We start from the raw sequence: 54,481 nt of genomic DNA on the forward strand, positions 1-54,481 counted from the left end.
TTGTTCAGGGAGAGCATCCATGATCGCGTTGCCCGTCGTTATCCACCAAAACAGATTTTACACGATGTATTCGATTTTCTGAAAGCCAAGCGTATTGAGATCCCTCGCTATAATCGATTTGCCCTGAGCATCACAGAGATAATCAGTGATTATGATAAACATCTGGTTCATTTGATTGAGGATCAATTATCCGATGGTCACAAAATCAGTTTGGATGCTCTTCTAAAAATAGATGATACTGATTCTTCTACCATTGCCAGACTTAAAACCATCAGTCACTCAAGAAAACCAAAGGAGATTAAGAAAAGTATCGAGGATTTTCAACTTATCCAAAGTAATTATAATAATATTAGTCCCTTGTTGGACGGACTAAATCTGCATAATGACACAATAAAGCATTATGCAACCTGGGTTCGCAAGGCAAGTCTGTTTCAGATTAATCAGCTTCAGCGTGATAAACGCTATCTCCATATTATTTGTTTTCTGGTTCATCAATATCATTTAAGACAGGATATTTTTGCAGATATTTTACTCAACTGTGTGAAGGCAACTCAAAACGCCACTACAAAAAATGAAAAGGAACAGATCTTTAAACAGAAGGACCAGCAAAAGGAAACCCTGCAATTATTATCAGATGCAAGAATATCCTATAAGGCTCAACTGAAAAAAATTGAAAAGCTGGCAACCTCGCCTGTATTAAGTGATTCGGAGAAAGTTCAACAAATCAGGCTACTCCTTGAGGACTATCACCAACACCAGGAAATCTATCCACCGGAACCAAAGCTGGATGAATGTACAAAACAGGCATTTGATATCCCGGAAAATCAGGATGTTCCAGCCATTTTGGTAGCCATCAAACACTATCAGTCGAAAACAGGTAATGTAGGGAAAGAGGCGCCAGTCGGCTTTTTATCTGAAAAGGAGCAGGCGGCACTCTATTCCAGTGAAGGTAAATTCAGGGTATCCCTTTATAAGGTTCTGCTGTATTTTTACACGGCAGATGCTTTAAAAGCGGGTGTTATCAGTTTGAAACCAGCCTATCGCTACCTGTCACTGAAGAATTATTTACACCCAAAAGAACATTGGCAAGCTATCCTTAGCCAGCATTTATCAAAAAAATCCTGGTGAATTACATACATCAAGCGATGGGCGAAAAGTCAGCGTAGTTGTTGAGTCATTGAATGCCAATAAATCATTTAAATATTTTGGAAGCGGCTCTGGCTCTTCACTTTATAGTTTTATTGATGAGCTGAACCGCCTGTTTTACACCACCTCTATCAGTAGCTCCGCGCGAGAGGCAGCCTATGTCGCCGATGGGTTATTACACAATCTTTCTATCAAAAGTACCATCCATTCTACTGATACACATGGCTATTCTGAAGCAATTTTTGGGATATTGAACATGCTTGGGATTTATTTTGCGCCCAGAATAAAAAATCTGAAAAAGGCTACCTTATACAGTTTCAGTTCTCGCAGCACCTATGAAACCAAAGGATATAAAATACTACCACATCGCTATATCGACACAGATTTAATTAAGACCCATTGGGATGATATTTTGCGTTTGATGGTTACAATAAAACTTAAGGCAACCACTGCATCCCAACTGTTTAAGCGCCTCAGTTCCTACTCCAAACAACACCCATTATACTGTGCCATCAAGGAATTTGGACGGATTATTAAAAGTCTGTTCATTCTTCGATATATTGATGATGTGGAATTACGACAGGCTGTTGAAAAACAGTTAAATCGCATTGAACTATCGAATAAATTCTCAAAAGCCATTCTGTTTGGTAACAACCAGGAAATTCAATACAGCAGCAAGGAGGAACAAGAAATGGTTGTTGGTTGCCAGCGCTTAATCCAGAATGCAATTGTATTATGGAATGAGTTATATCTTTCGCAGAAATTGGCTCTGTTGGAGGATGAAGAAAGTAGGAAGACACTATTAACCGTTATTCGCAATGGATCGACTCTAATTTGGCATTATGTCAATTTGCATGGGGAATATGATTTTACTCAGGATATTGAAGAGCAGAATATGTTGTTCGATATGGAGAAAATATTAACACTAAAAGTGGCATAGGACATAATTGCTACACCCATTCTATGAAAAACTATTCATTCGACTTGACACCCGTAACGTTATTGGTTACAGTTTAAGTGTATGTAAAGCGGAATTTTCATGATAAAAACAATAAAACATAAAGGGCTGGGTCGATTTTATCACACGGGTAGTCTCTCAGGGATACAGGCCCATCATGCAAGACGGTTGCAATTAATACTTACGCGGCTTGATGCAAGTGCTTGCCCTGAAGATATGGATTTACCAGGATTACACTTACATAAATTGAAGGGGCAGCTTAAAGATTTTTATTCTGTCACAGTGCAAGCAAATTGGCGAATTATTTTCCGATTTGAGAGCGATAATGCTTATGATGTCGACTATGTTGATTATCACTAGGGAGGTTAAAAATGTTTAATCCAGCGCATCCAGGTGAGGTTATACGTGAATTATGTATAGAGCCTTTGGGATTAACTGTCACAGAAGCTGCAAAAGCATTAGGTGTTACTCGGAAAACGCTTTCAGAGTTATTAAATGGTCATTCTCGTATTAGTCCTGAAATGGCAATCAGGTTGAGTATTGCATTTAAGACCTCTGCAGAAAGTTGGATAAATCAACAAGCTAAATATGACTTATGGCTTGCAGAAAAAAATCGCGGCCAACTTAAAGTGAAATGTCTTGTGAATCACGCGGCTTAAGACCCGTTAAAATGTCATTGCCAGTTTGGGCTGGATATGCGGTAAAACCCAAAATTGTGATTGCTGCGATTGATGGAGAACTGACAGTCAAGCGTTTATCCTGTAAAAACGGCAAGGTGCAATTATTAGCCCAAAATCCACTTTACCAACCGATAGATATTACTGAAACCCAGGATCTAGTCATTTGGGGTGTGGTCACCCACGTCATCCATGAAACACAATAAGGAGAGTTCTAATGCGGAATGCAGCTTCAGGCGCACTGGCATTTCAGAAAAATGAATTTAAAAAAAGGCAAGCTTTGTTTCAGCAGTTGAACAAGCAGCAAGATCCCTCTGTCTTGTTTATTACCTGCTCAGATTCAAGGATAGATCCCAATTTAATTACACAGTCTGAGCCTGGTGAATTATTTGTTATCCGCAATGCCGGAAATATTATCCCCCCTTTTAACGGCAACCAGGCATCAGGTGAGGCAGCAACTATTGAATACGCGTTAACTGTTTTAAATGTCAGGGAAATTATCGTCTGCGGCCATTCGCAATGCGGCGCCATGCAAGGACTGATTAATCCGGAAAGCCTTGAACATTTGCCATCTGTCAAATCCTGGCTGCGTCACTCGGAAAAAGCGCGCATGGGGCTTAATAAACATTCTACACAAGTTGAGCAATTAGCTGATGCAATAAAAACCAATGTTCTTGCGCAAATTGATCATTTGAAAACGTATCCCATAGTCCAGCAGAAAATTTCTATGGAAAAGCTCTCTGTACAGGGCTGGGTCTATGATATCAAATCGGGCAATATTTCTGCCTATGATGCGGCCAAAGAGGAGTTTTTGCCGTTAAAAAAAGCCATGCGGAATGACGTTGAGCGCAGTGAGGCGCGCATGAAATTACCTGCTATTGCACGCGCGGAAGCTGAAATATTTCTATCAAAATTAATCAAATGCGCTAATCTCAGAGATTTTTGTCATACTTTGCAGCTTGCGAGTCTTACAACACAAGATGCACAACGATTTATCTGGCATCAGATCAAAGAAACAGTCGCGATGCGATTATATGCCGAATACGCCCATCTTTTTAAAAGCGCAAATCATGAAACTTTTCTGGATTTACTGAAAATCGGAGAAAATACTCAATTCAGAACAATTGGCGTATCACAAAAATCCATGCAAAGTTCTGAAGGGTACCGGCAGTATTGCAGTCGAATTTTAGCGCAGGAAGGTTTATTTGCATCAAAGACGCAAAAAACTATTGAGACTCCACGAGAACACACTGCTCATCATAAGCCGCTTTTTTAATTTGTTCGGTGTTCTGATAAAACATTCAAAAAAAATTTAAAAAATTCTGATGAGCACTTATTCAACTGGTGAAACAAAACCCTTGGGTTTTAAAGCAAGTAAAGAGCAGTCAATTTCCTGTAAGATATTTTCCGCCGTATTTCCAATAAAAAATCCTGCAATCCCGGTTCGGGCTACAGTTCCCATAACTAAAATGTCAATTTTATTTTTTGAAACAATTAATGGAATTTCTGTATCAGGAGAGCCTTTGACCTGGTAAATTTCCAGACTGTCATCCATCCTTGCTTCCTTAATCAGTTTTTGCAATGCGTTGTAGTGTGTTGCTTTTTCATCTGCGTCTACATTGATGCCGTATCTTCTTAGCCAATCTTTACCGGGTAAATAGTTTTCCATGGAAGAATCCCAGCAGGAGAGCACTTGTAAGTACGTATCAAAAAATTCGGAAAAGTATTGGGCTGCCTTCAACAGTTTTAAGGATAAATCATGTCCTGCCGGGTCATCAAAAAAAGGATCAATGGCCACGCCTATGCGGATATTCTGATATGGATGTTTAGACGGTTTATGCAGCAGCACAGGACAAGGGCACTTATGCAAAAGCTCCATATCCAGCGCCTTAAAACCTTTTCGGCTCCGGCTCGATTCCACGGCTTTAACAAGCAGATCAGATGAATGCTTTAGGACATATTGAATAATCCGCACATATTGGGCATTCCCCGCTGCCAATGCGATATTAACCTTTAATTTCTTTTTACCTAATTTTAAATCGGCTTTTGCATGCTCAATGGTTTCCTGCGTATGCTGAAACAGGTATTCTTCGTACGTTTCCTGATACTCTTGAAACTTTTTTGGAAGTACTGGGCAACTTATCAGGATATCCAAAGCGGCTTTATTCTCCCTTGCAAGGCGAATCGCTAACTTTAAGGCATCTACATCCTTGCCCAATCCATGGCTAACAAAGAGAATGTTTTTAAACTGCCGCATGTCATTATCTCCTTAACCCCTCGTATTCAATTATAAAAATTTTTAGTTTTACGAAGTTCTTGCTTTATTCCTACAGTATAGGGCATATGGGGATTAAGCACCGCAACGACAAAAGCTCTGTCACAGTTTGCTTTTGAGGTCTATTGCTGTTTGATAAATCACATGCTTTAATGCCTGTGAGGCCACTTTTTGATAACCTTGGCCAGGCTGCAGAGCAGCTGTATCTTCGGATTTTGTTAAAATATCACATGAGTGATCATAGGCATTAGCGGCATAACACCTGGATTTCGACCCTGTTAAATAATATATAAATAAAGTTTTTATGAATAAAAAAGACTGTGTAGGTATATTTGGATTTGGCTATTGTGCCGCTTTTTTAGCTTTTCTTTTAGGTAAAAAAAACATGAAGGTATTGGCTGCCAGCCGGCAGCCCAATCTATCTATGTCAGGGCATCTTGCCAATCTTGAATTGATTGATTTCAGCCGAAAATCGGCAGAACGCGTTGCCAAGGAGTGCAATGCCATCCTTATTACCATCCCACCGGATGAGACGGGCCATGATCCCGTGTTAAGGCAATTTGAGGATGTTTTTTTATCATTTTATGATAAATTTCAATGGGTTGGCTACTTATCTTCAACCGGAGTATATGGCGATCATCAAGGCCAATGGGTTGATGAAACATCTGAACTGTTATGCCCTTCCTCATCCGGCAAAAAAAGAATCAGTGCAGAGAAAGCCTGGCTGAACTTATATGAAAAATATCGGTTGCCGGTACATATTTTTCGCCTGGCAGGAATTTATGGCCCTGCAAGATGCAGCATTGATAAGATTTTATCTGGTCGAAACTATAGCCTTTATAAACCTAACCACGTTTTTTCAAGAATTCACGTAGAAGATATAGCAGGCGCTTTACTGTTGTCCATGCAAAATCCTGCTCCCGGTGAGATATATAATTTAAGCGATGATTATCCTGCCGCTGTTCATGAGGTGGATGCCTTTGCTGCACGATTGCTTGGTCAAAGCGAACCTGAATTGATTCCTGTTGAACAAGCAGATCTTTCCGAACTGGGAAAAGAATTTTTCTTAGCCTGCAAGCGGGTCAGCGCTCATAAAATTAAATCGAGACTTGGGTTTACACTGAAATATCCAAGTTACCGTGAAGGGTTAGAAGCTATCCTTTCCGGTGATTCCAAAATGCCTTAACGAACTTTCCATTTTACTGTGTACAAATCATGACGGCGGTCTTTTAAATTTAACACCGTACCGTGCGTGCGAGCTCTCTCTAAAGCACGTAAACTTAAGTCGGCAAATGAAACCATTTCCACATTGGGCGTTGTATCCGCCGCTATTCCGTCGCGGGCAAAAGAAAAATCACAAGGAGTAAAAATAGCGCTTTGAGCATACTGTATATCCATATTGATCACTCCCGGCAAGTTTCCGACATTACCTGCTATGACAACATAAGCCTGATTTTCTATTGCCCTTGCCTGGGCACAATATCGAACTCGTAGATAACTTTGGCGCTCATCCGTGCAAAAGGGTACAAACAATATTTTTGCTCCCTGATTCGCTGCATGTCTTGCAAGCTCTGGAAATTCACAATCATAGCAAATCAACACAGCTATAGGCCCGCAGTCTGTCATGATGGTATGCAGCTCATTGCCGCCGTGAATATTCCACCAATAGCGTTCATTAGGTGTTGGGTGAATTTTTGCCTGCTCATGAATTTCTCCATTGCGCAAAAATACATAACTGATATTAAAGATGCCTTCTTTCATCTTCGTTGGATGGGAGCCGCCAATGATATTAATATTGTATTTGACGGCCATTAACGACATCAGATCAAGAAAGGGCTCACGGTATTCGGTCAGCTTCAGGATGGAATCTTCAGGATTTAATGGTTTATTGTCAATAGACAACAGCTGCAAGGTAAATAATTCAGGAAACAGCACAAAATCAGCATAATAATCAGCTACCACATCCACAAAATATTCTACATAATGCGCGAGCTCGGAAAAAGAATGCACGCGCCTTTGCATATATTGCACAAGGCTTACCCGCACCCTGTCTACTATGCTTACATGATCTATAACATCTTGCCTTTGCGTTTCTTCTTCAGAAAGAACCGCTCTGTTTATCCATAAAAGATGTGCCGCATATCCTCTTGAGGGTTTATCAGAAGGCAAGTAATTGGGTAAAACGCCAATCACATCATACTGGTTACGAAGCTGAAACGATAAAACCGGGTCGCGAATTTCCTTATTCTTAACGGCTTCAATATAATCTTCCACTTTCGGATATTTTTTGTAATGGCGGTGATAACCGGGAATACGTCCGCCAAAGACAATTCCTTTTAAACTTTCTGCCTTGCATAAACGCTTACGCGCGGTATAAAGCCTGTTGCCAATCCTTAATCCCCGATAATCCGGGTCAACACAAATTTCCATTCCGTATAAATAGTCACCCTCTGGATCATGTGTGGATGCAAACCCATGGCCTGTGATTTCATCCCAGGTATGCGGTTTTAGGGCAATATCACCACTGATTTTAAAGGTTGCGCAATAGCCCACGATTTTATTGTCATACTCAACCACAAACTGCCCCTGAGGAAAGTGATTCATCTGGCCTCTTAAAGCAGCTTTCTGATAATTTTCCATGTATTCGGGATAAGCGCGGCGCACCAGAGCCCGGATATTATCGATATCAGCGGGTCTTGCATTGCGCACGATGAGTTTTGGTTTGTTATCAACTGATTCTGCCATGAATACTCATCCTTAAGTGTGCATGGTGGAAATGGCCAAATGACCTTGTTATAAAGCGGAACTTATAAATTATCAGTTTAACATAAGTTACCGTCATTAAGCAGTACAGCATATTTTAGATGAGCGCGGTTAAAAAGCAGTTTAATCCTTCTCATCAGGACCTACGCATGAAGGACGGCTTCCCAACGAGGAAGAAGAGAGAGAAAACAGCCTTTATACTTGGTATTGCGCAGGTTCAACTCGATTGTTTACTTCATCTGATTTCTGATTCACTCGGTCAGAAAATAACTGTTTGGAATGATTTTGAGACACATTGAAATCCAGGTTTTCATCAACCTCTGCTTCCATGCCACCGAATGTTTGAGCCATACGGGCTGTCGAACTGAGCCATGGATCTTTCTTTATTTTTTCCGTTACAATTTCTTTTTGCTGGCGATAAATCTTTAAGGCAGAATTCTCTTGATCGCACACAGCATTCTGACCTTTTGTCGCTTTCGCTAACGAGCTTCGGCTAAACCAGTTTGGATAAGCATAGGCCAATGCTTTGGGTAAAATCAGTAAAAATGTGGACCAGACCCACCAGTTCTTTTTGTATTCTGAACACAAGGGATCATTAACGTCTTTACGCCGCAGTAAATTGCCCTCTTTATCCAGCTTAAATAACGGATGATTCAGCGTGCCTTTATTGCAGGCTTCAGGAAACAGCTTGTAGATAGTTCCAAATTCAGGTAATTTCTCTATTTCTTCATTTTGTTGCACAAGACTGGTTTGCGATGCTTGCTTTATTTCGCGAACAATCTCAAGCATGGCCATGCGGGCTGCGGTGCATGCCTTAATACGATTATCCGTGCCTTGGCCAATGAGCAGTGTATCATCACCATAGGCTTTCCATGCTTCACCAGTTAATTGGTCAGTGACCCAAACACCATGCTCGCCGTCTTCATTATGCATAACCAGGGTAAAAAGCCCGGTAATCGCGGAAGGTACGGGAATCCCCAAAATGGTTTTCAGATTATAAAGTTCTTTGCGGGGAACACGTACGTGGCCTGAGGAAAAAAGATCAGTTAAAAAATGTCCGGCAGAAGCTTCCAGGGTTAACGCCTTGTAAATCAAACGTTTTTTTTCCTCTTCACTTGAAGTATGGGGAATTTGCCGAATCATATCTCTGGCTGCCTCATGACCCGCGGCATAGGCAAGCATAGCGGAATCAGAAAAATGATCGATATTGTTCTTGGCGAGCGCAAGATAAGTGCTATGCGATAAAGGATAGGTCCAATCGCTTCCGCCTGTGACGCTGTTCCATAAACGATTGGTTCGATCGGAAACTTCTTCTAATGCTTTTTCGGCGCAAGCACAATCGTCTCTATTCACACACTGGCAGTTTTGCCTCGCAATGTTTAATGCTTGCTTTTGAATGGCACCTACTAAGAGGATATTTTTGATAAGTTTCCGGGTTTTTTCATCGCCGCCATAGAGCGTATCAAATGCCTTAATAAACCGTCCCTGTTGTTCTGTCGCATCCTGACCTTCAGCAATGGGTTGATTAGGAATTCCAAAAAAATCACCCATTAAAGCATAAAGCTCGCCAAGTTCTATAACCATGCCGTTACCCAGCTCCACTTGCCCCCGTTTCAGCAGTTCATCACTTGGGAAATGCTGGTTTAAAATATCATCAACCGCCTTGCCGATTGAATAATGCTCAGCATAATCAAATTCCACACGATTATGGGACAGCAGTGAACGGATAATCTGGAGTTCCAGATTATAGGCTTGCAAGGGATTGATCTTGTTTTTACTGTGCAGAATTTTGATTTTTTTAATCAGTTCCTCATCATCGTTTGACACCGTTTGGATGGTAACTGCATGATGTTGCTTTACTGCAAAATGCCATTCATTGTTCTTCTGATAGAGATAGATCGCGTTATCTTTCATGGCTTCTTTCTTGGGAGCCCGAGATAAAAAATGCAGAGAGTTAACCATTGGCATGACAATCAATCCGAATTCATAATGAACATTATTTTAACAAACTGACTGTTAGTAATCAATTCGGCCAGAATAAACAAAAACAAACGACATGATTCTATTTAAGACCAAAAATAAAATAGTGCCAGTGATGAGACTGAGAACAGTAAAAGGTTCAATGCCGCATTTCTCAGTATTTTGCGTCACTGTGTAAAATTTGTTATGGTGTCAAAGAGCAATTCAGACGAAACTGTAGAAATTCTATACATATGAAAAATACAAATATCACTATTTGCGATGCCACCATTCATCCAGGTGAAACGGCAAATCTTGCTTTACCTCTTCCGGAATTTTATTCCTGTACTTCATTTTATATGCCAATCAAAGTAATCCACGGCAAAGAAGCAGGGCCTTGTTTATTGATCTTTTCCGCAGTGAAAGGAGATGAATTAAACGGCCTTGAAATTATTAACCGCTTATTGGAATCGATAGAAAAAACTTCCATTCGCGGCACTTTAATTGCTGTGCCGGTACTCAATGTATTTGGACTGGTTGCGCCCTCTAAAGCAATGTCGCATGAAACCAGCCTTGAACGCTCCTTTCCAGGTGTTGAAGATGGATCTTACGGAGAGAGGCTGGCTTATGTTTTCACCCGGGAAATTTTATGTAAAGCCAATATTTGCATTGAACTGCAAACAGGCTCGCTCAATCATGATATTTTGCCGCAGGTATACTGCAGCATAGAAAACAGTGAAAGCAAGCGGCTGGCCCAAACCTTCGCAGCCCCTGTAATCACCAATGTCAGCACGCAAAACAATACGCTTCGCCAGACCACAGAGCAGCTTCATATCCCTTTGCTTGTATATCAGGCAGGAGAGGCCATGCGTTTTGATGAATCCGCCATTAAGCTTGGCCTGTCAGGCATCCATAACGTCATGTGTACCATGGGGATGATAGATGACTCTTATGACAAAGAACATTCTTCCTTCAATCCTATTTTTTCACAAGACGAGGATTGGATTCGCGCTCATCGCAGCGGTGTTCTTTTAAGCGAAGTCGAGCTTGGGCAAATGATAAAAAAAGGCCAACGTATCGGGCGAATCAATGATCCCTTCAGCGCTGATACAGCAGAAACAGTCCAAGCTCCCCAGGATGGTATTGTGGTGGGCATTAACCGCCACCCATTGATTCATGAAGGCCAAACTATTTTTAAATTGGCAAGCTTTATTGACTACGACCGCGCAGAAACGGCACTGGAAGCCTGGGGCGACAAGACGATTAAGCCATGATAGCTGATAACAAGATCACCACTAAAGGGCTTGTAGTCTGGTTTGTCTGTGCCTTCTTTTTTATGTACGAATTTCTGCTGCGTACTGTCCTTGGCACATTCCAATTCCCGCTGATGCAAGATCTCCACTTAACGCCAGTCAGCTTTGCCCTTTTAAGTTCAACTGCATACCAGTTAATTTATGGAACCATGCAATTGCCTGTAGGGATTATTACCGATCGTTTCGGGTTGAAAAAAACACTGCTGGCAGCAGTATTGTTTTGTGCCGCGGCAAATCTTGGTTTTGCCTTTTCCACGGAGTTTTCTACTGCCGCAGTCTTTCGGGTGCTGATGGGATTTGGTTCATCTTTTGGCTTTGTTTGTCTCCTGGTTGCTGTCTATGACTGGATGCCTCGAAAGAATATTGCGCTTTTTATTGGAATTTCACAGTTCATTGGAACCTTAGGCCCCATGCTTGCCGCAGGCCCGTTTAACGTGCTTTCGCAAAACAATGCTGTAAGCTGGCGAAGTATTTTTATTGTTCTTTCAGGAATTGGTTTTTTGATAGCGCTCCTGGTACTGTTTTTTGTGGAAAAAAACCGGCAGAATCAAGGAAAATTTATCATTCTTTCAAGGCCGTCCGCTATTGGAAGTAATTTATTACGCATCATTTGCCAGCGGCAAACCTGGTTTGTCGCCTTATATTCTGCATGCGTCTACTTTTCCATTGAGTACCTTTCTGAGAATGAAGGCGTAGAATTTTTGGTCAAAAAAGGCTTTTCCTCTACTTTATCCTCTTACATGATCACTCTGGCATGGCTTGGTTATGCTGTGGGCTGCCCTCTTTTGGGGTTTCTTTCAGATCAATTTCAACGGCGTAAGCCTGTTATGGTGGTTTCAAGTCTTTGTGCCTTATTTGCGCTGGTGGGAATTATTTACCTGCCGCTTGGGAGGTTTGCAACTTCAACATGTTTTGTGTTCCTGGGGATTGGCGCAAGTGGTCAAAGCATTGGGTTTGCAGCCATGGCAGAACAATGCCGGGAAGATTATCTGGCCGTAGGGCTCGCGTTCAATAATGCCATAATCATGCTGCTTGCTGCCATCAATGCGCCTGTAATTGGTTGGATTCTGGCACGCCTTGCCCATATTTATCCAATGAGATTTGCGAACTACCAGCTTGGTTTTTTGGTCATGATTGGCCTTGTAACGGCAGCCATGGTTCTCGCTGCGACAGCAATAAAAGAAACCTTTTGTAAATCCGCGCGAGAAAATACGCTTCTACATCCTAAAGAGTATTAAATTATTCCACAGATTTAATATATTCAACGACCAGGTCCGGGGTTATAGGCTTGCAATAGAAAAATCCCTGAACTTCATCGCACTGCTTTTTCTTCAGGAAATTAATTTGCTGTTGATTTTCTACGCCTTCTGCCAAAACTTTGAAATTCATGCTTTGCGCCATAGCGATGATGGCTTCAATGATCACTTCATCACTTTGGGAACGAGCAATATTTGCAACAAATGAACGATCAATTTTAAGCCGGTCTATTTTGATTTGCTTTAGATAATTTAAACATGAATTACCCGTTCCAAAATCATCGAGCACTATCCTTACACCAATTTTTTTAAGCCTTTTGACCATACTCAATACTTCCGTATGAGTAACAATCACATTCTCGGTAATTTCAATTTCAAGATATTCAGGCGGTATCTTGTATTTCTTTAAAATTTCGCTGACTGTTTCGGCAAAATCAGCCTGTTTTAATTGCTGGGTGGCAACATTTACGGCCACACGCATAAAAGGCAAGCCTTCTTGCCGCCAAAGATTGATTTGTTTGCAAACTTCCTGGATCACCCACTCCCCTAACGAGATAATTAAGCCTGACTCCTCTGCGGCAGGAATGAATGAAATGGGTAAAATGACTCCTTTTTTTGGGTGCTGCCAGCGAATTAAAGCTTCTAACGACAGGAATTTCTGTTGGCGTATATCAAACTGCGGCTGATACACAAGAAAAAATTCATTATTGGCAATGGCACGCCGTAATTCCATTTCCTGTTTTAAGCGAAGTTTGGCTTCTTTATTCAATCGTTCCGTATAATATTTAAATTGATTTCCGCCATTTTCCTTTGCTTGATACATGGCTAAATCAGCGTTTTTCAAGAGCTTGCTTGCAGTCGTTCCATTCGTAGGGTAAAGGGTTATACCGATGCTTGCGGTTATATTCAGCTCATGGCCTTCAATGACAAACGGTTGATTAAAAGAGTTCACTAATTTAACAGCGATATGCATTAATTCTTCTTCATGGCGAAGGCCTGAAAGAAGTAAAATGAATTCATCGCCGCCTATTCTTGCCAGGGTGTCAACTTTACGTATCATGCCTGATAAACGCTTGGCTACCTGACAAAGGAGCTTATCGCCAAATTCATGGCCCAAGCTATCATTGACCAGCTTAAACCGGTCTAGATCAAAAAATAATATGGCAAATTGTTTGTTGTAACGCATTGAATTAGCAATTTCCTGACGTATTCTGTCATATAACAAAACGCGATTTGGCAATTCAGTCAGCGCGTCATGAGTCGCCTGATATTCAAGTTTTTTTTCAAGAAATGCGCGTTCGGTAATATCGCGAAAACTCCATACTCGACCGACGGTTTTATCCATTAACCGATGAGGCTGCGAACAACATTCAAATATTTTCCCCTCATTCAGTTTAATCACCAACCTGTTGGATATTTCTTTATGCTTATGAAGCTTGTCAAGGTTTGTGATATAGCTGTCAGGTTCAACCATTTTACAGGTTAGGTACTCATGAAAAAGACTTTCCTCCCCTGATTCTAACAGAGATTTTGGCAGCCCAAGCATTTCGTAAAGCCTGGTGTTATAGTCAATAATGTTTCCCTTAAGGTCAACAACTAATACCCCCTCAGTAGAAGATTCCAGTGTAGCGCGCAAGAGGGAAAGGGATTGCTGAAAGGATTGCGTTTGCTCTTTGACAACCTGGTTCAAATAAGCAGTTTGTTTTTTAGATTCTTTTGTCAATAACCATTTTTGGGTAAGGGCACAAGCCAGTTGCCTTACAGCAACGTTGTCAAAAGGCTTTTTCAGGATTAGGAAATTATCACTCATGCCGAGTTCATGAATGGTTTCTTCCCAGCTGTAATCCGAGTGGGCTGTACAAATCACTATTTGAATCTCGGGGTCAATTTTCCATATCTGTTTAATGGTTTCAATGCCATCCCATCCTGGCGGCATACGAACATCTACAAAAGCCAGGGCATAAGGTTTGCCTTCCCGGTAGGCAAGCTTTATTTTCTCAAGACCTTCTTTGCCTTGTGAAGCGGTAGCAAATTGAAAGGCCGGAAGAAACTGATCAAAGGACTCTTCTTTATTTTCTCCGAATAAGGCTTTATCCAGTTGTACAAAATCATCCGTGCTTGTATGCGGTGTTAGAACCTTAATGACATCCTGGTGAATATTGGGGTTATCATCAATGATGATGATTCTAAAATCTGTATTCTGCATAGATTATCCCCCTACTTATTCCGACCATTTATCGGCAAAGCCAAAATAAACGTAGCGCCTTTATTGGTTCCCTGGCTCCTTGCCCTAAGCCATCCACCAAGTTCTTTTGCTGCCAGGGCGCTGCTGTGCAACCCAAAACCATGCCCACTTTCCTTAGTCGTAAAACCGAATGAAAAAATTCTGTCCAGATTTTCACCTGGAATTCCAATGCCATTATCCTCCACCCAAATCTGGATTTGATCTTGTTTGTTTTTTAAAAAAATACTTATTTTTTTATCGAGATTGGCTGGATTCTTCTGGACAGAGTCTTTTGCGTTTTGAATTAGATTAACCAATATTTGAGTGAGTTTTGATTTATCAGTCAGAACGAGCGGCACTTTTTCGTAAGCCCTGGCTATATTGATTTGAGCTTTAGAACCATTGATGGCCATTTGCAAAGCGGTATCTATGGCTTCTGGAATATAAATTTTTTCAAATACACCTGAAGAAGTTCCGCTAATCGTTTGCTGCATAGCGACAATATCTTTAATGTGGGTTAAATTAAAGGCAATGTTGTTTAATTCGCTGCGGCTGTTGCGATAAGCTTTGGCTAGAATTTCTATTAATTCTACAAGGTAATTTGGAATTAATTGCCCCTTTGGATCATGCAGGAAAAAGTGCGCAATATCATGAAGATTTTCTTTAATCATGATTGCAACCTTAAAGAGCTTTTCATAATAATTTTGCGAGAAATTTTCCTGCAAAATGCTGATTGACACATTTGCGCTATTTAAAATATTACCAATATTATGCAGAATCGAGGTGGCAACTTCGGCCATTCCGGCCTGTCGAGATATACTGACCAGCTTTTGATTTGCTTCCACCGCCAGAAGCTCCGATTCTTTTCTATCAGTAATATCCATCACAACCCCTGATAGATAACGGGTACGATTGCCGCCTTCCACACTCTGCGGCTGGAATTTGACAAAATGCCAGTAATATTTATGATCTTTCCAATTCTTAAACCTTAACTCTATTTCACCATAAATACCTTTGGATAGGACCTGTTCCATCATCTCGATAAATTTTTCACGATCGTCTTCATGCATCGATGCCTGGATTTCCTTCATGGTCGGTATTGGTTGTGAAGGATCACACCCAATCAAATTATACATTTCCTTTGACCATGACAATTGGTCATTTTCCAGGTCATAAAGCCAATAACCAAGATGGGCAATATGTTGGGCAGATTCCAGTTTTTCATTGAGTTCAAGCAGTTCTTTTGAAGACAACTCCATTGATCGCTCAAGCAAGTACCTGTCCTGCTCGTGATCATGATAAGTGCGGCTGATGCGGGTTATTAGCTCATTCCAGTCATCTCTTTTATCGGGTGAAATATCATGTTCGCTGATATTGGCCCTTTTTAATTGACGCAATAAGAGTGGATGTATAGTTGATTTTTTTTTATCCACAATCAATTTTCCTCCATGATACTGGTAAGAGTCATAGTCTGGTTATGTAAGTCGCAAGATCCATCGGTAAATGGCGAAAGTTCGCCGTAAGAATAAAATCCAACCTGTTCTGCTCCTTCAGGAAAATTTTCAAGCGTCGCTTCGGTTTCTTCTTCGGTTCTTTCTCCCAATAGCAGGCGTCTGCCGACACAACTGATGGCTATCAAAAGAATTGGCTTGCCGTCCTGGGTCAGTTTTTGCAAATGCTTCATGGCCAGGCCGCCGGCTTCAGAAGCCCCATTGATGATACGGTCAAAATTAGCGCGCATGAGCTGTGCCAAATATCCAGTTGGCATGTCTCCTGCAAAAATCAGTGACTGTTCTTCCTCGTCTACTCCTAATATGGTTCGCACTAATTTGATATCGGATTCTGGTTTGCGGATTGCGAGGGGAAATAACAAGCCTGAGGCAGGAAGATCAGTTGCCTTATCGCCAAGGTATTTTTTATAAAGCTTAAGCGCTGGAGTGTTATCAAGCTCATAAAGGATATTGTTTTTAGACCGGGTTATCCTGCGCTCGGGTCCAAATATATCCCATCCCCCTTGAGAACCGTGTCCAATATGAACATGGTTTCCATAAAATCCAACAGCAACAATAGTATCTGTATGAATTTCACCGTTAAAAACAGTCCAGGTTCGTTTGAAATCATTGCCGTCTGCAGCCAAGCCTCCGGTAATAATGAGGTTATTTTTTTGTACGGTATTGGTATTAAGTCCTTTCACCAATTCTGAGCCATTGACGTTTAAGCCATCAGATAATACAAAAATGCCTCGTAAATTATCCTGATTCAGTATTGACGCGATGTATTCACCTGCTCCATATGAATCGTTTGCGGAAGCTACTTGTTTATGCGTTACTTTAATTTCTGATTTTTCAAATTGCGGAATGGCAACTGATATGCTGTGATCCAGTATAAATGGGCCTGCAATTTCCCCGGCGCTTGAGCAACCAAGCATTTTGGATCTGGGATAAAGCTTGCGAAGTTCATGTATAGGCGCTGGATCGCGAATAAATTCTGGTGAACAAAATAGTAGAATTAAAGTGTTTTCTGAATCCATATCTGGAAATGAATCAATGGTCCAGCCTCTCTTATTGCCCTTGGCAATGTATTGAAAGGTATTTAACTTCATTGAGTCACCTTGCAAAAAAAATTGTTTAGTGATAATGAGTTATAAGCATTAACAATATAAAGTAATTGTGTTTTGCTTACCCATCTTGCTTTTGTTCTATTATAGTACAAGGAAAACAATTTACCCCAAATCAAGAATAATGGATAAAAAATGCGTATTCCTGTAAACAAAGGCTGTGAAGAGCAATGGCAACACTTTCAGGAAAAAGTCAATTTTCTAAAACAAGCTGACTCTTACAATGAATCCTGTAAAGAAATTGAAGCGATCGAAACTCATATGTCATGGGTATTTCTTACCGATAAACATGCCTATAAATTAAAAAAACCGGTTAATTTTTCCTACATTGATTTCAGTACTTTATCTAAACGGTTTAATAGTTGCCATCGTGAATTGATTTTGAATCAAAAATTGGCAAGAGGGATTTATCAAAATATCATCCCCTTTCTGCAAGATAAAAAAGGACATTTTTGTCCTGTAGGGGGAAGTATTGACGGAACTGTTGAGGAGTGGCTTTTAAAAATGAAGCGATTTCCCCGGGAAAACACTCTGGATAATGCCATACTCAATCAACACTTGAACCAAGAGATACTGTATGAAGCCGCAACCCATTTAATGAATTTTTATCAGGAAAGTCGTCCCATTTTATTTGAGCCTCATGCTTACCTGGAACGATTAAAAGAAAAGATAGCAAAAAATTTGCACTCACTTCTGAACCCACGCTATGAATTAGATCCTATTTTTTTACAGGAAGTAGCCGACGCTCAATTGCATAAACTCGCTGAGTTAAGCAACTATATCAGCCATCGCATAGCAGAAGGCCGTATCAGAGAATGCCACGGGGATTTAAGGGCAGAACATATTTGCCTGGCCTCTCCGCCTATTATCACTGATCGGTTGGAATTTAGCGATCAACTGAGAATCATGGATCCATTAGAAGAATTGTCATATTTGTATATTGAATGCCAATATTTAGGACAAAAAGAAGCAGGTGAATTATTTTATAACGTGTACCATAAAAAATTGGGAGATGCTCCGCATCCGGAACTCCTGAAACTCTTTAAAAGCTACCGCGCGTGCCTCAAAGCCAAGCTTGCCATATGGCACCTGGATGATTACCGTGTTCATAATCAACAGAAATGGCATGATAAAGCGAAAGCGTATTTAAACTTATCAACAGCAATCTTTCATGAATAAAATACGCCAAACCGGTAATCCCAAGCTTTAACAATCTTTTTTTTCTGTCCGCCTTAATGGAAATTCTCTGGATAACTCAACCATTGAGCCATTTTGGTATATGGTTAAAATTGCTTCAGCGAATAAGGGCGCTGCATCTAACATTATCAGCTTATTTTCCTGCAATATTTTATCCAGCCGAAACGGTGATACCGTATTGGTAATAATCACCCTCTCAAGCGCCGGCTCAGAAAGATTTTTATTGCTTTCACCCGCAAAGAGCCCGTGTGTTGCGCAGGCAACAATCCTTTTAGCGCCCTGCTTGTTCAATGCATCAGCTGCGAGCTGCAATGTGCTGCCTGAACTGATGATGTCATCGATAATCACCGCCGTGCGCCCCTTCACATTTCCAACGACAAGCTGCCCTCCGGTGACTTCGTCTTTGCTTCTTTTCTTTTGTAAGAAAGCATTGCCAATCTCTTTTTGCAGCAATTGGCCAAGCAGTTCCTGAAACAGCTCTGCGCGCTTTGCGCCGCCTGCATCGGGAGAAACCACAACGATTTCTTCATCGTGCAGCAAGTCTGCGACATAAGGCGCAAAAAGCAGACGGGCCTCCAAATGTTCAACGGGTATTGAAAAAGCATTCTGTAAAGCAGCCAGATTATGGATATCCATTGTAAGAAGCGCATCAGCCCCGGATGCTTCCAGCAAGCGTGCCATATATTTCATGGTCACCGGATCGCGCGTTTTGGTTTTCCTGTCTTTTCGCGCATATGCGAAATAAGGGATGACGGCTATCACCTTTGCGGCAAATGCATCCTTTAAGGCAGCTATGAGAAATAAAAGCCGACATATTTTATCGTTAACGCTTTGCTCTCTATCGCTATATAAAGATTGCAGGACAAAAACAGTTTGTCCGCGTACTGACTCTAAAGATCGGATTTTATGTTCTCCATCCGCGAAATCTCGTTCTTCAAGTTCAGCAAGCCTTATGCAACTTGAAGATTGCGCGATTTTTTCACCAAATTGACGAGATGCATTAATGGCAAAAAGCTTGATATCCATATCCCTTATCCTTCATTTAATCCTCGCTACTTTTAGCTCATCTCAAGAGCCTTGCGACAAGATATATCCTGATATCCAGAAATATCTTTCGTGTTATTCATGCAAACCTGGATTATGGCTGTGCCTAATCCAGGCGACTGAAGAGATCATGCTTAAAGGCAATTACGCACTTCCTTGGCTAGTAAAGCGCTTGCTGCAAAAAAACTATCTTGAATGACAGTTAATTTTTGCGCATAGTCTATTTTTTTCCCCGAAGCTAAAAAAACCTCGCCGCCTGCCTCCTCCAAAATGATTTCGGGACCGCATACATCCCAAAGGTGGCAACGGCCAGAAAAATTAAAATATAAATCAGCCTCCCCCTCTGCTATCTTGCCGAGTTTCAAACCAATGGATCCCTGCTTGACAAATTTTTTAATTCCCATGCGCTCTGCAATTTTTTGGGCTTCAGGACTCCAATGGCTTCTCGATTGAATCAAAACGGCCTCTTCTGAGTCTGTTATCGCCCGCACTTCAAGTTTCTGATGCTTCTCGCCCTTTAATAAAAATGCACCAGATCCTTTAGCAGCATAATAAAGGTGTCCAAGCGTTGGTTGATAAACAACGCCAAGGCACGGCCTGCCATTGACCACCAGCCCAATCATCACAGACCATTCATCAATGCCTTTGATAAATTCCTGCGTGCCGTCTATGGGGTCGATAAACCAGATGCGTTTATTGTCATACGCCTCACCGAATACAGGACCTTCCTCGGAAATCACAATATCTTCAGGAAAAAATTGTTTAATTTTCTCAATCAGAAAATCACTCACTGCTTCATCTGCATCCGTTACCGGATTGTACTCAACCGTATTTTTATTGCGTATGCTGAAATTTTTCTGGCTGATTTTTTTAGCAATGCTCCCTGCTTCACGAACCATGTGAATTGCTGCATGCAACTCATCGGCCAAATATATTGTCTTTCCTGTTTCCGGGATATTTTCAGCCATGTATAACCACCTCAAAACTATTTGAACCCCGTTTCCCAAGCGTTATCTCTGTCAGGAACGGCGATGAGCTTTTTTGCATTGTTTCAAGCATCCATTTAAAATCATGGATAGCAGGATAATGAAGGCTAAACTTTTTTATCTCCATAGGCACAAGTTCGATATGCTTAATCCAGAGCGTAATCGGGTCAAACTTCAGGAAATACATCAATGATAAATGCCCTTTGTATTCCTCATATCCACTAATTCCTTCATAATCATTAAAAAAATCCCCACAACCATACAAAATAGGCATATGGTTATAAATCTCAATTCCCTGCGGATGATGGGAAGAATGGCCATGCAACAAATGAATACCTGCTTCATCTATGAGTTCGTGGGCGAAATCCTGATGCTCGGCTGGTATCTGATAACCCCAATTTCCACCCCAGTGAATACTGACGATACAAATGTCGCCAGGCTTTCTAAAGTAATCAATCGTATTTTTTATGATTGTCACTGTATCAGAACTTAAATCATCCAGAAGCCATACCCCTGGCCGGTTTGCCCTTGCCTGCCACCCAGCAGGAATACCGCTTGTTTCTAGCCCTAGCGAAAAAATCAAGCAACGATTGCGTTCATTTAAAGGGATAATAGCGGGCATTTGAGCTTGATCAAGATTTTCACCAGCGCCTGAAGTGTTTATGCCGGCTTTATGCAAAACCTTCAGGGTTTCAATTAGACCATCCCGCCCCCAATCCATCACATGATTGTTTGCTAATGCGCAAACATCAATTCCTGCTGCTTGAAGGGTTATAATATTACCTGGATGCATGCGATAATGAATGCCTTTGTTTTCCCAGGGGGTATCATGGCTTGTGATGCTGGTTTCAAGATTGATAAGCTTGATTTCTGGCTTTCTCAAGTTCCATTCTTTCAAGGCATCACCCCATATATAGTCGCTGCTGACTTCTCTCGGAATAGAACCATTCACTTCTTCGGCAAGACGTATATATTCTCTTGCATCTTTAACATAAGATTCATATAAAACAGGATTCGAGGGAGAAGGAAGGATTTGGTCGATACCTCTGCCTGTCATCACATCACCAGAGACAAAAATTGTGAGCAAACGATTATCCATAACCCGACTCTCTCTTCATGCAATCATTATAAAGACTATAGATCAGAACTGTTGATGATATGAACATCCTTTTGTACAAGTTCATTTTTTATCTTCTGATAATTCTCTTTGCTTAAAGGCCGGACTGCATCATCAATCAGGAAACAACGAAATCCTTCTTTAATTGCATCTTTAATGCTGTAATAAACACAAACATCTGCTGCCAAACCGCAAAAATAAAGCTCTGATGCTTTTTTTTCACGCAAGAAACCCGCAAGTCCAATGGATGTTTTATGATCATTTTCATAAAAGCAGCTATAGCTATCAATTTCAGGATCAACTCCCTTTCTAAAAATTGCTTCTATCGGTTTTACGTCAAGCTTTGCGTGAAATTCAGCGCCGTAACTGCCCTGCACGCAATGATCTGGCCAAAGTATCTGCTCCTGGCCATTCATGCGGAGTGTATCGAACGGTTTTTTATTTTTATGATTGGAGGCGAAACTCATATGATTGGCAGGATGCCAGTCCTGAGTCGCTATCACCAAATCAAACTTGGGCGCAATTTGATTGATGACGGGGATAATTGCATTGCCTTCGGAGACTTCCAGTGGCCCTTCTGGCATAAAATCGTTTTGTACATCTATGAGGATTAAGGTCTTCATGCTTTCTTCTCTAGATGTTCCTCAATCAATTTCTGGCGAATGTGATGCAAACCCTCGCTTAAACCGACCTTATACACTTCTGAATCCTCTAGCCGTTTATACTCTTCAGGCAGGAGTGACAAGCGCTCTTGGCAGTATTGTTGAATTTCTGAAAGCGACTTGGGCTTGACTGTTCTTTCGCCGTTAGCAAAAACTTTGTTCAATACCGGCTCCAGTTTATATTGCCTGATATGCCAGCTCTGCTCTGGCTCAAACGGATGATGCATTTTATTGAATGCTTCTTCATCCTTCAAAGCCACAAGATCCATACCCGCAAACCGGTTATGTTCGTCTAACAGTCGGTAAACCTGTTTTTTGCAAGGCAAAGTAATTTTATCCGTGGTTTCAGACAGCTTGATCCTTGGCTTACCATTAGAATAGGCCAATTTGTATACTCCATCCAATGCTGCATCAGGCCTGCCGATAACCAAACTGGTTCCTACCCCAAAGAGGTCAATAGGTGCGTTTTTTTTAAGCAAATCCTGAATCGCAAACTCGTCTAATTGGTTGGAAGCTGCAATCTTGACATAATGCAACCCCGCATCATCAAGCATTTGCCGGGATTTTTTGGCAAGCTCGGCAAGATCTCCGCTATCCAGCCGAATTCCCATGAGCCTATGCCCCCTTTTTTCCATTTCTTTCCCAACCTTAATTGCATTGGGAACACCGACTTTCAGTGTGTCATAGGTATCGACAAGAAATACGCTCTCTTCTGGCCAAATTGTGGCAAAGTCCCTGAATGCATCCAATTCATTGTCATAGCTTTGAATAAAAGAATGAGACATGGTTCCTGAAACTGGAATTTGATAATCCCGACCCGCCCGCACATTACTCGTGGCATTGAATCCACCAATGATAGCTGCTCGGCTGGCGTAGTATCCCCCCACTGCCTGAGCCCTGCGCAAACCAAAATCTACCAGTTGCCTGTTCCCCGCAACTTGACGGATACGGCTTGCTTTTGTGGCTATTAAGGTTTGAAAATTCAGGACATTGAGTAATAATGTTTCAATAATTTGAGCCTCGATCAAGTTTGCCTCAACAGAGACTACAGGTCTTGTCGGGAAAACCAAATCTCCCTCTAAAGCCGCATAGACAGTGCCTTTAAAGCGAAAACCCTTCAAAAAATCAATAAAATCCGGATGAAAATGATGTTGTTTTAAAAATTCGATATCATCCGAATCAAAACGTAAGGTTTCAAGTATATTTAAAAAATCTTCAAGGCCTGCAAAAACAGCATAGCCATTATGCAAAGGCAGCTTTCGAAAAAAATAATCAAATATCGCATCATGATTGTTTTTCCCTTTTAAAAAATACACCTGCGCCATAGTCAGTTGATATTGATCCGTATATGTTGCGGTAAAGTTGAGCATATCAGGTAAACCCCATTGTGCTGGAATAATCTATAGTCGGAAGCATTTTGCCCTATTAGTCCTGCAATACCAGTATTATGGTTTAATTTTTGCTTCCTTTTCTTCTCTTGCTGTTTTGCGCTGCGTGCTGAAAGAGAAGCCAGGCGGCAAAATTAGATGAAGATACATTTTAGGTGTTTTTTTATGCTTTGGAAATGTAAGCATTGCCCTTGATATAAAATCTGAGGAGCTTCTCGGCCCACTCTTTTGCATATTCAACCCCAATTCTTGGGCGCGATTCAATGCTGAAACTGTCCTCATGCTCAGGCAATGCGATATAGAAACGGTCGCTTAATAAATTTTCATTATTTAAATTTTTATTAATTTCCATTGCCCTGCATAAACGTCCTGGGCCATTGGTTGGTTTATCGATGTTTTTAATTGGCTCCAATGCTCTGATAAGGACTGCTGCGCCATGCCCTTCCGGCTCAGTAACCACATTCAGGCAATAATGAATACCATAGATTAAATACACATATGCAAATCCAGGAGGGCCAAACATCACCTTGGTGCGATTAGTCACACCCTTTGAAGAATGGGCTGCCAAATCATGAGGGCCAAGATAGGCTTCTACCTCAACAATCTTGCCAATTCGCTCAATATGGCTTGTTTTATGAACAAGATACTTGCCCAGCAACTCTTGAGCCACAATCTCCGTATCTCGATCATAAAAATCACGGTTCAGTTTTTTCATACATCAGGCAATAGAATTGCGGGTTAGAAGAGAAATATCTGACTCTTTTTCTTGCATTTCTATTGTCATTTCTTCCACTTTTAAAAAAAGAGGGTAAATTTTTGGATTATGCTGCATGAGGCGGGAAAGGATATTGACCTTGATATTTTCCAGCAGTTTAATCTTCTCTTCGGTATCATTAAAATTCTTGATTTTCTCAATTATGTCATGTAACGCTGAGTATGGGAAAGAATGAACTTCGCTCGCGGATTTTGACTGGATATATAAATCAAACTCATTCTCTAAACGCTTAATCTCGCAACAATAATAATTCAATCGTTTTTTATCGATGACTGAAAACATAAAGCCTCTTATTTTGAACGATGTTTTTAGACTAGCACAGAATTATGATCAACAAAAGCAATGAATCAACAAATAGAACCAATAAAGCTTAATTTGTCATTTTTACATTCATATAATAAAAAATCATTTTTTTTAAAAAAAAGCTAAAGATTTGAGTTAAATTTACGATAAAAAACTCGGGTATCACAGAGGGCAAATATTATGGTTTCACGAAAGGAACAAAAGAATTCTTCCCAACACAAACAAAATCAGCCAGATTCAACAGCAGTACCAAAAGAGCTGCTAACAAGCTTAAATTTTGAAGACAGCGCAAGGCAACTCGATGAATTAAAAGCAACTATTTTTAATGCGCCTGAGTTAAACTTAAACAAAATTAAGTTTCTGAAAGAAGAAATTGCAAACGGTCGTTACCGTATTCAAAGCGATAAAATTGCCGAGAAGTTGATTGAATTTCAACTCGTTTCTCAGCCTGAGCCCGCCTAGGCCGGTTGTCATTGCCTTTTCATACAAAAGGCAATGTTTTTTACTATCGCGGCTGCATTCTCAACGCGCCGTCTAACCGTATCACTTCCCCGTTTAACATTGGGTTTGAAATGACATGAACAACCAAAGCGGCAAATTCTTCCGGTTTGCCAAAGCGCTTGGGAAAGGGAATTGTTGCTGCCAAACTCTCCTGTACTTCTTTCGGCATTCCAAGCAGCAATGGCGTTGCAATTAAACCTGGAGCAATTGTGTTAACCCGGATTCCGAATTGAGCAAGCTCTCGTGCTGCCGGCAGCGTCATTGCTACAATGCCTCCTTTGGATGCGCTATATGCAGTCTGGCCAATTTGCCCCTCAAATGCGGCGATGGAGGCGGTATTGATAATCACCCCTCGCTCTTCTGTATCAGGCGACGGATGGAGTTCAGTCATAGCCTGTGCCACAACCCGCATAACATTAAACGTTCCAACCAGATTTACATCGATGACCTGCTTAAATTCCTCCAGCGGCATTGGACCATTTTTACCCACCAGGCGTTTTGCCGGCGCAATACCTGCGCAATTAATGCATACACTTGGTATGCCAATGGCAGCGATCGTATCTTGCATTGCAAGTTCAACCTCACTGGCAGAACCCACATCGCATGCAAACGCATCAAATTCTATATTATTTGTCTTTTTATCCCAGACAACGACACGGGCGCCCAATTCGGATAGTTTTTCAGCACAGGCTTTACCCATCCCGGATGCTCCGCCTGTAATAAGCGCAATTTGGTTATCGAGATTCATAAAATTCTCCTTGTAGAATCTTCTATCTTAAAAAGGCCTGGCTCAATTTTTTAAATTCCAAAGTACCGGCTTGCTTGAGCCATTCAAAAAAAACCATTTCCGCAGTGACAAGATTTGCGCCGTTCATTTTTAAACGTTCAAGTCCAAAACGATGATCGATTTCATGGCGGCTGCTGACCGCATCAACCACAACAAAAACCTCCACACCGGCAGTCATCATATCCATAGCAGTCTGCAGGACACAGACATGGGTTTCTATACCGGCAAGAACTGCCTGTTTTTTCCCTAACTGCTCCCAGCAAGCTTGATAATTTGGCTCACGGCAACAAGAAAAGTGGACTTTATTGACGCACGTGTCACTCGTTATCAATTCACGAAGTGTTTTGACTGTGGAGCCGAGCCCTTGGGGGTATTGCTCGCTAGCCAGGACAGGTACCTGTAATTCCTTCGCCAGGCGAAGCAGCCACCCGCAGCGTGCAATCATAGCATCTGATTCCGTGACAAGAGGCGCTAATTTCTCCTGGACATCAATCAAAAGCAAACATGAATTCTCTTTTTCAAGCAGCATTTCATTCCCTGTAACAGTTAAAGAGCTATCTCACCTTAAACTTTGATTGGAGTCAATAGGGGCTGGCAAGGCTTGATTAGATGGCATAGTAAGCGGGAACAGCGGCGCACAGGTTTGCCGGATTTCTTTTATGGTTTTTAGGCTCATACAGCGATGAGCATTGCGGCTTATGGCGAGGGCTTCTTCAGCCACAAGCTGCCAAAGCGGTCAAAACTGAAAAGCCTGGTAACGATTATCCAAAGCCATCTCTTTCTCGAGTTTCGATTTGAGATTGATAAAATCCTTTGTTCTTGTTTCATATAACGCCTTTAAGGCAGCTAAATCCACCTGAACACCCCAACGGCAAGCCCCCGCAAGCCCGGTACAGGCCCTCCCCCCCATCGGCCACATGCTGGGAGTTCCTTTATATATAGCAAAATCAACCCCTAACAACGAATCCACGCCAAACCAGTTTTCATGCTTATCAGTTCTCCAATTATAATATTGCTTTGATGATTTGGGCCGCGAAGCAAATTCTGGGATAGGGTAAAAAGGCTCATTAGAGCAGTACGCAAAAACAGCATGCATGGGCAGAAGCCTTTGTGCCCCGCCAACGCCTTCTCTCCACTGTTTATCAATGGCAGACCAATCCTGAGCCACTGGTGCGTTTATCGAGTCCACCAGCATTTGCAATTCTTTAATGATGGTATTCTTGAAATCAAAATGTTTTTCAGCCACTGTTTTCCCGTTCAACCTGTAAGCAACCTGCCCTGCATTGATCTGGTTATATTGAGAAAGCAATTTTGCCAATACCTTTCTACCTTCCTTATTTCTGGGTACGCACTCAAGCATCGTTGTCCACATATGTTTATCCAAAGCCCAAAGTGCATATTCAAAAGCGCTGATCGAATCAAAGATTCGTCCGGAGCAATCCTTCACTTTGCCTCTTTTAAACATTAAACTGATGTCTTTTTTTAATATCCTGGCAACTGCTTCATATTCCCCGCGGACTACATGGTGCAATAATTTACGAACATCAATCACGGGTTTAAACAAAGCCAAATGATATTTTGATGTCTGGGCCAAGTTCGCTAAATCAGGAATTGATAAATTCTGCGCTGATTCGACCTTGAGTTCCGGAGGTAATTTATCAAATTCAAATTTGCCTTGCATATTCGCCTTATTTCCATTCATTGAAGTTCATTTAGGAAAAAATTCTACTTGAATTTTTTCCTAAATGAACTAAATAAAGAGCCTTGTTCAGAAATATTTGCATAGTCGTACTTGGCCACACCCTCTTATTTATTTTATCCTAAGAAAAATTTATAAAAATCACCAGGTCACCAAGGCAATCTATAAATTGCCTAAACGCCTGAAACTGCGTCAAATTTTATACGGCTTCAAATGCATAAATATACCAGACTTCTCTCAGGGCTTATTTTATTTATTCTAAGCTCGCAGGCTTTGCCAGATCCCTGGTTTACCGGACCTTTGCTCGCTCCCAGCGGCAAAACAATTCCTCTCGGACATTTCAACCTTGAGACCTACGGATTTTATACGCAAAACTTAGGCATGTTTAACCGCCACTGGAAACTGATTCATACCTCATCTAACTATAATATCCAACTCAATCCGCTTCTGAGCTACGGACTGGCTGACAATGTAGATGTTCAATTTAGCTTGCCCTATGTTTTCAATCATAATATGGGACAAAGCGGCAAACATATTGGTGATGTTTCCGCTTTAATTGGATATCAGGCATTGACGCAAAAATCAATCCTGCATCCTGATTTAAGAATAACGCTTCAGGAAATTTTCCCAACCGGCCGTTATAACGACTTAAACCCGACTGAATCCGGGACTGACGGTACAGGGATTGGCAGCTACCAAACTGCACTGGCTTTTAATTTCCAGCATTTATCAATGCTTGGCAATCAATATTATTTGCGAAAACGTATGAGCGTTAATTTTCTATATGCTAACGAAACAAAAATTAGAGGCTTATCAAGCTTTGGCGGCGGAGCAGGTACATGGGGGCATATTAAGCCCGGCAATCTCATGAGTTTCGACTTGGCGGGTGAGCTCAGCATAACGAAAAACTGGGTATTGGTCATGGAAGGATATTATTTTTATCGTGACGCGACTTCTTTTTCTGGCAGGCGAGGCATAAAACCTGATGGAACGCCCGCTGATATTGGCCATGGCGTTATTGAAGAAATCACCTTGGCTCCAGCAGTAGAATACAATTTTTCGCCACAATACGGGATTATTGCCGGGTGCTGGTTCTCAGTCAAAGGCCGGGAAGCGCCTGATTTTATTTCGACAGTCATCGCATTGAATGCCTATTGGTAATCAATTTGAAGTCATGCTAGCATCCCTTTTTTTTAAAAAAGGGAACATCTATGTGGTTTAACAATATATTAGTTTTTCATTATGAACTGGAGAACCTCGCCAATTTAACTGCCTCGCTAGAGGGTGATGCTTTAAAGCCGTGTCCGCCGCATGCCAGGTTTATTTATGGCTGGATTCCTCCTCTTGCTGACGAACTGGTACAAGAAGTGGCTGGCGCAAACTTGATTTGCATGGGCAAAGAAGAACGGATTTTACCCCGGGGTGTTATCAAACGCGAACTGGCCAATCGTGTACAGGCCTGGGAAACGCAGCATGGCCGCGCGATGAAGCGTGCTGATAAAGCGCAACTGGCTGAAGAACTTGAATTTGAACTGCTTCCCAAATCGTTTTGCCTGCAAAAAAAATTGCATGCGTTATTTGACCCGGTCCACAAACGGCTCATTATTAATACTGCCAGCTCCAATCAAGCCGCTCAATTAACTTCATTATTGCGCAAATCCCTTTCTGATATTCGGATTGAACCCTTGGCATATGAGGGCAATCTGGCCTTGAAGTTTGCTCATTGGATTAATCATCCCGAAACCCTGCCTAATCAATTTCAGCTTGCTTCCGATTGTTTGCTTTATTCACCGGATAACGATAAAAAAAGATTTAATTGTAAAGGATATGAACTTCCTGCAGATGAAATCTTAACTTTATTATCTCAAGGGCTTGCTGCGGCTGAAATCTCTCTGGTATGGAATGAACGAATTCAATTCACTCTAACTCAGGATCTAACTTTAAAACGTTTAAAATGCCTGGATTATTTAACAGATGACTTTAATGAAGTAAAACTTCTCGAAGAAGAATATCAGCAACAAGATGCAGCACTTGCCTTATTGTCAGGTGAACTGCGAAGTTTAATTAACGATTTGTTATTGGCGGTACAAAAAGATGATCTTGCATCATACGCCGCCCACAACAGGGTCGGCACAACATCCGTAGCCCCTATTAGCGAAGCGTAACACAAGACGAGAAGCCAACCCGGATAATGCCTGCATCAATCCGGGTTGCTAAACTGTACTTTTGAAGCAATGAATGACTATCAGTGACATTTAAGCATTTTCAATAGCCACATTGGGCGGATTGGCGTGATAAGTTGCCCGGTAAACAGCAAGTGCGTTGTTTGCTGCTTGATTCAGGCCCAATTCTTTATTTCCATGATATACAATGGCTAAAGCTTCCTGCACACTGGGAGCTTGTGGATAGGTTTTAATCAGATAATTTGCGCGTTCAATAGCTGCAACATACATTTTGCGTTGGTAATAATATCTGGCTACGTTCAATTCATGCTGGGCGAAGATGTTTCGCAAATAGATCATACGTTGCAACGCATTTGCTTTGTATCGGCTGTTGGGAAACTGCTGAATCAACGTCGCAAAGTCTGAATAAGCCTGGGATTGTGAGCCGGGATCCCGCCATGACTCATCAAGGGGTAACAAAGTGGCCAATGTACCGCGTGTCTGTTGAAAGTTTGCCAGTCCCTTCATGTAATAGGCATAATCAACATTTTTGGCACGGGGATAAAGCCTGGTATAACGCTCCGCAGTTGCGGCTGCAGAAGCATAATCGCCATTTTGATAATAGGCATAGATTAAATCAAGCTCTGCACGCTCTGCGTCATTGTTAAAAGGATACATGGTTTCGAGCGCCTCCAATCGTTTAATGGCGCTCTCATATTCTTTTTTAGCCAAATAACTTTTTGATTCTTGATATAATTGTTTTGCAGTCATTCCTTCAAAAGGATTATGCTCTTCGCCATCTTTCCATTTGGTGCACGCACCGAGCGAGAGTATTAAAATGATTGATAATAGTGGGCGAATTAACTTCATATGCATAGCACCTTTGGAAAATTATCAGCCCTACCCGCTGGTATGGAAAAATCAATTGGAATGACCAAATATTGGGTTTGCTGACTTTTGTTTTTCTTGAATCCATCTGGTTGCTGAATTCTCGCGGTATACCCACGGATTCAGCCTTGGAGAAACAATCAAAAAATCAATGGGAAAGTTGCATCAACATCAAATTTCCATCAAATCTTTTTCTTTCTCAGCCAATAAAGCATCAACTTCAGCTATGTATTTATCAGTTAACTTTTGGATGATTTCATTGGCACGCCGCTCGTCATCTTCAGAAATCTCTTTCTCTTTTACAAGTTCCTTTAGCTGGTTATTGGCGTCACGGCGAATATTTCGAATAGAGATTCGACCTTGCTCCGCTTCTCCCCGGACAACCCGAATCAAATCCTTACGCCGTTCTTCCGTTAAGGGCGGCATAGGAACACGAATCGCAGTGCCTGCTGTTGCCGGATTCAATCCCAAATCAGATTGCATAATGGCTTTTTCAATAGCTGCAACCATGGCTTTATCCCAGGGGGTAACCAAAAGCGTTCTTGGATCGCTAACGGTAATATTGGCCACCTGATTCAAAGGGGTTAAGTTGCCGTAATAATCTACTTGAACATGATCCAATAGGCTGGCATTAGCTCTACCTGTGCGAACCTTTGCCATTTCATGACGTAATGCTTCTATTGTTTTTTTCATACGCTTTTCAGCGTCACCTTTGATGTCATTGACCATGATCTGCTCCTATGATAGTTCCTACCCGCATTCCAGCTACAATTTTCTTTAAAGCGCCAGGTTCATTCATGTTGAATACCTGCAAAGGCATGCCCTGCTCCTGACATAGGCATATTGCCGTAGAATCCATAACCTGTAAATTACGAGTTAATACTTCCTGATAGGTTAAATAATCATAACGGACTGCCTTAGGATTTTTAAAAGGATCATCAGAATAAACACCATCCACCTTGGTTGCCTTTAATACAATATCCGCACCGACTTCGATCGCCCGAAGACAAGCTGCTGAATCAGTGGTAAAAAATGGATTTCCCGTACCCGCGGCAAAAATAACCACATGGCCATTTCTTAAGTGGGTAATTGCTTTGCGGCGGTGATAGGGGTCTACCACACCGAGCATGGGAATAGCAGACATAATCCGTGCTGGCAAATCAATCCGCTCCAGAGCATCGCGCAAAGCAAGTGCGTTCATTACTGTAGCGAGCATTCCCATATGATCGCCAGTGACTCGTCCCAGGCCCGCTTCTGATAAGACTTTACCGCGGAACAAATTTCCGCCGCCTATAACCATACCAACTTCGACGCCCATTTGAATCAGCTCTGCAACATCGTTTGCAATTCGGTCTAAAACTGCAGGATCAATGCCGAACTGCGCATTCCCCATAAGCGCCTCACCGCTGCATTTAAGGATGATGCGCTTATATTTAAGAGCTGGCATAGAATCTGTACTCATTATGAACGAACCTGTGCCATCACTTCTGCAACAAAATTATCTTCTTTCTTTTCTATGCCTTCCCCTACTTCAAATCGGGTAAAGCCCAATACTTCAGCATTGTTTTCCTTGAGCAATTGCCCAACCTTTTTGCCTGGATCTTTAACAAATGGCTGGCCAAGCAGGCTTACTTCATCAATGAATTTGCTGATGCGGCCTTCAATCATTTTATCGATGATTTCCTGTGGTTTTCCGCTTTCTCTTGCCTGAGCCGTAAAAATTTCACGCTCGTTTTCAATGGCTTCTGCTGGAACCTGATCACGACTGACAACCAAGGGTCGGCTTGCAGCTATATGCATGGCAATATCTTTGGCCAATGCTTCATCGCCATTTTTCAAGGCAACAAGCACTCCTATTCTATTGCTATGCAAATAATGACCAATCACATCTTCACTATGCATTTGTTCTAATCGGCGTAATTTAATATTTTCACCAATTTTAGCGATCAACTCTTGTCTTGCCTGTTCTACGGTAGAGTCTGTATCTTTCAACGTTTCATGAGCAAGCTCATCAACATTTTTAACATTGGCCTTTAATGCAGTTTCCACAGCTCGATTGGCAAATGTTGTAAAGTTATCATCTCTTGAAACAAAATCAGTTTCACTGTTTACCTCCAGCATGGCGGCATGATGTCCATCACCAGATATAGCAATAAAGATTCCTCCTTCTGCGGCAGTGCGGCCGGCTTTTTTATCGGCTTTAGACTGACCCGCTTTGCGCATTTCTTTAATGGCTTCTTCAATATCGCCATTGGTTTGTTTTAAAAATTTCTTGCAATCCATCATGCCCGCGCCAGTCAGTTCGCGTAACTTCATGACCAGGGCTGCGCTAATCGTTGTCATATTCAAATTCTCCGTCTTGATAGATTTATGGCTTTGGTTGAAAAACTGATGCGCTCATCTTCAAAATATACTGATATGATAGTTTGCAAGATGTATAATATCTTTCTATTCCAACCAGCCAAAAAAAGTATAGTACATTGGTTGACTTAGGATTAATGTCAAACCAGCAGTCTGATCCCAAGCTGCCGTTTTCTTAAGAACCGTATTAACAGTGTTCTCCGGCAGCTTATGCTTGATTGTCGACAGCAAATTCCAAAATCGAATTATTCTGCGGATCCTTCAGATCCTTTTTCCGTTGGAACTTCAATAAATTCGGCGTCAGATGCTGATTTACCAACTGTGTTGCCTTTTTGCGCGTCAATGATTGCATCGGCAACAGAGCGGACATAAATCTCGATTGCCCGCATTGAGTCATCATTGGCGGGTATCACATAATCGATATTATCTGGGTCGTTATTGGTATCAACGATGCCTATCACCGGTATTTTCAAGCGCCTTGCTTCCTCTACAGCAATATGCTCAAAACCAACATCAACTATGAACAATGCGTCCGGCAGTCCGCCCATATCTTCAATTCCGCCGAGACTGCGCTCTAGCTTTTCCAGTTCTCGATTCAGCATTAAAGCTTCTTTTTTAATCATGGTGTCAAAAACACCTTCGTCACGCATCTTTTTCAGTTCTTTCAATCGGAATATTGATTGGCGAACTGTTTTGTAATTAGTCAACATGCCGCCCAGCCAGCGGTGATCGACATAAGGCATTCCGCAACGTTTTGCGTGCTCACGAATGCTTTCCTGAGCTGCCCTTTTGGTGCCAACAAACAGGATTTTAGCCTTGTTTGCAGCCAGCCGTCCGACATAATTTAATGCGTCATTCAGCATGGGGAGAGTTTTTTCCAAATTAATAATATGGATTTTGTTTCGCGACCCGAAAATGTACTCTTCCATTTTCGGATTCCAAAACATGGTTCGATGGCCAAAATGGGCACCGGCTTGCAGTAATTCACGCATACTTACATTCATTAAAATCTCCAGGGTTGAGCCTCCACGCTTCCCATACGATACCCCAGCGGGACCCCATCGCATGTGCCGAAACGTGTGTGTCGTTAAAATGCGCACAAAGAATAGCACAAATTGCAGTTGGGCAGCAATTAATTACTGCCATTTGTGCTTGAAAATATGATACCTAAACCGCTTGGAAAATTTTTTAGAAGGTCTATACTTACGCTATCGTCAAGTTGGCTATGGGGCATGGCTCACATAACTCATGGCTGACGGCGACGCCTCTGGATTAACAACAACTCAATTTAAGGAAGATGATTATGAAAAAAATTATTTTACTCCCTCTTATGGCACTTGCATTGGCCATTAGCCCTGTGGCTTTTGCAGATAAAATGTGTCCATGCATGGATATCCAAAAAATGGAGAAAGAGCTTAATCTGACTGCAGATCAAAAAAACAAAATCATGGAAATCAGAAAACAGGCTAAAGAACAAATGAAAGCGACCTGGGAACAAATGAAAGCCCTGCATCAGCAAAAGAAGGAGCTTGTCCGCTCAGAGAAAATGGATCAAGCAAAGCTTGATGAATTGGTAAACCAAAAGAAAGAATTGATGGCATCCATGATGAAAACCAAAATCATGACCCAACATCAAATCTACAACGTGCTTGATGAAAATCAAAAAGAAAAATTTGCTGCCATGATGGATAAGTGGGAGCAAAAAAAGATGGAAAAAATGGAAAAAATGAAAAATATGGAAGATGACAGCGACGATGAAACGGATGAATAATCCTTCTCACCTCTGTTTAATACGCCGACAATCGTCGGCGTTTTTTTTAATTCGGTATATCTTCTGCCCATGAAAAATCATCGATCAAGCGATACCGCTTTACAGCAAGCACCAGCCTTCCTATTATTATTCACATGAATAAACCCATTATGATACCATCTACAGTTTTATGGATTTAAACCATGGCAGTAACGATCAAAACCCCGGATGAAATTGAAAAAATGCGCATCGCAGGACGGCTGGCCGCAGAAGTATTGGAAATGATTGAACCCTATGTTCAGGAAGGGATCACTACTGACGAACTTAACTCCATCTGCCATGAGTACATTGTTAATGAACAACAGGCAATCCCTGCTCCTTTGAATTACAACGGTTTTCCCAAATCCATCTGCACATCGGTTAATCATGTGGTATGTCATGGTATTCCCGGCAAACGGGCACTAAAATCAGGAGATATCATTAACATTGACGTTACCGTCATCAAAAATGGCTATCATGGCGACACCAGCAAAATGTTTTTTGTGGGTAAACCTTCCATTAAAGCAAAGCATGTTGTGTCCGTCGCCCATGAATGCCTTTTTATTGGCATCAATATGGTCAAACCTGGAGTGCGGCTTGGCGATATAGGCCATGCCATACAACAGCATGCTGAAAAAAACCGCTGCTCTGTGGTACGCGAATACTGTGGTCACGGAATTGGCCGGGTATTTCATGAGGACCCGCAGGTTCTGCATTATGGCACTCCTGGCACAGGCGAGATCTTACAAGAAGGAATGACTTTCACTATTGAACCCATGGTGAACCTGGGTAAGCCGCAAACCCGTTTATTACCCGATCAATGGACAGTGGTAACCCGGGATCACAGCTTGTCAGCCCAATGGGAGCATACATTGCTGGTCACCGCTGACGGAGTTGAAATTCTCACATTGCGCAATGAAGAACGATAAGCAGCAACTTAAAGAACACATTAAAAAACTCAAGGAAGAGTTAAACCATGAATTTTTTAAATATAAAAATATTACAACCCTCACCCAAAAACTTGTCACCATTATTGATCAAGCTTTATTAACTCTGTTTCAGTCGCGCAAAATAGACAAACATCAAATCTGTCTTCTTGCTCTCGGGAGTTATGGGCGGCGTGAATTACAACCTTACTCTGATATTGATCTCTTGCTGTTGCATGACAATACGATTTCTGAGACCCAATTACAGCAGGCGCAATGGTTCATCCAGGACTGCTGGGATATCGGCCTCAATGTCAGCCAGCAAATTACCACAGTAGAGGCGTGTGCAGAATTGGCAAGCCAGGATGTCAGCGTCATATCCAGCATTCTGGATATGCGTTTGATTTGCGGGCACAGAGATTTTATGGAAGCACTGGCATATCAGACGCATGCATTGCATATGTGGGCCAGCCATGAATACTTTCTCGCGAAACAACAAGAACAGCATCAGCGCTATAAGAAATACGGCGAAACCGCCTACAATTTGGAGCCAAACGTAAAAAATGGCGCAGGCGGGCTAAGAGATATACAAATATTATTCCATATTGGCAAAAGGCATTTTGGTATCAAAAAGCTTGCCGAAGGCATTCATTACGGATTTATTACTGCTAAAGAGTACGAAGAGCTGATATTTTGTCTTCACTTTCTTTGGCGGGTTCGATTTGCATTACATTTGTTAGCCCAAAAAAAAGAAGACAGGCTCCTCTTTGACTATCAGGTAAAACTGGCTTCCCTCTTCGGTTATAGCGATAGCCGGCAGTCGCTGGCAATTGAGCAATTTATGAAAATGTATTTTAAAGTGATAAAGCGAAGCCGGGAGTTAAATGAAATGCTCTTGCAGTGGTTTAGAGAAACCATTATTCACCACCAAAAACAAAAGATTAAACCCCTGGATGAGAGTTTTCAGTTATCCAATGACTATATTGAAGTAAAGCACCCCAAAGTGTTTGCCTACAGACCGCAAACTTTACTGACTATCTTTCTGTGGATTGCCAAATATCCGGCTATTAAAGGCGTTCGGGCCAATACCATTCGCCTGATTCGTGAACATTTATATTTAATTGACAAACATTTTCTCGAATCAACAAAAATACAAGCTGCGTTTCTTGCCATCTTCAAAACACCCTATAATCCCTATGAAGCGTTACAACGCATGAGCCGATATGGTGTACTGGAATATTACCTGCATTGCTTTTCGCATGCCACAGGCCAAATGCAATATGATTTGTTTCATGTATACACTGTAGATCAACATACTTTATTTGTCATTCGGAATCTGGGTCGTTTTTTGAGCCCCGATTATCAAAACAAATTCCCTCTTTGCTGCGAGTTAATGCCAACAATCGCAAAGCGCGAAATCCTTTATCTGGCCGCATTGTTTCATGATATCGGCAAAGGGCAGGGAGGAGATCATTCAGACATTGGCGCATTTGAGGCAAAGCAGTTTGCAATGCGCCATAAGTTGACCGCATCAGAGCAGGAGCTATTGATCTGGCTGGTACAAAATCATCTCTTAATGTCTCTTACTGCGCAAAGAAAAGACATCTACGATCCTAAAACCATTCAGGAGTTTTGTAAGCAATTTCCTCATTCACACTACCTTGATTACCTATATCTTTTAACCGTGGCGGATATTTGTGCAACAAATCCCGGATTATGGAACGACTGGAAACAGTCTCTGCTCAAAGAACTGTATCATGCGGCGAAAAAAGTTTTTCAAGAGGAAATAACAGCAATTGATGAAAAAGCCTTAATAGAGATGCGCCGCCAGAAGGCGCTTAAAATTTTAGCAAAAGAAAACCTGGACAAACAGGCTATTTTTAACCTGTGGAGCAACTTGAAAAACAAGTATTTTCTTCATGAATCATCTGAAGTCATCGCAAGACATACCAAGGCGATACTGACCTGCCAGGAATTTCCACTCATTTTGATCATGCCGCATTACAGTCAGGGCGGTACGGAAGTATTCATCTATATGCCCCATCAGGATGCACGTTTTACCATCACAACAACTGTATTGAATAACTTTCATGTCACAATTCAGGAAGCCACCATATTGACCTGCGACAACCAGTTTGATCTTGATATCTACATTATTCTTGATGAAAAAAATCAGGCATTTCTTGATGAACAGAAAATTGCTGCTATCCAGCAAGCATTATTTAAAACGTTATCTGCAAAAAACACGTTTCCCAACATATCCAGCCGCCGGCTAACAAGAACGCAGGCCCATTTTAAAATTAAACCGCAAATCACCTTCAGCAATGATCCAGAATATAAATACACAAGACTGTTTTTAGTAACAGGCGACAAGCCCGGCTTGCTTGCTCACATCAGCCGGGTTTTCCTAAAGGAAAATATCATTCTTCACCATGCCAAAATTGCCACCGCCGGAGAGCGCGTAGAAGATACTTTCTATCTAAGCGATGCTGCAGGCAAATTGCTAGACCATAACACCCAGGAATATTTGCGCCAAAAATTGCTTGAAAAACTAACGTACTGAAAACCTGGCAGAAGTAACCCGGATTAGGCCGCAGCTTGTAATCCCAGGGTAATATTGCAAGATCATCCGCCACTGGATTAACATCTGCGCCTAACCAAGGCTCCCTTTGTGGATGCCGCAGGGATAGCCAAGAGCAATTTTATTAACGCTTTTCCCTAAAAAAGTCCGACAGCAATGCGGCACATTCCTGCTGCAAATGCCCTTCATCAATTTGGACAGAATGATTTAAAGGATGTCCTTGTAGCAAATTATAAATAGAACCTGCGGCGCCTGCTTTTATATCGCGGGTTGCAAATACCAGCCGTTTAATGCGCGCGTGAACAAGGGCGCCTGCGCACATGCAACAAGGCTCAAGGGTGACATATAGAGTTGCGTTTAAAAGCCTGTGGTTTTGCACATGATTTGCAGCAGACCTCAGTGCCACTATCTCAGCATGGGCTGAAGGATCATGTGCTTGCAAAACCTGATTCCAGCCCTCACCCAGCAAGGCATTATCAGCGCCAATCAATACAGCGCCGACCGGTATTTCACCCTGCTCTTTTGCCTTTAAAGCGAGATTTAACGCATGCGCCATCCAGTATGCATCAACACTGTTCAAGCTGCTATTCCCATTCAATGGTTGCAGGCGGTTTGCCTGAAATATCGTAAGTAACACGCGATACGCCTGAAACTTCATTGATAATACGGTTAGATACAGTCTCTAGAAATTCCCAGGGAAGATGAGCCCACTTTGCCGTCATAAAATCGACAGTTTCCACTGCCCGTAAACAGATGACATAATCATAGCGTCGGCCATCTCCCATGACGCCTACGCTGCGAACCGGCAGAAAAACAGCAAACGCCTGGCTGACTTTGTGATATAAATCAGCTTTCTCAAGTTCCGTCAGAAATATCGCGTCTGCCTGCCTTAGAATATCTGCATATTCCTTTTTTACTTCGCCGAGTATCCGTACGCCAAGTCCGGGGCCCGGGAACGGATGGCGATAAACCATTTCATAAGGCAGACCCAATTCAAGACCGATTTTTCTCACCTCATCTTTAAACAGCTCGCGTATGGGCTCTATCAGCTTCAGCCGCATCATTTCCGGCAATCCGCCGACATTGTGGTGAGATTTGATGACTTCAGCGCCTCCATGTATTGAAGTGGCGGCAGATTCGATGACATCCGGGTAAATGGTGCCCTGCGCAAGCCAGTGAGCATCTGTTATTTTTGAAGCTTCTTCTTCAAACACTTCAATAAAAGTACGGCCGATAATTTTCCGTTTTTCTTCAGGGCAACTTACGCCCTTTAACGCTTGTAAAAACCGAGCCTCTGATTTTACTGATATGATATTGATGCCCATGTGCTGCTTAAACATGCTTAAAACATGTTCTGTTTCATTAAGACGCAACAGGCCCGTATCTACAAATACACAGGTCAATTGGTCACCAATTGCACGATGCAAAAGCGCCGCCACAACTGATGAGTCTACTCCCCCTGACAGGCCAAGTATCACCTTTTCTTTGCCTACCTGGGTTCTTATCCGCTCAATCGATTGTTCAATGATGTTATCAGGTGTCCAATTGGCTTCGGCATTGCAGATATCCATCACAAAGCGCTGTAGAATTCTTGAACCCTGAAGCGTATGCGTGACTTCAGGATGAAACTGCAAGCCATACCAGCGCCGCGATTCATCCGCCATGCCCGCGATAGGTGCATTGCGCGTTTCACAAATCACGTGAAAGCCTGGAGGAAGGCAGGTTACCTTGTCGCCATGACTCATCCAGACATCAAGCAATGCATCTCCGTTGGCTGAGATACGGTCTTCAATATTATTTAATAATGGACTATGGCCATGCAATTTAAGCTCGGCGTAACCAAATTCACGCATCGAGGAAGTCTGTACTTCACCGCCAAGCTGGGCTGCCATGGTCTGCATGCCATAGCAAATTCCAAGGATAGGTATGTTTGCAGCAAAAACCCATTCTGGCGCTCTTGGCGTCACATCGTGAATGACTGTTGAAGGTCCGCCCGATAAAATTAAGCCACTTGGTTCCAATCGATCAAACAAAGCCTTATCCATATTATAGGGATGGATTTCGCAAAACACTCCCATTTCGCGAACCCGCCGGCCAATAAGCTGCGTGTACTGTGAGCCAAAATCGAGAATAACTATAGGTTTGCTTTTAATATTTTTCATAGACCACAACAATTCATGAATTTATTTTGCCAGTGCGTTGATTTAAGAACTAAATTTTTCGCTATGTATGATAAACATCCTAATTATCAATCTGATAATTAGGCGCTTGCTTGGTAATACTGACATCATGCACATGCGATTCGCGAATTCCAGCAGTGGTTACCTGGACAAATTCAGCTTTTTGATGCAACGCACTGATCGAATCGGAGCCCGTATATCCCATACATGAACGCAATCCTCCAAGCATTTGATGAATGATGGTTTGCACAGGTCCCTTATAGGGAACCCTGCCTTCAATACCTTCCGGCACAAGCTTTTCCGTCCCTTCGCTGGCATCCTGGAAATAACGATCGCTGGACCCTTGTGCCAATGACATGGCGCCAATGGATCCCATGCCGCGATATCCCTTATAAGTGCGGCCTTGAAAGAGTTCGATCTCTCCTGGAGATTCTTCCGTGCCGGCAAACATGGAACCCAGCATCACGGTATGTGCGCCTGCAGCCAAAGCTTTACATAAATCGCCAGAAAATCGAATGCCGCCGTCTGCGATCACAGGCACCTGACCTTTTACGCCGTCTGCAACATTGGCAATGGCCGTAATCTGCGGCACACCGACTCCTGTAATAATACGAGTCGTACAAATAGAACCTGGACCAATTCCAACTTTTACAGCGTCGGCGCCCGCGTCAATCAGCGCTTTTGCAGCGCCCGCAGTAGCAATATTCCCGCCTATCACCTGAATGTCTGGAAAATTTTTTTTAATCCAGTGCACACGGTTTAAAACTCCTTGGGAATGGCCATGCGCGGTATCAACCACGATAACATCAACTCCCGCATCAACTAATGCCGCAACCCTGTCATCCGTGCCTTCAGCAACACCCACAGCAGCCCCCACCCGCAACTGTTCAGCGCTATCTTTACAGGCATAAGGATTTTCCTTGGCTTTTTGAATATCTTTTACAGTTATTAATCCGCGCAAACAAAAGTTTTCGTTTACAACCAGCAGTTTTTCCAGTCTGTGCTTATGCAATAAACTGCGAATTTCTTCGCGGCTTGCGCCTTCTTTAACGGTTACCAGCCGTTCCTTGGGCGTCATGACGGCAGAGACAGGCAATGACAGGTTGGTTTCAAACCGGATATCCCGACTGGTAACAATACCAACCAGTTGCTCGCCTTCCACAACCGGTACACCTGAAAAGTTATGATGCGCCATTACTTCCAGCAGCTCCTTTACAGTCAAGTTTGGAGCTACTGAAATTGGATCTTTAACCATGCCGCTTTCGAATTTCTTGACTTTCCTGACTTCTTCAGCTTGAGCTGCAATGCTCATATTTTTATGAATGATTCCTATACCACCTTCCTGCGCCATGGCAATAGCAAGACGAGATTCGGTTACAGTATCCATAGCCGCGGAAACCAAAGGCATATTCAACTCAATTTCACGAGTTAATTTCGTTTTTAATGAAACTTCCTTAGGCAATATGCTAGAGTGGGCAGGAATTAACAAGACATCATCAAATGTTAATGCCTGCTGGATAATAGATAGGGGCATGCCACCCTCCTACAATTAAATTAACCGAAAATTATACAACATATTGTATAAATAATAAATTATATTTTATAAATGAAACGGGGCTTAGGTATGAAAAATTCTTGGCTGCCGCATGCTATAGCTTGCAGCTCGGTTGTCTGACACCTGGATCCCGAGGCCCGCCGAAAGTTTAGGAATATTTGTTGAATTATATAAATTATATGTAAGTATTGATGCCTCGATCCTGTTAAACATATGTACTTTTGAAAAAAATTTATCCTAAACGGGTAACAATAGTTGAATAAAACAAACAAGAACGTGTAAACTGAAACCATGCTAATTCACATGTGTCAACAATAGGGAAGGGCTGAGCGTTGGCTAAGATTATCGTTGTTACTTCTGGCAAAGGCGGCGTGGGTAAAACCACTTCTTCTGCGGCAATTTCATCCGGCCTTGCATTACGCGGCCATAAAACGGTGGTCATTGATTTTGATATCGGACTGCGCAATCTTGATTTGATCATGGGCTGCGAAAGGCGCGTGGTGTACGACTTTGTGAACGTTATCAATGGCGATGCAAGTCTAAAGCAAGCGCTGATTAAAGACAAGCGCATCCCTGAGCTTTACATTTTACCCGCATCCCAAACCAGAGACAAAGATGCCTTGACTCTGGAGGGCGTCGAAAAAGTGCTGAATGAATTAGCCAAGGAATTTGACTACATCGTTTGCGATTCGCCAGCAGGAATTGAAACTGGCGCTTTAATGGCTATGTATTTTGCTGATGATGCAATTGTGGTCACAAATCCTGAAGTTTCATCCGTACGTGACTCAGATCGCATACTGGGTATTTTAAGCAGCAAAACAAAACGAGCCATAGACGGAAAAGAACCTGTCAAGGAACATTTATTGCTTACAAGATATGATGCAGAACGTGTAGCAAAAGGTGATATGTTATCCGTACAGGACGTGAAAGAAATTCTTGCCATACCTTTAATTGGCATAATCCCTGAGTCGAAAGCTGTCCTAAAAGCGTCTAACACAGGCACACCTGTCACGCTTGATGAACAAAGCGATGCAGGAATTGCTTATCAGGATGCCATTGCCCGCTTCCTGGGTGAAGATAGACCCATGCGGTTTATTAACGCAGAACGCAAAGGAATATTGCGTCGCATATTTGGTAAAAACAAGGAGGATGTTCCGGCATGAGTATTTTCAACTATTTACGTAAGCGCAATCCAACTGCAAAGGTTGCCAAAGAACGTCTGCAGATCATTATTTCTCACGAGCGTTCAAAAAACAACAAACCGGATTATTTACCTAAACTCCAGGAAGAAATTCTTGCGGTAATTGCGAAATATGTACCCATCAGCCATGACCAAGTCAGTGTCAACCTGGAGCGGATGGGCGGCAGTGCGGTGCTTGAGCTTAATGTTACCATGCCTGATGAAGAGCTGGTAGACTAAATAAAAGCGCTGTCTACTCAAATTAAACCGCCTCTAGCGGAAGATTATTTTCCCTGGTGGTTTTGCTGTGATTATTGCCTTTTTGCCGCATCAGTTCCTGATCGCTAAAATCATCAACTGCGATAACTTTCTGTCTTAAGCGTTCAATCTCTTGCAAATATTCTGTCTCTTCTTTGCTCAATATGCCTTGTTCTTGTGCCTCATTGATTTGCTCAAGCACACTTAAGCTTTGCAACATGCCTGCTTTTACCGCCTGGCTCAGTTTTTTCTCAAGTGGTTCAGCGTGACAAAGCTTTTGGAATACATCTTCAAGTTGTCCAACTGGACAATTTTCTCTATTTTCTTGAAACACATAGCGGGTAAGATTTGCACGAACTTCATTGGGCCGAGTGAGCAATTGCGCCAACTGATGAGCCAGGTTATCACTCGGCAGGATTCTTCTTAAACCTAATGGCTGCAAGCATATCTTGAGAATTGGTCGCGCCCAGCGCACTGGAAAATTGCAAATAACACCTTTTACCGCCTGCTCACACTGGTTGAGCAGATATTGGCATGACCAGTGCAATAATGGGAGCTCATCCTCTGGCTCGCCAGCACAATGATAATGATGGAGAACGCCAGAGAGCAGGTATAAATTGCTTAACACATCCCCAAGACGTGCTGATATTGATTCCTTGCGCTTTAAATTTGCGCCCAAGGTCATCATGGCAAAATCTGACAAAAAAGCAAGCTGGCTGCTGTAGCCACGTAATAAACGATAATATTGCTGAAGGGGCGTTGATTTTATCGCAAATTGGTTATCAGCAAAGCCAAAAATGATCGATTTTGTAAAATTGGCGAGGAAAAATGAGACATGTTGCCAAAAAGCTTCTTCAAATGCCTCAACATTATTGGTTTGAATGCTTTCCATTTCCTGGAATACATAAGGATGGCAACGAATCGCACCCTGTCCAAAAATAATCAGATTACGGGTTAAAATATTTGCGCCTTCGACCGTAATGCTGATTGGCGCTCCCTGATATCCCCTGCCGAGATAATTATTAGGGCCAAGGCAAATGCCTTTGCCTCCATGAATGTCCATGGCATCCAGTGAAATTTTACGGGCAAGCTCCGTTGTGTGGTACTTTAGAATTGCCCCCGCAATCCCTGATTTTGCGCCTTGATCAATAGCAGCAGTCGTCATTGCTAAAGCTGAATCAATAATATATGTATATCCTGCTATGCGTGAAAGCGGCTCTTCTATTCCTTCGAACTTGCAAATAGGTTGATTAAATTGTTTTCGAATTCGAGAATAAGCTCCAGAAGCAAGGCTTGCGGCCTGGGCACCGCCTAATGCGCTGGACGGTAAAGAAATAGCGCGGCCAACGCTTAAACATTCCATCAGCATGCGCCAGCCTGAGCCTGCCATTTTTTCTCCGCCAATTAGATAACTCAGCGGGATAAATACATTTCTGCCTTGTGTTGGACCATTTTGAAAAACAATATTCAACGGGAAATGGCGGCGCCCTCTGCTTACCCCTTTGGTATCAGCGGGTATTAAAGCGCAACTTATGCCAACATCGTAACCTTTTCCTAAAACATTATCTGGATCAAACAATCTAAATGCCAAACCAATGATGGTGGCCACAGGGGCTAACGTGATATAACGTTTATTCCAGTTTAACAAAATTCCAGTGACTTCCTCGCCATTAATTCGCCGTTTTGTGATGATACCCGTATCTGAAATAGAAGCCGCGTCAGAACCAGCATCGGGCGCTGTCAGGGCAAAACAGGGTATTTCCCTGCCGTCAGCCAAGCGGGGCAAATAATAATTTTTTTGCGAGGAAGTACCATATTTCAAGAGCAGTTCTGCAGGACCTAAGGAATTAGGCACTGCAACAGTTGAAGCTAAAGTAATGGAACGGCCGTAAAGGATAGACAAAACCGTCTTTTGCGCGGTTGCGGAAAATCCAAGCCCTCCGTACTCTTTGGGAATAATCATTCCTAAAAATCCTTGAGACTTCACATATTCCCATACTTCGGGGGGCAAGTCGGCAAGATTATGGGTAATATCCCAGTCATCGATCATACGGCAGAGTTCGTTAACAGGCCCGTTAATAAATGACATTTCTTCATCAGTTAATAAACCATTGGGGATCCTAAATAGTTCATCCAACTCGGGCGTGCCGCTGAATAGCTCCCCTTCCCAGCCTACCATGCCCGCTTCAAGCGCTTCCCGTTCAGTAGCAGAAATTTTGGGTATTGAAGATTTTGCAAGCTTGAATAAGTGGCGTGAAAATAAAAAGCAGCGCAAGGGTTTTACCACACCGATAAGAAACACTCCTGCCAAAAGCCATAAGACTGATTGCCCAATTAATCCGGGCTCAAGAAATTTTAAAGCAAGAAGAAAAAAAAGCGCATAACTTAGCGCCCAGACTGTAATGGCTGCCTGATTGAAAAGCAACACTCCTGCCATCACGAAAAAAGCAATTAACCCAATAGCTATATCCACTGGTTTCTCCTTGCCAGGCTATATTTAAACTATAGCATCCAAAGCCTTCATGATAAGTTGCGCTGTTTTTTGAGGATGCTCCATAGGAAACATATGCGTACCAACTATTGGATAACTGGATACGCCGTATTGTTTTTTCATATAGCGAATATCCATGCTATCGACAACATTACTTTTGGTTCCATGAATTAACGCTCCTGGAACCTGCAATCTTCCCTTGTATTCATGCAAAATATGCGGGATGGTTCTGTAAATCTGATATTCAATATTTCTATCAAAACGCAGGGTATAACCATTTTTATCTTTGATCATTCCATAATCAATATAATCCTGAAGACAGGCTTCGGTAAAATGACGAAATAACTTTTTCCCACGCAAATATTGCTCAGCCTGCTCACGTGTTTGCCAATACAGCCTGCGTCCGCGCGTACGAAAAGCGGGGGTTATATGGTCAATCATGCCTAAGAGTTTAGATAAACGCAATAAATTTGATTTAAAACGCCCTAATATCGGTGAATCAAGCATAATGACGGCTTTTATTAGTCCTGGATATTCAACTGCTGCCCTAAAACTTAATACACCGCCCAATGAATGTCCTAAAGCAATCACGGGCCTATTGGCTTGACGCTTTATGCTTTCTGCCACTTCCTGCACCAGAAAATGCCAGTTTTCTGTTACCGGGAATTGAGAGCTATGGCCGATACGATCAATAAAGCAATATTCATAGCGTTGCTCAAGATGCTTTAACATTTGGCGATAACATGGCGATGGAAAACCGTTTCCATGAGCAAAATGAATTAATTCGCTCATCGATACACCAAAGCAGATCTGGAACGTTTAACAGCAATTACCCCATAGCAAAAATAAATTGATTGCAACGCGATGCAGACAAATCCAATACCGGGAAATAAAAATTCCGTTGAGAGCAACATCATAAAAAGCGCAACCTGAGGTGTCGATGCCACTGCAAAAATTCGACAGGACTCCTTGAATTTCAGCTTTAAATCAAAAAACATCCGTGCCAGCAATTGGCCCAAAAAAGCAAAGACAAGCAGTGTACTTAAATAAAAAACAAAGAAAAAGCATAAAACCAAAGGATAAATCACCATCATGGCAAAATATTTGAATTTTAATACCCCGCTTGTTTCAAGCCAGTCTTTAGCCACAAAGATTTCGTTGCTTTCTTTGCTCAAGGGTTGCACCGCAACTTCATCAGGCAAAGGCGCTTCGTTGGCAAAAAATAACCGTGGACGAATGATGCGATGGTAAATTTTATTTTTGGTAATTAAAATTGCCAGCTTGGGAAATTGATTGAAAATTGTTTTAAATTTGCCTTCGGTGTCGATAATGACAATCGGCTCCCCCTTCTCATTTTTGATGATATAGGGCATCGGTTTATCAAAGTTTACTTCCCCATTTTGCACCATGATAGGAGGCAACTTTCGCAAAGGCTCTATGAGATTTTGATTAAAATACTCATTAAAATCGAGCATAATCCTGAGAGAAATGGGAATGCTTAAGATAGCAAGCAGTAATAAAAGATAAACGACGCCATAACCGCGCCAGCGGTTGCCTACATCCTTATAGAGCCTTTGCGAAAAAAAAGATAAATAAAGCGCCTTAAGGTACCCATATAAAGGAGCGTTGATGGATTTTAAATCTTGCTTGCTTTCAGTCATGCCATGCTCCAAGCTGGTTGCCGCTGATTTTGTGGAATAGAACTGCTTTTTGTAAATCAATTTTTAGAGACAATTTTTGTTTGAAGGATAAGCTGTTTTCAAATAAACGCACGCTTAATTTAAGATTCCCTGGTTCAGTAAATACCTGAACCAACTTGTCTGCGCCCATATCATCAATCAATTCTATTTGAGATGACAGGCAATTTTTGTCCTCACTTGAAGCAGGAGTAATATGTTCCGGGCGTATGCCGATGATGACATTTTCCCCAGAGAGCACAGGTTGATTCATTCTGGGAAGCGGCAGGCTAATACCCACACTGGTTGCGAGCCTTTTATGATGCAAATCCACCGTTGCCGGTATAAAGTTCATGGGATAATGCCCAATCAAGCCGGCTACAAACATCGTTTTGGGGCTTTGATACAGTTCCTGCGGCGTCCCAACCTGTTCAATATTCCCTTTATTTAAAACCACAATCCTATCTGCAAGGGTCATAGCTTCCGTTTGGTCATGAGTCACATACAGGCAAGTGGTCTGCAGTTTCTGATGCAGCTTTTTTATTTCATGGCGCATTTCCATGCGCAGTTTGGCATCAAGATTCGATAACGGCTCATCGAACAGAAACACCGCGGGAGAGCGCACCATGGCTCGCCCCATGGCGACACGCTGGCGCTGGCCGCCAGATAAAGACGCGGGTTTTCTGTTTAGGTAATCGCTGAGTTGCAGGAGCTTTCCGGCTTCTTCAACCCGTTGGCGGATCAGGTGCCTGCTCATTCCTCTCATTTTTAATCCGTAGGCCATGTTGGCAAAGACAGTCATATGAGGATATAAAGCATAGTTTTGAAAAACCATTGCCATATTTCGACGTGAAGCAGGAATTTGATTCACGCACTCATCATTAATTAAAATACGGCCGCTGCTGACCTGCTCAAGCCCCGCAACCATGCGCAGCAAAGTTGATTTACCGCTGCCGGAAGAACCAACTACCGCCACAAATTCCCCCTTTTCGATGTTAAGATTAATATCATTTAAGATAACTGTTTTATCATATATCTTACTGACAGAAATCATATTTACCGTAGCCATAGCGATTATAACCCCTTTTCAAACCAGCGTTGCAAGGTAATGACTACAAGGCACGGTGGTAACAAGGCAATTATGGTTACAGCCATAATGTAATGCCACTGCGGAATTTGGTCAGCCACTCCGGCCAAGTATCGGATACCCATAACAATTGTTGCCATTTTGCTGTCTGTGGTAATAACAAGGGGCCATAAATATTGATTCCAGCCATATACAAACATGATGATAATCATTGCCGCAATCTGCGGTCTGGATAAGGGTATAAGAATATCGGTGAAAAAACGTAAAGGCCCTGCGCCATCCAATTTTGCGGCATCAACAAGCTCCCCAGGAACAGTCTGGAAGAACTGACGAAACAGAAATGTAGCGGTGGCCGAAGCCATTAGCGGTAAAGTTAAACCCGCGTAGGAATTTAACCACCCAAGGGATGCAATCACTTGAAATGTAGGTACAATCCGCACTTCGACGGGAAGCATTAAAGTCAAAAAAATCATAGCAAAACAAATTTTTTTAAAACGGAATTTAAAATACACCAAAGAAAAAGCAGAGAATAGCGCAAGCATCACCTTACCGACAGCAATTAAAAAAGCCATCAAAAAACTGTTAATAAGCATTGGCAGCACGGGTTTCCCGCCTGTTGCAGCCAAACCGCTGCTTAATACCTCCTTGACATTGTGAATTAACAATTTCCCAGGCAAAAGAGGCAAGGGACTTTGCATTAAGGCTTTGCCTTCATGGCTGGCCGCAACCAATGCAAGATAAAGCGGAAGAAACATGCTCCCGATGAACATCCAACATAACATATAGGGCCATAAATGCTTGCATTTTTGGATTGCAAGCTTAACCTGCTTCAGCAGGCTGTCATGATTCATGCCTGCGTGATGGATGGCGATTGCATGGGAATGAATGGAAAGATTGTCGTTTTTGTTCATCTTTTTTGAACCGGAAAATAACCTCATAAACAAGTTGCTCCACCGGTGAACTTGAACCCCCGATCTGGAAAGACTGCATAAACCATCTTCAATAATGAACCTTTTTCTCAAGATATTTAAATTGCAGCAATGTTAAACCAACCACAATAACCATCATGATGACCGATTGGGCTGAAGACATGCCGGGATCCATTCCGACAAAGCCATCCTGGTATACCTTGTAAATTAAGGTAGTTGTGCTCTGCCCAGGCCCGCCATTGGTGAGTACCTGAATGATTCCAAATGTATCAAAAAAAGAATAGATAAGATTCATCACCAGCAGAAAGAAGGTCGTTGGTGAGAGCAAAGGAAAAACAATTTGCCAGAATCTCTGCCAGCTTGATGCCCCATCTATTATGGCCGCCTCAATCAGTGGACGCGGAATCAGCTTAAGGGCTGCGAAATAAAAGAGAAAATTATAGCTAAACTGCTGCCAGCTTGCGGCAATTATAATGACCAGCAAAGCCTGATATGGATGCACAAGGTAATTAAACTCAAGACCGCACCAGTGCAGAAGGCCGCTAATCCAACCCAGGGTAGGATGAAATAAAAAACGCCACAAGATAGCAGCTATTGCAGGAGCCACCGCATAAGGCCAAATGAGCATCGTTTTATATACCTTCTGGCCTCGCTGCAGGGCATTGACGAGGACGGCCATACCCAGCCCAAAACTTAAGGTGAAGATCGTTACAAAAAAAGAAAGAACACATGTAATCATAAAAGCATGTCTGTATTCCGGAGTGGAAAACAGATCAATAAAATTTCCAAAGCCTGCAAATCGACTATGAAGCCCGAAGGCATCACTATAAAACAAAGACTGCCAGACGGCGCTCAATGCCGGCCAAATAAAAAAAAGGAAAGTTATGAATACCTGGGGAGCGATTAAAACGAACGCTATTTTAGAATGTTGTGTGTATTTTGCCATCACGCTTTCTGTGCAGTCGTGAACGTTGGACAACAGGCAATAGTATAAAGGAAAAAAGTGAGTTGGCAAACGAAGGTCACTACCCCCATATTTCCGGTTTTATCTCTGGTTATCCGCTTCCAGTTCAGATTTCTTAATAGTGCGCCTTAAGAGCTGGGTATAAATTGGAGGATTTTTAGCCAACTGAACTACGGTTGTGGATGTCAGGCAAGTCACCATCAATGGTAAAATTAAAGAATAATTTTGTGTCATTTCAACGACCAGAATAATTCCTGTGACAGGCGCACGCACTGCCGCTGAAAACAATGCTCCCATGCCAGCCACAGCAAACATGCCGGGATGAATGGTGATATCATTGGATAACCCCTGAAGAATATGAGAGGCCGCTAAACCCAGCAAGGTGCCAAGGGCAAGCATGGGTGCGAATATTCCTCCCGGTACGCCTGTGCCGTAGCACATGATGGTGAAAATAAATCGCACCAGCAATAAAATAGACAAGATACCAAGACCTGGATACATGCTTAATGATTGCTCGATGATTTCATATCCGCCGCCAACTGCTCCAGGATAGATATAAGCTGAAAAGCCAACAAGCAAACCAACCAACAGCACATAAATATCTTTTAACCAGGAAGGTAACTTATCAAGGGTGTATAATGTTTTCATCAACACGGTATTAAACAAAAGGCCGACATATCCCACCACGATGCCAAAAATAAAAAAAAGCCATAATGACTCAAGGCTGGGTAAGGTGAATATGTCCATTGGAATGACGGGATGCGCTCCCATGATTAAATGCAATACAATGGTGGCGGAGACGCAGGCTATGGCAACCATTTTGAAATTGATGAATGAAAAATTAAATTCATTGCGCATTTCTTCAAGCACGAAAAGCACGCCGGCTAACGGCGCGTTGAAAGCGGCAGCAAGCCCTGCTGCCGCTCCTGATGCAATCAGCGCATCCCGTCTTCGTCTTGCCATAGAAAACCATTCGCCTAACATTTCACCAAGATTGCCGCCAATTTGAATGGTTGGCCCTTCTCGACCCAGCACCATTTTAGCGGAAATCGCAAGAACGCCTCCTATAAACTTCACCGGCAGTAAACGGCGCCAGAATATCGGGCGCTCATGCAATAAAGTTCCCTCAATTTCCTGCACGCCGCTGCCGGAGGCCTCGGCAGCAATCCATTTAACCATGGCCCAGGCTATAAATACCATAAACATCGAGGTGAGCGCAGATACAAGTCCTACAGGCCAGTTCTTTGATTCTGCATAGGCAAACCAGTTGACCAGCAACTTGTTCATCAAATGGATGCTGATCTGCAGATATGCGCCGACAAAGCCAGTAACTGCTCCAAGTACTATAGAAAGCGCATAAAGAACCAGTATCTTATCCCGCATAAGCATCAACTAGTTTCATTAAATTGCTGATAATACGTAAACCGGCCTGTTGATGCATGGTCAGAATGGTTTCCGGGTGAAATTGAACAGCAAAGACAGGAAGCCTTTGATGCGATACCGCCATAACAATTCCGTCTTCACTGACAGCCGTGGCCGTTAAATCAGGAGGCAAGGCTTCCAATGGAGCATAGAGCGAATGATAACGCCCTGCCCTGAAAGATTCTCCTAGGCCGGAAAACAATCCGTCATTTTGCAAAACTTGAATCATTGAGGCCTTGCCATGCATCGGATAATCAAGCACCTTCAATTGCCCGCCAAAATACTCCACAATTCCCTGCAAACCAAGACAGACTCCAAATAAAGGAATATGCCTGTCTAATACTGCTTTAATGGTTTCTTTAAGATTAAAATCCGAGGGCTTACCCGGCCCCGGGGATAGTACCACTAAATCATAGGTTGAATGCCCCAAATAAGCCAGTGCATTATCATGACGCACAGTCAGCACCTTTGCGCCAGTTTGACGGATATAGTTCGCAAGTGTATGGACAAAAGAATCCTGATGATCAATCAGTAGAACTTTCTTACCCTGGCCATGGGACGGCATAAACGCGGTATTATGAGATTCTCTCCCCTCTTGTTTTTGCAAGAGGTCTAAAATCGCCGCGGCTTTAAGGCGGGTTTCAGCTTCTTCTGCCTCCGGCAAGGAATCATAAAGCAAAGTAGCCCCAACACGGATCTCTGCAATGCCTTCTTTTATCCGCATGGTTCTTAAAACCAGTCCTGAATTCAAATTGCCATTAAAATTAAACCAGCCAACAGCGCCGCCATACCATTTTCTGGGTGATTTTTCATGCTCTTCAATAAAATTCATTGCCCAAAGTTTTGGTGCGCCGGTTACAGTCACAACCCACATATGGGTTAAAAAAGCATCAATGGCATCAAAGCCTTCGCGCAACTGTCCCTCAACATGATCGACTGTGTGAATTAGCCGGGAATAAAGTTCAATCTGACGCCGACCAATCACGCGAACGCTGCCCGCCTCACAAATACGGGATTTATCATTGCGGTCCACATCCGTACACATGGTCAATTCAGATTCTTCTTTTTCAGAATCAAGCAGAATTTGAATGTTGTGCGCATCTTCCATGGCATCACTTCCACGCTTAATCGTGCCTGAAATGGGACAGGTTTCAATGCGTTTCCCTTGTACGCGCACATACATTTCAGGAGATGCCCCTGCAAGATATTCGTTTTCACCAAGATTCATTAAAAAACCGTAAGGAGAAGGATTTACATCGCGCAGGCGGCGAAAGACAACAGAGGGAGGCTGCGGGCAATGACGGAAAAAAGTCTGGCTGGGCACCACTTCAAATAAATCGCCTCTGGCAAAATAGGATTTTGCCTTGCTGACTACGGCTGCATATTCACCGGGTTCATGATCAGCGTTGATTTCAGGTTTATGGATGGGTAGATAAGGCGCATACTCTCCATCACGAGCCAGACCCTGAGTTGTTTTACCCTGATAAAAAAAATCATAACGGCGAATGAACGCTTCTTCTTTACGATGATTGACTACTAAAATTTCATCGGGTAAGTACAACACCATATCCCGTTGTTCGCCATTCCTGCTTTTTGCGGCCTTAACTGACTCAAACTGAAAAATCAGGTCATACCCAAAAGCGCCATACAAGCCGAGATAGCCTTCATCTGATTTAAAAAAATGGATTATTTTTCGAAGAACTAAAAATATAGACGGCTGCCTGCTGCGCTCTTCCTCGGTAAAAATTGCTTGAGAATCTTTAACAGCGAGACGAAAACTCGTTTTTTCCCAATCCACCAATGCCACATCAGGATCTTCTGCCAATAAATCTTTTATCATTGCCAAAAGCAATTCACCGCGCTGATTGAGCGCCTGAAGTTTAAGCTTGTTTTTTATGGCGGAAATCGCCAGGGGCGGATTATAAAAACCAATATCCCAGCAGGTGTATCGACCGGGATATTCAAAGCTTGATGCAAATAAAGCTCCACGCTGGGAATCCAGCCGTTCAAGCAAGGGTAAAAGCGCATGAGGATAAGATAAAGCCTGCTCTTCATACTCAATGACCGCGCCGCCCGCTGTTTTATATTGCTGCAACATAAATTATGACTCGAAGGTTGATTAAACTTGATGGGTATGATTTTTCATTCTACTGCAAGAGATACGATTTAAAAATTAATTTTTCCAAAATAGTGTGGTTTGTAGAATTCAATCAACCCCGTTTCCCCTTCTTGCAAACGAGGGGTTCTGCTCTTGCAAGATTTTGGAATTTTATATAAAAAGAGAATCCCTTTATTCATATATATTAGGTTCAATCACCATTTAATTATGCCCAAATAGCAATGGCAGCGAGAGCAATGGACGAGATAAAAATGGAGTCACAACGG

47 protein-coding genes and 3 pseudogenes are annotated in these 54,481 nt (G+C 42.3%); 18 read left to right on the forward strand and 32 right to left on the reverse strand.

The genetic code is table 11. From position 1 onward, the window contains the following. From Llon_RS03915 to Llon_RS03940, 6 genes and pseudogenes are all read left to right on the forward strand, one after another. Positions 1–1,128: hypothetical protein (locus tag Llon_RS03915; protein WP_193391621.1), on the forward strand; the 1,128-nt coding region annotated here is incomplete at its 5' end. Beyond that, positions 1,082–2,086, forward strand: a pseudogene (locus Llon_RS03920) (Tn3 family transposase); the annotation flags it as partial. The gene Llon_RS03915 and the pseudogene Llon_RS03920, both read left to right, overlap by 47 nt. A gap of 99 nt (positions 2,087–2,185) precedes the next feature. Then, on the forward strand, positions 2,186–2,464 hold the full coding sequence (locus Llon_RS03925) for a type II toxin-antitoxin system RelE/ParE family toxin (RefSeq protein ID WP_058528767.1): 279 nt from the start codon (positions 2,186–2,188) through the stop codon (positions 2,462–2,464). 11 nt (positions 2,465–2,475) lie between these two features. Further along, on the forward strand, positions 2,476–2,763 hold the full coding sequence (locus Llon_RS03930; protein WP_058528768.1) for a HigA family addiction module antitoxin: 288 nt from the start codon (positions 2,476–2,478) through the stop codon (positions 2,761–2,763). A gap of 50 nt (positions 2,764–2,813) precedes the next feature. Then, positions 2,814–2,987, forward strand: a pseudogene (locus tag Llon_RS03935) (LexA family protein); the annotation flags it as partial. An 11-nt stretch (positions 2,988–2,998) separates the two neighbouring features. Continuing rightward, a complete protein-coding gene (locus Llon_RS03940; RefSeq protein WP_058528769.1) occupies positions 2,999–4,057 on the forward strand; it encodes a carbonic anhydrase in 1,059 nt (352 codons plus the stop codon). A 57-nt stretch (positions 4,058–4,114) separates the two neighbouring features. On the opposite strand, the gene Llon_RS03945 is transcribed toward Llon_RS03940, so the two are convergent. After that, complete coding sequence (locus Llon_RS03945) at positions 4,115–5,038, reverse strand: universal stress protein (protein WP_058528770.1); 924 nt, start codon at positions 5,036–5,038, stop codon at positions 4,115–4,117. 322 nt (positions 5,039–5,360) lie between these two features. Between Llon_RS03945 and Llon_RS03950 the strand changes: the two genes are divergently transcribed. Next, positions 5,361–6,242: an SDR family oxidoreductase gene (locus Llon_RS03950; RefSeq protein WP_058528771.1), complete on the forward strand. Its 882-nt coding sequence runs from the start codon at positions 5,361–5,363 to the stop codon at positions 6,240–6,242. On the opposite strand, the gene Llon_RS03955 is transcribed toward Llon_RS03950, so the two are convergent. Next, positions 6,239–7,801, reverse strand: a complete 1,563-nt coding sequence (locus Llon_RS03955; RefSeq protein ID WP_058528772.1) for a carbon-nitrogen hydrolase family protein — start codon at positions 7,799–7,801, stop codon at positions 6,239–6,241. The genes Llon_RS03950 and Llon_RS03955 overlap by 4 nt on opposite strands. A gap of 213 nt (positions 7,802–8,014) precedes the next feature. Beyond that, positions 8,015–9,733 (reverse strand): hypothetical protein, encoded by a 1,719-nt coding sequence (locus tag Llon_RS03960; protein ID WP_131754668.1) that lies wholly within the window; start codon positions 9,731–9,733, stop codon positions 8,015–8,017. Between the two features lie 299 nt (positions 9,734–10,032). On the opposite strand from Llon_RS03960, the gene Llon_RS03965 reads away from it, so the two are divergent. Both Llon_RS03965 and Llon_RS03970 read left to right on the forward strand, forming a co-directional pair. After that, on the forward strand, positions 10,033–11,052 hold the full coding sequence (locus Llon_RS03965) for a succinylglutamate desuccinylase/aspartoacylase family protein (protein ID WP_058528774.1): 1,020 nt from the start codon (positions 10,033–10,035) through the stop codon (positions 11,050–11,052). Next, positions 11,049–12,329 (forward strand): MFS transporter, encoded by a 1,281-nt coding sequence (locus Llon_RS03970; RefSeq protein WP_058528775.1) that lies wholly within the window; start codon positions 11,049–11,051, stop codon positions 12,327–12,329. Before Llon_RS03965 ends, Llon_RS03970 begins: the two co-directional genes overlap by 4 nt. A gap of 1 nt (position 12,330) precedes the next feature. Here the strand turns inward: Llon_RS03970 and Llon_RS03975 are convergent, their stop codons facing one another. Genes Llon_RS03975 through Llon_RS03985 form a run of 3 tightly spaced genes read right to left on the reverse strand, consistent with a single transcriptional unit; the run spans position 12,331 to position 17,173 of the window. Continuing rightward, complete coding sequence (locus tag Llon_RS03975; protein WP_058528776.1) at positions 12,331–14,553, reverse strand: GGDEF/EAL domain-containing response regulator; 2,223 nt, start codon at positions 14,551–14,553, stop codon at positions 12,331–12,333. Between the two features lie 11 nt (positions 14,554–14,564). Beyond that, entirely contained in the window at positions 14,565–16,004 is a 1,440-nt protein-coding gene (locus Llon_RS03980; RefSeq protein WP_131754669.1) for a PAS domain-containing sensor histidine kinase, read from the reverse strand. Positions 16,005–16,006: 2 nt separating this feature from the next. Next, positions 16,007–17,173: an FIST signal transduction protein gene (locus Llon_RS03985; RefSeq protein WP_058528777.1), complete on the reverse strand. Its 1,167-nt coding sequence runs from the start codon at positions 17,171–17,173 to the stop codon at positions 16,007–16,009. 150 nt (positions 17,174–17,323) lie between these two features. Between Llon_RS03985 and Llon_RS03990 the strand changes: the two genes are divergently transcribed. Continuing rightward, positions 17,324–18,367, forward strand: a complete 1,044-nt coding sequence (locus Llon_RS03990; protein WP_058528778.1) for a hypothetical protein — start codon at positions 17,324–17,326, stop codon at positions 18,365–18,367. 27 nt (positions 18,368–18,394) lie between these two features. Here the strand turns inward: Llon_RS03990 and Llon_RS03995 are convergent, their stop codons facing one another. From Llon_RS03995 to Llon_RS04025, 7 genes are all read right to left on the reverse strand, one after another. Beyond that, positions 18,395–19,411: a ribose-phosphate diphosphokinase gene (locus Llon_RS03995; RefSeq protein ID WP_202813338.1), complete on the reverse strand. Its 1,017-nt coding sequence runs from the start codon at positions 19,409–19,411 to the stop codon at positions 18,395–18,397. Positions 19,412–19,563: 152 nt separating this feature from the next. Then, positions 19,564–20,397 carry a 3'(2'),5'-bisphosphate nucleotidase CysQ family protein gene (locus tag Llon_RS04000; protein WP_058528780.1) on the reverse strand — a complete coding sequence of 278 codons (834 nt, stop codon included), beginning with the start codon at positions 20,395–20,397 and terminating at the stop codon, positions 19,564–19,566. Then, positions 20,390–21,514 (reverse strand): CapA family protein, encoded by a 1,125-nt coding sequence (locus Llon_RS04005; RefSeq protein ID WP_058528781.1) that lies wholly within the window; start codon positions 21,512–21,514, stop codon positions 20,390–20,392. The genes Llon_RS04000 and Llon_RS04005 overlap by 8 nt, the downstream gene beginning before the upstream one ends. 35 nt (positions 21,515–21,549) lie before the next feature. After that, complete coding sequence (gene pncA, locus Llon_RS04010; RefSeq protein ID WP_058528782.1) at positions 21,550–22,155, reverse strand: bifunctional nicotinamidase/pyrazinamidase; 606 nt, start codon at positions 22,153–22,155, stop codon at positions 21,550–21,552. Further along, entirely contained in the window at positions 22,152–23,564 is a 1,413-nt protein-coding gene (locus tag Llon_RS04015; RefSeq protein WP_058528783.1) for a nicotinate phosphoribosyltransferase, read from the reverse strand. The genes pncA and Llon_RS04015 overlap by 4 nt, the downstream gene beginning before the upstream one ends. A gap of 181 nt (positions 23,565–23,745) precedes the next feature. Then, the gene (locus tag Llon_RS04020; protein WP_058528784.1) at positions 23,746–24,297 is read right to left on the reverse strand and encodes a DNA-3-methyladenine glycosylase; all 552 of its coding nucleotides are present in this window, start codon (positions 24,295–24,297) and stop codon (positions 23,746–23,748) included. Positions 24,298–24,300: 3 nt separating this feature from the next. Beyond that, entirely contained in the window at positions 24,301–24,639 is a 339-nt protein-coding gene (locus tag Llon_RS04025; protein ID WP_058528785.1) for a hypothetical protein, read from the reverse strand. 192 nt (positions 24,640–24,831) lie between these two features. On the opposite strand from Llon_RS04025, the pseudogene flgM reads away from it, so the two are divergent. After that, positions 24,832–25,122: pseudogene (flgM, locus tag Llon_RS04030) on the forward strand (flagellar biosynthesis anti-sigma factor FlgM); the annotation flags it as partial. 43 nt (positions 25,123–25,165) lie between these two features. Here flgM and Llon_RS04035 read toward each other — a convergent pair. From Llon_RS04035 to Llon_RS04045, 3 genes are all read right to left on the reverse strand, one after another. Further along, on the reverse strand, positions 25,166–25,909 hold the full coding sequence (locus tag Llon_RS04035) for an SDR family NAD(P)-dependent oxidoreductase (protein WP_058528787.1): 744 nt from the start codon (positions 25,907–25,909) through the stop codon (positions 25,166–25,168). Between the two features lie 22 nt (positions 25,910–25,931). Further along, positions 25,932–26,477: an isochorismatase family protein gene (locus Llon_RS04040; protein WP_058528788.1), complete on the reverse strand. Its 546-nt coding sequence runs from the start codon at positions 26,475–26,477 to the stop codon at positions 25,932–25,934. 207 nt (positions 26,478–26,684) lie between these two features. Next, on the reverse strand, positions 26,685–27,650 hold the full coding sequence (locus tag Llon_RS04045) for an F-box protein (RefSeq protein WP_237758253.1): 966 nt from the start codon (positions 27,648–27,650) through the stop codon (positions 26,685–26,687). A 210-nt stretch (positions 27,651–27,860) separates the two neighbouring features. Here Llon_RS04045 and Llon_RS04050 point away from each other — a divergent pair, with 210 nt between their 5' ends. Together Llon_RS04050 and Llon_RS04055 are read left to right on the forward strand one after the other, a co-directional pair. Next, positions 27,861–28,808, forward strand: a complete 948-nt coding sequence (locus tag Llon_RS04050) for a transporter (protein ID WP_058528789.1) — start codon at positions 27,861–27,863, stop codon at positions 28,806–28,808. 50 nt (positions 28,809–28,858) lie between these two features. Continuing rightward, a complete protein-coding gene (locus Llon_RS04055) occupies positions 28,859–29,812 on the forward strand; it encodes a recombination-associated protein RdgC (RefSeq protein ID WP_058528790.1) in 954 nt (317 codons plus the stop codon). A gap of 90 nt (positions 29,813–29,902) precedes the next feature. Here Llon_RS04055 and Llon_RS04060 read toward each other — a convergent pair whose 3' ends face one another. The 5 genes from Llon_RS04060 to rpsB all read right to left on the reverse strand — a co-directional run bounded on the left by Llon_RS04060 (position 29,903) and on the right by rpsB (position 34,062). Then, positions 29,903–30,679, reverse strand: coding sequence for an outer membrane protein assembly factor BamD (locus Llon_RS04060; protein ID WP_058528791.1), 777 nt, complete (start codon positions 30,677–30,679; stop codon positions 29,903–29,905). Positions 30,680–30,868: 189 nt separating this feature from the next. Then, on the reverse strand, positions 30,869–31,426 hold the full coding sequence (gene frr, locus Llon_RS04065) for a ribosome recycling factor (protein ID WP_058528792.1): 558 nt from the start codon (positions 31,424–31,426) through the stop codon (positions 30,869–30,871). Then, complete coding sequence (pyrH, locus tag Llon_RS04070; protein WP_058528793.1) at positions 31,416–32,159, reverse strand: UMP kinase; 744 nt, start codon at positions 32,157–32,159, stop codon at positions 31,416–31,418. Before pyrH ends, frr begins: the two co-directional genes overlap by 11 nt. Beyond that, positions 32,159–33,040, reverse strand: a complete 882-nt coding sequence (gene tsf / locus Llon_RS04075) for a translation elongation factor Ts (protein ID WP_058528794.1) — start codon at positions 33,038–33,040, stop codon at positions 32,159–32,161. The genes pyrH and tsf overlap by 1 nt, the downstream gene beginning before the upstream one ends. 263 nt (positions 33,041–33,303) lie before the next feature. Continuing rightward, the gene (rpsB, locus tag Llon_RS04080; RefSeq protein ID WP_058528795.1) at positions 33,304–34,062 is read right to left on the reverse strand and encodes a 30S ribosomal protein S2; all 759 of its coding nucleotides are present in this window, start codon (positions 34,060–34,062) and stop codon (positions 33,304–33,306) included. 299 nt (positions 34,063–34,361) lie between these two features. Here rpsB and Llon_RS04085 point away from each other — a divergent pair, with 299 nt between their 5' ends. The 3 genes from Llon_RS04085 to glnD all read left to right on the forward strand — a co-directional run bounded on the left by Llon_RS04085 (position 34,362) and on the right by glnD (position 38,336). Next, complete coding sequence (locus Llon_RS04085; protein ID WP_058528796.1) at positions 34,362–34,829, forward strand: Spy/CpxP family protein refolding chaperone; 468 nt, start codon at positions 34,362–34,364, stop codon at positions 34,827–34,829. Between the two features lie 182 nt (positions 34,830–35,011). Then, positions 35,012–35,776 carry a type I methionyl aminopeptidase gene (map, locus tag Llon_RS04090; RefSeq protein ID WP_058528797.1) on the forward strand — a complete coding sequence of 255 codons (765 nt, stop codon included), beginning with the start codon at positions 35,012–35,014 and terminating at the stop codon, positions 35,774–35,776. Further along, a complete protein-coding gene (gene glnD, locus Llon_RS04095; protein WP_058528798.1) occupies positions 35,763–38,336 on the forward strand; it encodes a [protein-PII] uridylyltransferase in 2,574 nt (857 codons plus the stop codon). Before map ends, glnD begins: the two co-directional genes overlap by 14 nt. Before the next feature lie 142 nt (positions 38,337–38,478). On the opposite strand, the gene tadA is transcribed toward glnD, so the two are convergent. From tadA to guaB, 3 genes are all read right to left on the reverse strand, one after another. Beyond that, complete coding sequence (tadA, locus tag Llon_RS04100) at positions 38,479–38,934, reverse strand: tRNA adenosine(34) deaminase TadA (RefSeq protein WP_272946907.1); 456 nt, start codon at positions 38,932–38,934, stop codon at positions 38,479–38,481. Positions 38,935–38,938: 4 nt separating this feature from the next. After that, positions 38,939–40,516, reverse strand: a complete 1,578-nt coding sequence (gene guaA, locus Llon_RS04105) for a glutamine-hydrolyzing GMP synthase (protein ID WP_058528800.1) — start codon at positions 40,514–40,516, stop codon at positions 38,939–38,941. A 79-nt stretch (positions 40,517–40,595) separates the two neighbouring features. Then, positions 40,596–42,068 (reverse strand): IMP dehydrogenase, encoded by a 1,473-nt coding sequence (gene guaB / locus Llon_RS04110; RefSeq protein ID WP_058528801.1) that lies wholly within the window; start codon positions 42,066–42,068, stop codon positions 40,596–40,598. 353 nt (positions 42,069–42,421) lie between these two features. Between guaB and minD the strand changes: the two genes are divergently transcribed. Both minD and minE read left to right on the forward strand, forming a co-directional pair. Next, positions 42,422–43,252, forward strand: a complete 831-nt coding sequence (gene minD / locus Llon_RS04115; RefSeq protein WP_058528802.1) for a septum site-determining protein MinD — start codon at positions 42,422–42,424, stop codon at positions 43,250–43,252. Next, positions 43,249–43,509 carry a cell division topological specificity factor MinE gene (gene minE / locus Llon_RS04120; RefSeq protein ID WP_058528803.1) on the forward strand — a complete coding sequence of 87 codons (261 nt, stop codon included), beginning with the start codon at positions 43,249–43,251 and terminating at the stop codon, positions 43,507–43,509. The genes minD and minE overlap by 4 nt, the downstream gene beginning before the upstream one ends. 22 nt (positions 43,510–43,531) lie before the next feature. Here the strand turns inward: minE and Llon_RS04125 are convergent, their stop codons facing one another. The 8 genes from Llon_RS04125 to Llon_RS04160 form a co-directional block, all read right to left on the reverse strand. Further along, the gene (locus Llon_RS04125; RefSeq protein WP_058529088.1) at positions 43,532–45,964 is read right to left on the reverse strand and encodes an acyl-CoA dehydrogenase; all 2,433 of its coding nucleotides are present in this window, start codon (positions 45,962–45,964) and stop codon (positions 43,532–43,534) included. A gap of 60 nt (positions 45,965–46,024) precedes the next feature. Further along, a complete protein-coding gene (locus Llon_RS04130; RefSeq protein WP_058528804.1) occupies positions 46,025–46,810 on the reverse strand; it encodes an alpha/beta fold hydrolase in 786 nt (261 codons plus the stop codon). After that, positions 46,807–47,679, reverse strand: coding sequence for a DUF1189 family protein (locus tag Llon_RS04135; protein ID WP_058528805.1), 873 nt, complete (start codon positions 47,677–47,679; stop codon positions 46,807–46,809). The genes Llon_RS04130 and Llon_RS04135 overlap by 4 nt, the downstream gene beginning before the upstream one ends. Further along, on the reverse strand, positions 47,672–48,763 hold the full coding sequence (locus Llon_RS04140) for an ABC transporter ATP-binding protein (RefSeq protein WP_058528806.1): 1,092 nt from the start codon (positions 48,761–48,763) through the stop codon (positions 47,672–47,674). Before Llon_RS04140 ends, Llon_RS04135 begins: the two co-directional genes overlap by 8 nt. 5 nt (positions 48,764–48,768) lie before the next feature. Further along, positions 48,769–49,563, reverse strand: coding sequence for a sn-glycerol-3-phosphate ABC transporter permease UgpE (gene ugpE, locus Llon_RS04145; RefSeq protein ID WP_058529089.1), 795 nt, complete (start codon positions 49,561–49,563; stop codon positions 48,769–48,771). A 217-nt stretch (positions 49,564–49,780) separates the two neighbouring features. Continuing rightward, complete coding sequence (locus Llon_RS04150) at positions 49,781–50,656, reverse strand: ABC transporter permease subunit (RefSeq protein ID WP_058528807.1); 876 nt, start codon at positions 50,654–50,656, stop codon at positions 49,781–49,783. Positions 50,657–50,755: 99 nt separating this feature from the next. After that, the gene (clcA, locus tag Llon_RS04155; protein ID WP_058529090.1) at positions 50,756–52,057 is read right to left on the reverse strand and encodes a H(+)/Cl(-) exchange transporter ClcA; all 1,302 of its coding nucleotides are present in this window, start codon (positions 52,055–52,057) and stop codon (positions 50,756–50,758) included. Next, positions 52,047–54,194: an anthranilate synthase component I gene (locus tag Llon_RS04160; protein WP_058528808.1), complete on the reverse strand. Its 2,148-nt coding sequence runs from the start codon at positions 54,192–54,194 to the stop codon at positions 52,047–52,049. The genes clcA and Llon_RS04160 overlap by 11 nt, the downstream gene beginning before the upstream one ends. Between the last annotated feature and the right edge of the window lie 287 nt (positions 54,195–54,481).

Origin of the sequence: Legionella londiniensis, assembly GCF_001467825.1 — a bacterium.
Lineage (GTDB): Bacteria > Pseudomonadota > Gammaproteobacteria > Legionellales > Legionellaceae > Legionella_A > Legionella_A londiniensis.

Excerpts from the sequence above, each read along its gene's own strand:
- Llon_RS04045 (WP_237758253.1), bottom strand. The coding sequence starts at position 27,650 with ATGAATGGAAATAAGGCGAATATGCAAGGCAAATTTGAATTTGATAAA.
- clcA (WP_058529090.1), bottom strand. The coding sequence starts at position 52,057 with ATGCGGGATAAGATACTGGTTCTTTATGCGCTTTCTATAGTACTTGGA.
- Llon_RS04025 (WP_058528785.1), bottom strand. The coding sequence starts at position 24,639 with ATGTTTTCAGTCATCGATAAAAAACGATTGAATTATTATTGTTGCGAG.
- map (WP_058528797.1), top strand. The coding sequence starts at position 35,012 with ATGGCAGTAACGATCAAAACCCCGGATGAAATTGAAAAAATGCGCATC.
- Llon_RS04160 (WP_058528808.1), bottom strand. The coding sequence starts at position 54,194 with ATGTTGCAGCAATATAAAACAGCGGGCGGCGCGGTCATTGAGTATGAA.
- frr (WP_058528792.1), bottom strand. The coding sequence starts at position 31,426 with ATGGTCAATGACATCAAAGGTGACGCTGAAAAGCGTATGAAAAAAACA.
- Llon_RS03940 (WP_058528769.1), top strand. The coding sequence starts at position 2,999 with ATGCGGAATGCAGCTTCAGGCGCACTGGCATTTCAGAAAAATGAATTT.
- Llon_RS04040 (WP_058528788.1), bottom strand. The coding sequence starts at position 26,477 with ATGCTGCTTGAAAAAGAGAATTCATGTTTGCTTTTGATTGATGTCCAG.
- Llon_RS04085 (WP_058528796.1), top strand. The coding sequence starts at position 34,362 with ATGAAAAAAATTATTTTACTCCCTCTTATGGCACTTGCATTGGCCATT.
- Llon_RS03985 (WP_058528777.1), bottom strand. The coding sequence starts at position 17,173 with ATGAAGTTAAATACCTTTCAATACATTGCCAAGGGCAATAAGAGAGGC.
- Llon_RS04035 (WP_058528787.1), bottom strand. The coding sequence starts at position 25,909 with ATGAATCTCGATAACCAAATTGCGCTTATTACAGGCGGAGCATCCGGG.
- Llon_RS04005 (WP_058528781.1), bottom strand. The coding sequence starts at position 21,514 with ATGGATAATCGTTTGCTCACAATTTTTGTCTCTGGTGATGTGATGACA.
- pyrH (WP_058528793.1), bottom strand. The coding sequence starts at position 32,159 with ATGAGTACAGATTCTATGCCAGCTCTTAAATATAAGCGCATCATCCTT.
- Llon_RS04020 (WP_058528784.1), bottom strand. The coding sequence starts at position 24,297 with ATGAAAAAACTGAACCGTGATTTTTATGATCGAGATACGGAGATTGTG.
- ugpE (WP_058529089.1), bottom strand. The coding sequence starts at position 49,563 with ATGTTATGTTGGATGTTCATCGGGAGCATGTTTCTTCCGCTTTATCTT.
- Llon_RS03925 (WP_058528767.1), top strand. The coding sequence starts at position 2,186 with ATGATAAAAACAATAAAACATAAAGGGCTGGGTCGATTTTATCACACG.
- tsf (WP_058528794.1), bottom strand. The coding sequence starts at position 33,040 with ATGACAACGATTAGCGCAGCCCTGGTCATGAAGTTACGCGAACTGACT.
- Llon_RS03960 (WP_131754668.1), bottom strand. The coding sequence starts at position 9,733 with ATGAAAGATAACGCGATCTATCTCTATCAGAAGAACAATGAATGGCAT.
- Llon_RS03955 (WP_058528772.1), bottom strand. The coding sequence starts at position 7,801 with ATGGCAGAATCAGTTGATAACAAACCAAAACTCATCGTGCGCAATGCA.
- pncA (WP_058528782.1), bottom strand. The coding sequence starts at position 22,155 with ATGAAGACCTTAATCCTCATAGATGTACAAAACGATTTTATGCCAGAA.
- Llon_RS04015 (WP_058528783.1), bottom strand. The coding sequence starts at position 23,564 with ATGCTCAACTTTACCGCAACATATACGGATCAATATCAACTGACTATG.
- guaB (WP_058528801.1), bottom strand. The coding sequence starts at position 42,068 with ATGCCCCTATCTATTATCCAGCAGGCATTAACATTTGATGATGTCTTG.
- Llon_RS04060 (WP_058528791.1), bottom strand. The coding sequence starts at position 30,679 with ATGAAGTTAATTCGCCCACTATTATCAATCATTTTAATACTCTCGCTC.
- Llon_RS04055 (WP_058528790.1), top strand. The coding sequence starts at position 28,859 with ATGTGGTTTAACAATATATTAGTTTTTCATTATGAACTGGAGAACCTC.
- Llon_RS04125 (WP_058529088.1), bottom strand. The coding sequence starts at position 45,964 with ATGGCAGGAGTGTTGCTTTTCAATCAGGCAGCCATTACAGTCTGGGCG.
- Llon_RS03945 (WP_058528770.1), bottom strand. The coding sequence starts at position 5,038 with ATGCGGCAGTTTAAAAACATTCTCTTTGTTAGCCATGGATTGGGCAAG.
- guaA (WP_058528800.1), bottom strand. The coding sequence starts at position 40,516 with ATGAAAAATATTAAAAGCAAACCTATAGTTATTCTCGATTTTGGCTCA.
- Llon_RS04140 (WP_058528806.1), bottom strand. The coding sequence starts at position 48,763 with ATGGCTACGGTAAATATGATTTCTGTCAGTAAGATATATGATAAAACA.
- Llon_RS04135 (WP_058528805.1), bottom strand. The coding sequence starts at position 47,679 with ATGACTGAAAGCAAGCAAGATTTAAAATCCATCAACGCTCCTTTATAT.
- Llon_RS03995 (WP_202813338.1), bottom strand. The coding sequence starts at position 19,411 with ATGGATATCAAGCTTTTTGCCATTAATGCATCTCGTCAATTTGGTGAA.
- Llon_RS04050 (WP_058528789.1), top strand. The coding sequence starts at position 27,861 with ATGCATAAATATACCAGACTTCTCTCAGGGCTTATTTTATTTATTCTA.
- Llon_RS03970 (WP_058528775.1), top strand. The coding sequence starts at position 11,049 with ATGATAGCTGATAACAAGATCACCACTAAAGGGCTTGTAGTCTGGTTT.
- Llon_RS04000 (WP_058528780.1), bottom strand. The coding sequence starts at position 20,397 with ATGGCTGAAAATATCCCGGAAACAGGAAAGACAATATATTTGGCCGAT.
- rpsB (WP_058528795.1), bottom strand. The coding sequence starts at position 34,062 with ATGAATGTAAGTATGCGTGAATTACTGCAAGCCGGTGCCCATTTTGGC.
- Llon_RS03975 (WP_058528776.1), bottom strand. The coding sequence starts at position 14,553 with ATGCAGAATACAGATTTTAGAATCATCATCATTGATGATAACCCCAAT.
- Llon_RS03990 (WP_058528778.1), top strand. The coding sequence starts at position 17,324 with ATGCGTATTCCTGTAAACAAAGGCTGTGAAGAGCAATGGCAACACTTT.
- minE (WP_058528803.1), top strand. The coding sequence starts at position 43,249 with ATGAGTATTTTCAACTATTTACGTAAGCGCAATCCAACTGCAAAGGTT.
- glnD (WP_058528798.1), top strand. The coding sequence starts at position 35,763 with ATGAAGAACGATAAGCAGCAACTTAAAGAACACATTAAAAAACTCAAG.
- Llon_RS03965 (WP_058528774.1), top strand. The coding sequence starts at position 10,033 with ATGAAAAATACAAATATCACTATTTGCGATGCCACCATTCATCCAGGT.
- Llon_RS03950 (WP_058528771.1), top strand. The coding sequence starts at position 5,361 with ATGAATAAAAAAGACTGTGTAGGTATATTTGGATTTGGCTATTGTGCC.
- Llon_RS04150 (WP_058528807.1), bottom strand. The coding sequence starts at position 50,656 with ATGGCAAAATACACACAACATTCTAAAATAGCGTTCGTTTTAATCGCT.
- Llon_RS04130 (WP_058528804.1), bottom strand. The coding sequence starts at position 46,810 with ATGAGCGAATTAATTCATTTTGCTCATGGAAACGGTTTTCCATCGCCA.
- Llon_RS03930 (WP_058528768.1), top strand. The coding sequence starts at position 2,476 with ATGTTTAATCCAGCGCATCCAGGTGAGGTTATACGTGAATTATGTATA.